43 protein-coding genes and 3 pseudogenes are annotated in these 57,671 nt (G+C 43.5%); 36 read left to right on the forward strand and 10 right to left on the reverse strand.

Annotated features, from left to right (window positions below; translation table 11 throughout):
• Positions 1 to 186 (forward strand): transposase (locus JOC94_RS05670; protein WP_205178866.1); only part of this gene is annotated, 186 nt, incomplete at its 5' end.
• Positions 187 to 393: 207 nt separating this feature from the next.
• Here JOC94_RS05670 and pruA read toward each other — a convergent pair.
• The 3 genes from pruA to JOC94_RS05685 form a co-directional block, all read right to left on the reverse strand.
• A complete protein-coding gene (gene pruA / locus JOC94_RS05675) occupies positions 394 to 1,938 on the reverse strand; it encodes an L-glutamate gamma-semialdehyde dehydrogenase (RefSeq protein WP_205178868.1) in 1,545 nt (514 codons plus the stop codon).
• A gap of 1,034 nt (positions 1,939 to 2,972) precedes the next feature.
• Complete coding sequence (locus tag JOC94_RS05680) at positions 2,973 to 3,872, reverse strand: LysR family transcriptional regulator (protein WP_077111952.1); 900 nt, start codon at positions 3,870 to 3,872, stop codon at positions 2,973 to 2,975.
• Positions 3,873 to 4,836: 964 nt separating this feature from the next.
• A complete protein-coding gene (locus JOC94_RS05685) occupies positions 4,837 to 6,156 on the reverse strand; it encodes a globin-coupled sensor protein (RefSeq protein WP_083717541.1) in 1,320 nt (439 codons plus the stop codon).
• Between the two features lie 584 nt (positions 6,157 to 6,740).
• Here JOC94_RS05685 and JOC94_RS05690 point away from each other — a divergent pair.
• Entirely contained in the window at positions 6,741 to 7,133 is a 393-nt protein-coding gene (locus JOC94_RS05690) for a hypothetical protein (RefSeq protein ID WP_139345644.1), read from the forward strand.
• Positions 7,134 to 7,927: 794 nt separating this feature from the next.
• Positions 7,928 to 8,767, forward strand: a complete 840-nt coding sequence (locus JOC94_RS05695) for a DUF2599 domain-containing protein (RefSeq protein WP_139345643.1) — start codon at positions 7,928 to 7,930, stop codon at positions 8,765 to 8,767.
• Positions 8,768 to 8,897: 130 nt separating this feature from the next.
• Here JOC94_RS05695 and JOC94_RS05700 read toward each other — a convergent pair whose 3' ends face one another.
• A complete protein-coding gene (locus tag JOC94_RS05700; protein ID WP_077111946.1) occupies positions 8,898 to 9,770 on the reverse strand; it encodes an SDR family oxidoreductase in 873 nt (290 codons plus the stop codon).
• A gap of 102 nt (positions 9,771 to 9,872) precedes the next feature.
• On the opposite strand from JOC94_RS05700, the gene JOC94_RS05705 reads away from it, so the two are divergent.
• The 15 genes and pseudogenes from JOC94_RS05705 to JOC94_RS05770 all read left to right on the forward strand — a co-directional run bounded on the left by JOC94_RS05705 (position 9,873) and on the right by JOC94_RS05770 (position 24,122).
• Positions 9,873 to 10,820 (forward strand): helix-turn-helix transcriptional regulator, encoded by a 948-nt coding sequence (locus JOC94_RS05705; protein WP_077111945.1) that lies wholly within the window; start codon positions 9,873 to 9,875, stop codon positions 10,818 to 10,820.
• 128 nt (positions 10,821 to 10,948) lie between these two features.
• Positions 10,949 to 12,634 (forward strand): sigma 54-interacting transcriptional regulator, encoded by a 1,686-nt coding sequence (locus JOC94_RS05710; RefSeq protein ID WP_077111944.1) that lies wholly within the window; start codon positions 10,949 to 10,951, stop codon positions 12,632 to 12,634.
• Between the two features lie 244 nt (positions 12,635 to 12,878).
• Positions 12,879 to 14,462: an ATP-dependent acyl-CoA ligase gene (locus tag JOC94_RS05715; protein WP_077111943.1), complete on the forward strand. Its 1,584-nt coding sequence runs from the start codon at positions 12,879 to 12,881 to the stop codon at positions 14,460 to 14,462.
• Between the two features lie 18 nt (positions 14,463 to 14,480).
• Positions 14,481 to 15,275 (forward strand): enoyl-CoA hydratase, encoded by a 795-nt coding sequence (locus tag JOC94_RS05720; protein ID WP_077111942.1) that lies wholly within the window; start codon positions 14,481 to 14,483, stop codon positions 15,273 to 15,275.
• A 19-nt stretch (positions 15,276 to 15,294) separates the two neighbouring features.
• Complete coding sequence (accC, locus tag JOC94_RS05725; protein ID WP_077111954.1) at positions 15,295 to 16,647, forward strand: acetyl-CoA carboxylase biotin carboxylase subunit; 1,353 nt, start codon at positions 15,295 to 15,297, stop codon at positions 16,645 to 16,647.
• Between the two features lie 25 nt (positions 16,648 to 16,672).
• Positions 16,673 to 16,885, forward strand: coding sequence for an acetyl-CoA carboxylase biotin carboxyl carrier protein subunit (locus JOC94_RS05730; RefSeq protein ID WP_077111941.1), 213 nt, complete (start codon positions 16,673 to 16,675; stop codon positions 16,883 to 16,885).
• Between the two features lie 22 nt (positions 16,886 to 16,907).
• Positions 16,908 to 18,437, forward strand: a complete 1,530-nt coding sequence (locus JOC94_RS05735) for an acyl-CoA carboxylase subunit beta (RefSeq protein ID WP_077111940.1) — start codon at positions 16,908 to 16,910, stop codon at positions 18,435 to 18,437.
• Between the two features lie 202 nt (positions 18,438 to 18,639).
• Positions 18,640 to 18,846, forward strand: a pseudogene (locus tag JOC94_RS23485) (amidohydrolase family protein); the annotation flags it as partial.
• A 141-nt stretch (positions 18,847 to 18,987) separates the two neighbouring features.
• Positions 18,988 to 19,401, forward strand: coding sequence for a hypothetical protein (locus JOC94_RS05745; protein WP_077111938.1), 414 nt, complete (start codon positions 18,988 to 18,990; stop codon positions 19,399 to 19,401).
• Positions 19,402 to 19,413: 12 nt separating this feature from the next.
• On the forward strand, positions 19,414 to 20,880 hold the full coding sequence (locus tag JOC94_RS05750; protein ID WP_171973910.1) for a sodium:solute symporter family transporter: 1,467 nt from the start codon (positions 19,414 to 19,416) through the stop codon (positions 20,878 to 20,880).
• Positions 20,881 to 20,964: 84 nt separating this feature from the next.
• Entirely contained in the window at positions 20,965 to 21,201 is a 237-nt protein-coding gene (locus tag JOC94_RS05755) for a hypothetical protein (RefSeq protein ID WP_077111936.1), read from the forward strand.
• Between the two features lie 827 nt (positions 21,202 to 22,028).
• The gene (locus tag JOC94_RS05760) at positions 22,029 to 22,187 is read left to right on the forward strand and encodes a hypothetical protein (RefSeq protein ID WP_171973909.1); all 159 of its coding nucleotides are present in this window, start codon (positions 22,029 to 22,031) and stop codon (positions 22,185 to 22,187) included.
• A gap of 115 nt (positions 22,188 to 22,302) precedes the next feature.
• Complete coding sequence (locus JOC94_RS22825) at positions 22,303 to 22,632, forward strand: XdhC family protein (RefSeq protein ID WP_236016990.1); 330 nt, start codon at positions 22,303 to 22,305, stop codon at positions 22,630 to 22,632.
• 21 nt (positions 22,633 to 22,653) lie between these two features.
• Entirely contained in the window at positions 22,654 to 23,478 is an 825-nt protein-coding gene (locus JOC94_RS05765) for an XdhC family protein (protein WP_236016991.1), read from the forward strand.
• Between the two features lie 14 nt (positions 23,479 to 23,492).
• On the forward strand, positions 23,493 to 24,122 hold the full coding sequence (locus JOC94_RS05770; RefSeq protein WP_077111935.1) for a nucleotidyltransferase family protein: 630 nt from the start codon (positions 23,493 to 23,495) through the stop codon (positions 24,120 to 24,122).
• A gap of 450 nt (positions 24,123 to 24,572) precedes the next feature.
• Here the strand turns inward: JOC94_RS05770 and JOC94_RS22830 are convergent.
• Positions 24,573 to 24,762, reverse strand: a pseudogene (locus JOC94_RS22830) (AAA family ATPase); the annotation flags it as partial.
• A 260-nt stretch (positions 24,763 to 25,022) separates the two neighbouring features.
• Between JOC94_RS22830 and solA the strand changes: the two are divergent.
• From solA to JOC94_RS05825, 11 genes and pseudogenes are all read left to right on the forward strand, one after another.
• Positions 25,023 to 26,153 carry an N-methyl-L-tryptophan oxidase gene (gene solA / locus JOC94_RS05775; RefSeq protein WP_077111932.1) on the forward strand — a complete coding sequence of 377 codons (1,131 nt, stop codon included), beginning with the start codon at positions 25,023 to 25,025 and terminating at the stop codon, positions 26,151 to 26,153.
• Positions 26,154 to 26,380: 227 nt separating this feature from the next.
• Entirely contained in the window at positions 26,381 to 27,361 is a 981-nt protein-coding gene (eutB, locus tag JOC94_RS05780) for a hydroxyectoine utilization dehydratase EutB (protein WP_077111953.1), read from the forward strand.
• 40 nt (positions 27,362 to 27,401) lie between these two features.
• Positions 27,402 to 29,096: a PucR family transcriptional regulator gene (locus JOC94_RS05785; RefSeq protein ID WP_077111931.1), complete on the forward strand. Its 1,695-nt coding sequence runs from the start codon at positions 27,402 to 27,404 to the stop codon at positions 29,094 to 29,096.
• Between the two features lie 393 nt (positions 29,097 to 29,489).
• Positions 29,490 to 30,253: pseudogene (gene ehuA, locus JOC94_RS05790) on the forward strand (ectoine/hydroxyectoine ABC transporter ATP-binding protein EhuA).
• A gap of 32 nt (positions 30,254 to 30,285) precedes the next feature.
• A complete protein-coding gene (locus JOC94_RS05795; RefSeq protein WP_171973970.1) occupies positions 30,286 to 31,473 on the forward strand; it encodes a M24 family metallopeptidase in 1,188 nt (395 codons plus the stop codon).
• Between the two features lie 706 nt (positions 31,474 to 32,179).
• On the forward strand, positions 32,180 to 33,373 hold the full coding sequence (locus JOC94_RS05800; protein ID WP_171973973.1) for a M24 family metallopeptidase: 1,194 nt from the start codon (positions 32,180 to 32,182) through the stop codon (positions 33,371 to 33,373).
• A gap of 12 nt (positions 33,374 to 33,385) precedes the next feature.
• The gene (locus tag JOC94_RS05805; RefSeq protein ID WP_077113084.1) at positions 33,386 to 34,393 is read left to right on the forward strand and encodes a cyclodeaminase; all 1,008 of its coding nucleotides are present in this window, start codon (positions 33,386 to 33,388) and stop codon (positions 34,391 to 34,393) included.
• 21 nt (positions 34,394 to 34,414) lie between these two features.
• On the forward strand, positions 34,415 to 35,623 hold the full coding sequence (locus JOC94_RS05810) for a M20 metallopeptidase family protein (RefSeq protein WP_077113085.1): 1,209 nt from the start codon (positions 34,415 to 34,417) through the stop codon (positions 35,621 to 35,623).
• A gap of 18 nt (positions 35,624 to 35,641) precedes the next feature.
• Complete coding sequence (locus tag JOC94_RS05815; protein ID WP_077113086.1) at positions 35,642 to 37,090, forward strand: aldehyde dehydrogenase family protein; 1,449 nt, start codon at positions 35,642 to 35,644, stop codon at positions 37,088 to 37,090.
• Positions 37,091 to 37,120: 30 nt separating this feature from the next.
• Positions 37,121 to 38,662: a BCCT family transporter gene (locus JOC94_RS05820; RefSeq protein ID WP_077113087.1), complete on the forward strand. Its 1,542-nt coding sequence runs from the start codon at positions 37,121 to 37,123 to the stop codon at positions 38,660 to 38,662.
• Positions 38,663 to 38,689: 27 nt separating this feature from the next.
• The gene (locus tag JOC94_RS05825; RefSeq protein ID WP_083717653.1) at positions 38,690 to 40,027 is read left to right on the forward strand and encodes an aminotransferase family protein; all 1,338 of its coding nucleotides are present in this window, start codon (positions 38,690 to 38,692) and stop codon (positions 40,025 to 40,027) included.
• A 602-nt stretch (positions 40,028 to 40,629) separates the two neighbouring features.
• On the opposite strand, the gene JOC94_RS05830 is transcribed toward JOC94_RS05825, so the two are convergent.
• Both JOC94_RS05830 and JOC94_RS05835 read right to left on the reverse strand, forming a co-directional pair.
• Positions 40,630 to 41,688 carry an ABC transporter substrate-binding protein gene (locus JOC94_RS05830; protein ID WP_077113088.1) on the reverse strand — a complete coding sequence of 353 codons (1,059 nt, stop codon included), beginning with the start codon at positions 41,686 to 41,688 and terminating at the stop codon, positions 40,630 to 40,632.
• 3 nt (positions 41,689 to 41,691) lie between these two features.
• Entirely contained in the window at positions 41,692 to 43,365 is a 1,674-nt protein-coding gene (locus tag JOC94_RS05835; protein ID WP_253191914.1) for an amidohydrolase, read from the reverse strand.
• 172 nt (positions 43,366 to 43,537) lie between these two features.
• On the opposite strand from JOC94_RS05835, the gene JOC94_RS05840 reads away from it, so the two are divergent.
• Positions 43,538 to 44,776 carry a MerR family transcriptional regulator gene (locus JOC94_RS05840; protein ID WP_077113089.1) on the forward strand — a complete coding sequence of 413 codons (1,239 nt, stop codon included), beginning with the start codon at positions 43,538 to 43,540 and terminating at the stop codon, positions 44,774 to 44,776.
• A 483-nt stretch (positions 44,777 to 45,259) separates the two neighbouring features.
• On the opposite strand, the gene JOC94_RS05845 is transcribed toward JOC94_RS05840, so the two are convergent.
• Genes JOC94_RS05845 through JOC94_RS05855 form a run of 3 tightly spaced genes read right to left on the reverse strand, consistent with a single transcriptional unit; the run spans position 45,260 to position 46,891 of the window.
• Positions 45,260 to 45,802: a chromate transporter gene (locus JOC94_RS05845; RefSeq protein ID WP_077113090.1), complete on the reverse strand. Its 543-nt coding sequence runs from the start codon at positions 45,800 to 45,802 to the stop codon at positions 45,260 to 45,262.
• Positions 45,799 to 46,389 (reverse strand): chromate transporter, encoded by a 591-nt coding sequence (locus JOC94_RS05850; protein ID WP_077113184.1) that lies wholly within the window; start codon positions 46,387 to 46,389, stop codon positions 45,799 to 45,801. Before JOC94_RS05850 ends, JOC94_RS05845 begins: the two co-directional genes overlap by 4 nt.
• 40 nt (positions 46,390 to 46,429) lie before the next feature.
• Entirely contained in the window at positions 46,430 to 46,891 is a 462-nt protein-coding gene (locus JOC94_RS05855; protein ID WP_077113185.1) for an Lrp/AsnC family transcriptional regulator, read from the reverse strand.
• Positions 46,892 to 47,581: 690 nt separating this feature from the next.
• On the opposite strand from JOC94_RS05855, the gene JOC94_RS05860 reads away from it, so the two are divergent.
• From JOC94_RS05860 to JOC94_RS05885, 6 genes are all read left to right on the forward strand, one after another.
• Entirely contained in the window at positions 47,582 to 49,195 is a 1,614-nt protein-coding gene (locus JOC94_RS05860) for a gamma-glutamyltransferase family protein (protein WP_077113091.1), read from the forward strand.
• A 256-nt stretch (positions 49,196 to 49,451) separates the two neighbouring features.
• Positions 49,452 to 50,135, forward strand: a complete 684-nt coding sequence (locus tag JOC94_RS05865; RefSeq protein ID WP_077113092.1) for a response regulator transcription factor — start codon at positions 49,452 to 49,454, stop codon at positions 50,133 to 50,135.
• Between the two features lies 1 nt (position 50,136).
• Positions 50,137 to 51,138, forward strand: coding sequence for a sensor histidine kinase (locus tag JOC94_RS05870; protein WP_077113093.1), 1,002 nt, complete (start codon positions 50,137 to 50,139; stop codon positions 51,136 to 51,138).
• A 1,685-nt stretch (positions 51,139 to 52,823) separates the two neighbouring features.
• Positions 52,824 to 53,507, forward strand: coding sequence for an ABC transporter ATP-binding protein (locus JOC94_RS05875; RefSeq protein ID WP_077113096.1), 684 nt, complete (start codon positions 52,824 to 52,826; stop codon positions 53,505 to 53,507).
• Complete coding sequence (locus JOC94_RS05880) at positions 53,504 to 56,128, forward strand: ABC transporter permease (RefSeq protein ID WP_077113097.1); 2,625 nt, start codon at positions 53,504 to 53,506, stop codon at positions 56,126 to 56,128. Before JOC94_RS05875 ends, JOC94_RS05880 begins: the two co-directional genes overlap by 4 nt.
• A gap of 237 nt (positions 56,129 to 56,365) precedes the next feature.
• The gene (locus JOC94_RS05885; protein WP_236016996.1) at positions 56,366 to 57,520 is read left to right on the forward strand and encodes an ROK family protein; all 1,155 of its coding nucleotides are present in this window, start codon (positions 56,366 to 56,368) and stop codon (positions 57,518 to 57,520) included.
• The last annotated feature ends 151 nt before the right edge of the window (positions 57,521 to 57,671 follow it).

The raw sequence follows: 57,671 nt of genomic DNA on the forward strand, positions 1-57,671 counted from the left end.
AAACGATCACAAATTGTGGAACATCCTTTTGGAACCATTAAGCGATCCTTTGGTTATACTTTCTTTCTAGGGAAAGGGCTGGATTCTGTGAACGCAGAAGCAGCTCTAATTGGTGTTGCCTATAATTTCAAAAGACTAACGAAAATCAAAAAAATTTCGGAGATTGTGGAGCTATTAGTAGCTTAACCACACCGAAACTCTTTGTTAATTTCAATATTAGAAGTTTTGCAAGCAAAAAAGTACGTTTGAGTGCTGAAAATTGAATATTTGTTAGACAGTCTGACGTACGGTGGTGTGAGAGGACGGGAGCTAATTACTCCCTCCTACTCGATTATTTCGTATTTGCTTTTGTCCCAGTCCCACTATCCATTTTTCTTTTTAAAAAGTGGACGACTACAGCATTTCAGACGTTGTTTTCGCCTGCATGTGAAGCAGCAAGTAATCCGGGCCACCCGCTTTTGAGTCGGTTCCCGACATGTTGAAACCGCCAAAAGGCTGGTAACCGACAATTGCTCCCGTACAGCCGCGGTTGAAGTACAAGTTGCCCACGTGGAAATCTTCCCGCGCCTGCTCCAAGTGCGCGCGGTTGTTGGAAATAACGGCTCCTGTCAAGCCATATTCCGTATTATTGGCGATTTCCAGAGCATGATTGAAGTCTTTGGCTTTGGCAAAAGCCACGACCGGTCCGAAGATTTCTTCTTGCATGAGGCGCGCTTTCGGATCAAGCCCCGCAAAAATCGTCGGTTGGATGAAATATCCTTTCGAGTCGTCTCCTTCACCGCCAGCCATTAATTCGCCTTCTGTTTTCCCGATCTCAATGTATTTCATGATTTTATCGAATGCGTTTTGATCATTCACCGGCCCCATGAAGTTGTCCGGATTCATCGGGTCGCCGACTGTCAATTCTTTCGTAAGCGCCACTGCCCGTTCGAGCACTTGGTCATATACGTCTTCGACGATGACGGCTCGGGAGCAAGCAGAACACTTCTGTCCGGAAAAGCCGAATGCCGATTGGACGATGGATTGAGCAGCCAATTCAAGGTCCGCTTCTTTATCGACCACGATCGTGTCTTTTCCACCCATCTCGGCGATAACACGCTTCAACCAGATTTGTCCTTCGTTCACGATAGCCGCGCGCTCATAAATTCGCGTTCCGACTTCTCTTGAGCCTGTAAAGCTGATAAAGCGTGTTTTCGGATGGTCGACGAGATAGTCGCCGACTTCCGCGCCGCTTCCCGGAATGTAGTTGACAACACCTTTTGGCAAGCCTGCTTCTTCCAGCACTTCCACAAATTTGGCAGCAACAACAGGTGTTGTGGAAGCCGGTTTCAACAGAACCGCATTTCCGCTCACGACGGCAGCAACGGTTGTCCCCGCCATAATCGCAAACGCAAAGTTCCACGGAGAAATAACGACGCCGACGCCAAGCGGGATATAATCATAGCGGTTATATTCCCCCGGACGGCTTTGCACTTTTTTGCCGTCTTTGAGCTCCAACATTTGCCGGCCGTAGTATTCCAAGAAATCAATGCCTTCTGCCGTATCGGCATCGGCTTCTTTCCACGGTTTTCCGGCTTCTTTCATAAGCAAGGCGGAAAATTCATGCTTCCGGCGGCGGACAATGGCCGCGGCTTTAAAAAGAACGTCTGCCCGGACTTCCGGTTTTACTTTTTTCCACGACTCAAAGGCTTCCAGCGCACTGTTCATGGCGCGCTCCGCCAATTCCCGGTTCGCTTTGGATACGCGGCCGACAACTTCCTCTTTGTTCGCGGGGTTAACCGAAGTGATTTTTTCTTCCGTTTCGATCCGTTCACCGCCGATGATTAATGGATAATCCTGGCCAAGATAACTTTCTACAAGCTCCATTCCCGCTTGAAACGCTTTCTTGTTTTCCTCTTTTGAAAAATCCGTGAATGGTTCATGTTTGTATTCAATCATTTTGTCACAGCTCCTTTTTCATCTTACTTCTTATGGTTCCTTTTAAAGCAGGGAGAATGTCCATTCTTACCCAAAAGACGATAAGGGACGTATACTTTCACTGTGCAGCTTGGTTCAACAAGCGCAAGCGGTGTTTTCTCCTCATGTCATCCAGCATGTACATGCCAGTTGAAAGTGCTTAACAGGGTCTTTCAGAAGCTCGCGGGCTTGGCGAGGGCTTGGGGATTGAAAGCTCAGTTCAATCTGTTTTTTATCATGATCAGTTTGATAGTCCCCTTGACAAAACATCTGTTGATGAGCGTTCCCGATCTTGTTTTTCCTATTATGGGCTTTGCAACATGGCGATTTTCACTTTTTTAGAAGGTCGAACCATGCCCTCAGCATTTGATTTGAGCTTTTCTTTGTTGATCGTCAAAGTCGATTTTCGTGTTTGGAGTCGAATAGACTCTCCCAAATGTCCTGTCTCATTGACAGAAATGGAGTGATGAAAATCCTGCAATCGGTGATTTTATTGCGCCCAATTTCCTGTTTTTTCAGAGGTTATGTTGTTTTTACTGATGATGAATAAATAAGAAACAGCTTATGTGATCGCTTTCAGAGGACCACCACCCCACCGTTTTTGTCTCATAAATTATCGTATTACGAATCTATGGACGCAACAATGTCGGCCTATGACAATCTTTCCGGCTTTTTATTGTGGGTAACGGACAATAGGTTTGGACTGCCTTCGTTTGAAACGATCAATTTACCAATTTTAAAATATAGGGAAGCGGGTTTATACGACTTGCGGTATTCAAGTATCAGGTTAGGATAGTACCTACACAACAATGTTGATCTGTACGAAGAAAGACAATGCGTAAACCGGAATGTCCACTGGTGGACAACATTGGAAGTAATACGCTTCGTAAAAGACGGGTAAGCTTTGTGAAACGTAACACAGCCAGCTACATCAGGGGATATCCCGACCTGTCATTCACTTAAAAGAGGGGCATTTAAAGGCCGAAAAGCAGCCTTGAACCCCGCTATCGCTTCTCTCAAGAGCAGGAAAGACTCGCCATATCTTTCACCATATCGATAAAGTGCTTGGACGCGGTTTGAATATATTCATTCCGCAGTGTCACGAGGCTTAGCTTCGTTCGCAGTTTCGGATTTTCCAATGGTATGAGTACAGGCATTCCGGGCCATTGCAGTTTGTTGAAGCTTTCTGGCACGAAAGTAATGCCGACTTCTTTTTTCACCATCTTGAGCATGGGAAGGACTTCGGTTCCCCAGTATACAACTTCGGGAGAAAAACCGATATTTTGGCATGACTCAATAATTTCGTCTGCTATCCCCCGCCCAAACGACGTAGTCGGAAGCAGAAACTTTTCATTTTTAAGATCATTGAGGTCGATTGAAGATTTTTTGAGCAGTCGATGTCCCGGAGGCACTGCTAAAAGAAGTTGTTCCTCTATAAGGGGCGTTATGTTCAGGTCGTCTGCTTCAAAGATGGTCCGTACGATCCCGAGTTCGAGCTCCTGACTTCTGAGCTCGCTTAAAATATAGGCTGAGTTTCCTTCTTTTACGCGGACAATCACGTTTGGTGATTCTCCCCTCACTTTTTGAACGACTTGAGGAAGGATAAATAAATTGGCTGATGTAATGCAGCCGACATTTACAGTACCCCTTAATCCGTCCCGATGTTCCAATAGCTCCTTCTCAATATTTTCGGCCGCCACGAGCAGCTCCTTCCCTCTCCGGTATAAAAATTCACCATGTTTTGTCAGTTTTAACCGCTTGCCGGAACGGTCGAATAAAAAAACGTTTAATTCTTTTTCCAACTTGTTGATCATGATGCTCAACGGAGGCTGGGTCATATTCAATACTTCCGCTGCTTTTGAAATGCTTCCTGATTCTACAATTGTAATAAAATAACGTAATCGATGTAGATCCATGGAGACCTCCTCTTCAATTTATTTAAAATATATATATAACTGATTCATATTATATATTTGAAATTACAAAAAAACCAATATATACTAAATTTTATAACAAATCGAAATATTAAAACGTGGTAACGAGAGATTTTTGCGCTGTATTTTCTTTCATGTTCATTGGATTTGTTGCTTGCGGCATTTCAGTCAAGGACTCATCCGGTGCTTCTACGGAGAAAACCGGTGAAGACAATTTGGCTAAAGAACTAACATTCTTTTCATACGGAGATGATTGGCCAGAGGAAGGAGGAAAAGGCTTTAAGGATAAATTCGATGTAAAAAGTGCTATATGATCCGTACGTTTTAGGGCGTCGGCAGATTTGGGAGCGTGCTCTGTAAAATTTTTTTGACGTAACGATACCGCCTACACTTCCGAGACTTGTTGCCGGTTGTTTCATTACATCTATTTGGCTTGTCGTTCCTGACTGGTTGGGGGCAAGCAAGTCGATTATGCGTTGGTAACGTAACGTTATTCGGGATGACTTCCAAATAAACATGAACCGGTTAGCTGGATGCTTGGTATCGAATTTATTTGGCTGATCATCTCTTTGATCAAACTGTCTGGAGATAAGGAAGCATTATAAGGAGAAGGGAGAGGGGGAGCTGGAAAAGAAAGCAGGGGCTTTTGAAAAGGCGGAAAAGGTTTTCCCAGGTATGACAGCGGATGTGAAAAGACGGGGAGGAGTCGGAGGGAAGCAGAGGAGAAGCGCTTTATATTTCGGACAATCCGCTGTGGATGGGGGAACAGCGTGTAATGGCTGACAGAAGGAGCGGATCGAATACCTGCCGCCGCGGGCTGTTCAACGAAAGGCCTGGGAGGGAGGGGCTTTGCGGATGGAAGATTCAATTTTGTTTCGCAGGGAGGAACGAACAAGTTGGGATATATGTTCTATTTCTTGAAAACTTGGCGCCTCCAAGCGGGTTTTTACGATTCATGTTTTAAAAAGTCTTCTGTGGAATCATTGAGAGTCATGGCAGAGATAGCGACTTCTTCCGAAGCGTGTTCAATTTCAACTACGATATCGCTTAATTGTTGCAGTTGGTCTTCAATGCGGTGGTTTTGTTCTTTCGTTTTTTCAATTAATTCAAGAAGTTCATTAAAGTCTTTATCTGTTCGATCCATGCTCTCAATACCTTGGGCCATCAGGTGATTTACTTTGTCCACGGACTGGCTTGCTTGGCTAATCAAAGTGTTTGTTTTGATAATTTGGTCTGATACGCTTGAGGTCGATGTTTTTGTCTGGTCCGACAGCTTGCGGATTTCTTCGGCTACAACAGCAAAGCCTTTGCCGTATTCGCCGGCGCGCGCCGCTTCAATGGAAGCATTTAAAGCCAGCAGGTTAGTTTGATCCGCAATGTTGTCGACAAGAGTGATCACCTCAGTGACGCTTAAAGCGATCTCGTTTAATTCAGTCGAGAAGGTGTGAATGTCGGCTACAGCCTTTTGAATATCGCTTAGCTTCTTTCCCAGATCATTGAGCATTTGCTTTCCCCGTAAAGAACGGGCGGCCGAGTTGTCTGCCAACTCCATTCCTTGTTTAGCCAGTTCAAGAATGGAGTCTGACTGTTTACTTAACTCTTTTAAAGAAACGCTCGTCTCTTCAGAAATAGCGGCCAGTTCTTGTGAAATAGAATGAACATAGCCGGCCATTTGTTCTTTTTTGCGTTTGTTGGCGGAGCGGATTCGCTCTTCCTCAATTTCGTAAGCTTCGAGGACCAGCTGCTGCTCCAGGCTGAGCAGTTTCGAGACGGCTGTAATGGCGATGATCTTCTCGTGTTCTATTTTCGATTGTTTGGAAATCATTGTGACGAGTAAGTTGAACAGCTTCTGGAAAGAAGACATATACCATTTTGCTTTTAAGCCGATACGGACATGGGCATTGGCGATGCGGATCCGTTTTTGAATAAACTCATCGTCAATATTACCATTAAATAGCTCGCGAATATGGCGTTTTAATGTTTTTTTAAGGCGTTCAACACTACTGTGCTCTTCGATAATCGCTAACAAATTCGGCTGTTTAATGACAGCATTATAAAACTTGATGACGATCTCTTCAATATGGGCGTCCACAACGGGCTTTAATGACTTAACGATTTTCAAGTCCCGTTTTGTTAAACCAGTCATCTCCAATTGGCTTGCCAGGTCGCTGCTTGAAGTCACTGACAGCTGGAGCACTTGCGGAGAAATGGTAGTAACCGCTTCCAATCTGGCTGTCCTTTTTGATCTTGATTTGAAAATTTTCATATTTTCACTCCTATACTTTTTTGTCAAAACTTTATAGTAAAAAGTTAATCAGCCCGGGGGTAATAAGGCTTTCAGTGAAAAAACTTTCCGCTCCTCATATGTGAAGGCTTGATGAGGGTGCCACACGACACCAAATGACAAGCTGTACCCTCGGTTGTTAACTTATTTACTCGAATGTATCAAGTATCAAGATCAAGTGATTCATAACTATTCATTCCTTGCAAACCTTGCCTATCGTAAAAAACATGTTTGAAAAGCCTGCAACAGCCAGTGAATGAGTCTGAGTCGAAAACTCCATGTAGATCATTTTCTCATCATCGAAACGCTGAAAAAGCTGATTTCAAGAGTTTCTTAAAACAGTCTCTTGATGAGTAGGGGAGAAATCTCACATCGGCTCAGAGTCGTTCTGAATTGTGAGAAAATATGGCCGTTACCTTACATTGGAAAAGTCTCAACTCGTTTCTATACCCGGCAGTTTCCTTTTATATCGGATTCTTTTAATGATTATTTATATAATAATTAAAAAAGTTCTGTTATTTTTTTGGTCGTCTTTTTACAGATCGCTCTTCTGCAGTCACTTTTTTATGCATAGTAGCCATAACGTTTACTATGTTGAATCCAGCGGCCATTGTACCTTTGATGGTGTGTATTATGGGATCGGTACTCTTTTAGTAGCCAGCCCTGAAGTGACTGCTAAAAGGGAACAGTATTTGTCTAAAACCTGGAAAAATGATGGGTCACAACAAAACGTTTATTCATACCGTTTAACGTTCATTTCATCGTTATTAGAAAGTGCCCCTAAACAAGTGGATAATATGAAAGAACATATTGAAAAGGCGACAGAAAAGTTTTTTGTCGGTTCTTGCCCATCGTGTGAGAATGGGAAAATACAAGACAATGGAAAGCTTTATGGTTGTCCAGGCAATCGTGAGGGGTGCAACTTTACAGAAAACATTTCCAGGAAAAAAACTATCTAACTCATATAAGAACTTTGTTGAGTGTAAAAAAGACAAATTTTAATAAAAGGACGGAAAATTGTGTTTTGAATATCCTAAAAAGAAGTGAAATTCTTATAGTGGGGTGAACAAATAAAGTGTGTAAATCCACTTTATTTAAGGTGCTTTTTAAAACCTTTCTTTCAGTTAGAGATAAATTGCCTTACAAAATTTTGCCGGTCGACGATAAATGAGTAATCATTGAATATAAATAGGATATCTCCTTAATGAAAAAGACTGAATAGTGTTTTGTTTGGTTTATTGTGTAAAATAAAAAAATTCCAAAAAAAGAAGGGGTTTTAACCATTATAAAGAAGTATAGTATCTATAGAAGAAGTGTAGATAAAAAAGGAGAAAATATGAGGATTTATAAAACATAGTAAAGGAGGATTGAATAATACACTAAGACACAAGTATAAAAGTGAACGATAAAAATAATAAATTTTTCATTAATTTATATGCGAAAAGGTGATTCAAGTTGGATTACGAATTTTTTAATTATATTAGGTATGAATCTATATTTCTTCTACTCGTTTTAATTGGATTGTTTGTCAATGCTGTTTTTTTCAAAAGAAAAACAATTATTAATTGGTTTGCTACCGTCAGTATTTCGTTTATATGTGTTGTGGTGGGTACATTAAGTTTTATTATGGGGTCTATTCTTATTGATGAATTAAATCTTTCAAGTGATCTGAAAGATACATTTATCTTTATGGGGATTATAGTTTTGGCAATAGTTAATTCTCTAATTTCGTATAAAAGTAAAACAAACTCTATTGACAAAATGGAAAAACTCAATTAGGGGGATTGTAGAAATAGAACGAAGAAAATTGGTTGTGCTTTTTCTTTTTTCTTTAATGGTAATAGGCTCTATATTTCCTTCATTAACATTTGCTAAAACTCCTGATATGGTTGAAACCGAGGACGGTCATGAAATAGGATTCGAAGCACCTGTAATATCTAATAATACAGAAAGCCCAAAAATAGAATTAGTCGACGAAAATATTGTTGAACAGACAATTGTTATTGAACCATCTGATAATAGACACATCGTTGAAATTCCTCTGGAATTACAAAACGGTGAGTATATGGTACTTGGAGAGGATGAGCAGGGAAATTTAGATGGTGCGGCGATGATTTATAATGAGAAAAAAGAATCAATCGGTATTCTTTCATCTCCGGTAATGGAAAATGAAGAAAATCTTAATGTAGTATCTGTAACTAAAAAAGATGAAAATACGTTAGAGTATACCCTGGAATCGGATGGGTTGAGTGAACCTACAACTATGTCGGTTACTTTAGCTGCTACTTCTTATTCAAGCTATTTTTCTAGCGGCAAATGGATTACAAGGAGTGGAAAAATTTCTTTAAGCTTAACTCACAAACCTTATCTTTTCAGTGGTTCGACTAATGATAAAATGTTAAAGCTGTCTGATTCTTGGAATAAAGTAGTTGCTAAACATAAAAGTAGTAAACATTGGAAAAATCAAACTAGTTTATATAATCAATATGCCTGTCACTATGGGTACGCACCATTCAAAAACCCATGGAATATAGAACCTTGGAGACCAAATGTCGGGATAGCTAAAACGATTGCAAAACGTTGTAATCCTTAGAGTCACCAAAGAAAAAATGAAAACTTTATAAAAGAGATACTTTTTTGATGGGGCTGTTATAGAAAATCAGTTTTCACCGACCTTTCTGGACAGCCCCTAATCCCGCAAAAGCTAAAACGGTTCTTAGCTTTTATCCTAAACCATGCTTCTTTGCATAATTTCCCCAATGGGGGTTTCTCCCATCGATATCAGAAAACTGGTATTCATCCGATAGATCCCAGCTAGTTTGAACTGTTCCTGTTCTTTCGAAGATGTTCGGATCGGCAGCCAGTGCCGCGATGCCTTGTCCAATCAAATAAGGTGTTTCCGACTCGATGAAATGGGGCTCTTTTTTTACTGCGTCTTTCCAATTGGCTTCGGTGACGCCAAAATGGTCAAGCATGGCTTCCGAACGCAGAAACCCGGGGGTAACTGCCAGAGCAGTGACGTTATAAGGACGAAGATCTGCCGCCATGGCTTCCGCCAAATGAATCGCGGAAATTTTGGCTAGGCTGTAGTATAAATTTCCCCGATAGCGATAATCCCATCCATCGGTAATTTCCATAATCAATCCGTCTTTGCGCGCCGCCATTAACGGTGCCCCGTAATAGCTTGTTATCATATGAGAATGGACTGCCCTTTCTTGAATAGTCAAACCGTTCACAAGTGAATGCTTCCAAAATGGTTGGCCCCATTCCGTGAGGGGATCGCCACCCCAGACGTCATTGACCAATATATCGAGACGGCCATGGTGTTCCTCATTGATTTTGTCAAATAAAGCTTTCACATCGGCTTCGACTGTGTGATCAACGCGCACGGGGATGCCCATGCCGCCACGGGCAGTTACCATTTCTGCGGTCTCCTCAATCGTTTCCGTACGGCCCATGTCGGAAAGCTTTTCACGTGTGCTTCGCCCTGTACAGTATACTGTCGCTCCGGCCTCGCCAAGCGATACTGCAATGCCCCGCCCGACACCGCGGGTTGCTCCGGCGACGACCGCTATTTTTCCTTGTAATGGTTTCATTTCATCATCCTCCTTTTAAATTTCTTTTTTATTATAAATAGTGAAAGATGACATCTGTTGTCATATTGATACAATAAAATAAAGAAGACAGGAGGTTGTGACATGCGCGCAGATCGGTTAATTGCTATTTTGTTGTTGCTGCAAAACAACGGAAAAATGACGGCGAGAGAATTGGCGGAAAAACTGGAAGTATCAGAGCGGACGGTGCACCGAGATATGGAGGCGTTAAGCACAGCGGGTGTGCCGATATTTTCTGAGCGTGGGACGAACGGCGGGTGGTTGCTTACGGACGGCTATCGGACGAACTTGACCGGCATGAAGACGGAAGAGATGCAGTCATTGTTGCTAGCTCATTCTTCATCACTGCTTAATGATTTGGGGATGGAGGAGCCTTTTGAGGCCGCCTTTCAAAAATTGTTGGCAGCGATCCCCGGAAGAATGCATTCTGAGGCAAAACTGGTGCGCGAGCGCATCCATATTGATGGAGCCGGCTGGCATCAAAGAGAGGAAGCACTTCCATGCCTTTCGACAGTCCAGGAAGCTGTCTGGCAGGAAAGAAAGTTGGAAATGGCGTATCGGCGAAATGAAAACATGTCGGAAAGGGTTGTTGATCCGCTAGGCCTTGTGGCAAAAGGAAACATCTGGTATTTGGTTGGGGCGGTGGATGGTGAGCTGCGCACATACCGCATCTCGCGAATCGAGCGGGCCCGAATTACAGCGGAATCGTTTCAACGGCCAAATCATTTTAACTTGGCGGCATATTGGGAGCAATCCACAAAACAGTTCAAGGCTCAGCTTCCCCGTTACCTGGCCCAAATTTGCTTTTGTAAAAAGGTGCACGATCGCCTGGCAAAACAGCCTTACATGAAAATTTGCGCTGTCAAAGCGGCGCAAGGCGGCTGGATCGAAGCCGATGTTGAATTTAACACGCTTGAATCGGCCAGTGAAATCGTCCTTGGTTATGGTTCACTCATCAAAGTACTTGCACCACTAGAGCTCTGTGAAAAAGTAAAAGCCGAGGCGCTGGCTGTTGCCGAAATGTACGAATAGGCAGAGAGTACCGGTGGTAAAAACCCATTCTTATATGATAAAGCTTTGCATCTAACCCATCCATCCATTCAAATTAATGTTACAATAAACAGTAACATATAGGTGACCAAATAAAGGGAGATGCTGTCATGAAAACTCGTCTCGATTTACATTTGGAATTGGGCCGCCTGCTTCAACATGTTCAAAGAGCGATGATCATCACGGACCATAACGGAACGATCACTGCCTGTAACCATTTGGCCGGTATTTTTTTAAGGAAACAAAAGAATGAACTGATTGGCGAAAAGTTGGATGCCGTCATTCCGGAGACGAAGGTACATAATGAAAGGCATTTAGATCGTCTAATCGCTGGGAAACGGTTCTATTTACATCGGTCGGCTATAGATGATGGGCAAGGCGAAATGGGCATGTTATGGACAATGGATGGTCAGCCCGATGGATTGCTCCAGCAAACAATTGAAAAATATGAAAGCGCTCTCGAGGGGTTGTCTGAGTGCATTATGGGTGTTGATGACAAAGGCAATGTCAACTTTTTAAGCCGCTCCTATGCCAAGCTGCTCGGAATTAATGACCCGAATTCTGTTATCGGAAAGCATTGTACCGAGATTGTTGAAAATACGAGAATGCACATCGTCATTCAAACGGGAGAGGCGGAGATTGGGCATTTCATTCAAATTGGCGAAAGAACGGTATTGGCGACCCGCATACCGATTTTTCATAACGGAACAATTACAGGAGCTATTGGCAAGATCATGTTTCATGACGTCGACGAATTGAAAGCATTGGCGAATCGGGTGCAGGAAATGGAGTCCAAAATCGAATTTTACGAAAAAGAAATGAAGCGCATTCGAGGGGCCAAATATTCTTTCCAAAGCATCGTAGGGAACAGCGATAAAATCAGAGAAGTGAAAAACAATGCCCAGAAAGTTGCGAGAAGCCGATCAACCGTTTTGATCAAAGGGGAAACAGGCACGGGAAAAGAACTGTTTGCCCATGCCATCCATTTGGCAAGTCCGCGAAATGCGGGCCCGTTCCTTCCGGTCAATTGCGCGGCGATTCCCAAAGAATTATTGGAGGCTGAATTGTTCGGCTATGAGAGTGGTGCTTTTACCGGAGCGAACAAAGGCGGAAAGCCGGGAAAGTTTGAGTTGGCGAATCATGGCACTTTATTTTTGGATGAAATAGGAGATTTGCCGCTCGATATGCAAGCAAAGCTTCTTAGGGTGCTGGAAAGGAAGGAAATAGAACGAATTGGCGCAACGACATCTAAAAAAGTCGATGTTCGCATCATTGCGGCAACAAATCGAGATTTATGGGAAATGACGCGGAAAGGAAGCTTTCGCGATGATTTGTATTATCGCCTGAACGTTTTTATGCTCGATATTCCCCCATTGCGGGAAAGAAAGGAGGACATCCTTCCGATTGCAAGCCGCCTCATCATAAAGTTGAATGAGGAAATGGGTCTGAACGTGGCATCCTTGGAGGATGATGTAAAAAAAATATTCATGAAATACCATTGGCCGGGAAATATTCGCGAGCTTGAAAATGTGCTTGAACGCTCCATGAACGTCATTGACAATGATGATCACATTCGTACACATCATTTGCCTGTATATTTGGTAAAAGGAAGAGGATTGGCTCAAGCAGAAAGCATCTATTCTTTGAAGAAACAATTGGAAGAAGCGGAAAAAAAGGCGATCTTAAGAGCATTGGAAAAAGCAGGAGGAAATAAAATGGAAGCGGCAAGTTTATTGGGAATCCACCGGGCCAGTCTATACAGGAAATTGGAAAAATACGAAATATCCGATGTATGAGGGGCAAAACAAACAGCTCCTTTTTTTGTTGCGAAATTGCAAAACATTCGCGTGAATGCGACAGACAAAAGAACTATTTTAGCAAAAGAGCCCCTTCTCATACCTGAATGGAAAGTTGGTAGCCTATGGGAATTTTGTGATGAGCCATTAACACCACTCCTTCTCATACCTGAATGGAAAGTTGGTATGCTTTTTGCAACATATTAAAAGGAGCACGATCAAAAGTCATGGAAGGGGGAGAAGGATGGATGAGCAAAATTTGGCGCAATTTTTAGTCCGGAGAATTGAAAAAACACCGGAAAAAGTGTTTCTCCGCTTCGAAGAGCAGCGGGTTACGTATGAAGGTTTGTATAAGCGCGTCGCCCGGGCAGCAGGCGGATTTTCGGAGCTGGGAATTGGCAAGGGAGACAAAGTATGTGTCATGCTTGATAACAGTCCTGAATATGTGGATGTATGGTTTGGTCTCACATGCATAGGCGCCATTCTCGTCCCAATCAATGTTCATTTAAAAGGAGCAGGCTTGCAGTACATTTTAACGCACTCAGACTGCAAAGCAATGATAGTTGATGAAATGTATTTGGCGCGAATAAGTCCATGCCTATCTTCTTTGCCAAAAGATGTAAAGATTATGATCCAGACGAAGGATCAAGCCTTTTCATATTCGAACCGATATAGTAGCCTTAAAGATATATTCACTTATTCGGAAAGTGAATGGCCTTCTTTAGATTTTTCAGGAGTTGCGATCAACAGTATTCTTTACACATCGGGAACGACTGGGCCGCCAAAAGGGGTTATGCTCAGCCATGCCGCCTATATAAACGCCGCCCAAGCCTTTTCGGAGCGGATGGTCGGTGTCCGTTTTGATGATACTCTCCTAACAACATTGCCTTTATTCCATATTAATGCTCAAGCCCATACTGTTTTGGGCGGTATTCACTCCAATGCCACGGTCGCTCTAAGCAAAAGATTCAGCGCTTCCCGCTTTTGGGAGGAAGTCTGTTATCATCAAGCGACCATTTTTAATTCCTTGGGTTCGATGATTCCCATTTTGTGCAAACAACCTGAACAGGAAAATGATCACGACAACCCTGCTCGTATCACTGCGTGTGCGGCAACACCAGAAAGATTCTGGAAACAATTTGAAGAACGGTTTAAAATAAAAATTGTGGAAGGATACGGCCTGACGGAAACATCCGGATTTTGCGTTTCCAATCCTCTTGACAAAAGGAAAGTCCCATCGATCGGGAAGCCATTTCCATTTGTAGAAACGAAAATTGCCGATGAAAACGGTAAGCGTTTGCAAGTCGGCGAAGTCGGAGAGATTCTTATCCGTTCTTTAAAGAAACACACATTTATGGAAGGGTATTATAAGATGCCTGATAAAACGGAAGAGGCCATGCTGGAGGGATGGTTTCGAACCGGTGACCTCGGGTATGCAGATGAAGATGGCTATATGTACTTCTGTGACCGCTTAAAACAATGCATCAGACGAAGAGGTGAAAACATTTCATCATGGGAAGTAGAAAAAGTGATTAACGCCCATCCGAAGGTGCTGGAGTCAGCGGCGGTGGGGGTGCCTTCTGAAGTCGGGGAAGAAGATGTCAAAGTGTATGTCATTCTGAGAAAAGGTGAACATTTGCCGTATGAAGAATTCATCAAATGGTGCGAAGAACGAATGGCATACTTCATGGTTCCGCGTTATGTCCAATATGTTGACTCTTTTCCCAAAACCGCCACGGAGCGGGTACAGAAGTTTAAACTAAAAGAAGAAGGTATTGGGAACGCATGGGACAGGGAACAAGCCATGGGCCGTATTGAGAAAAAATAATGTGGGAATGGGGTGAAAATGGTGTCTGCAGATCAAGTGGTGCGTGTATGGAATAATGAAGGGGTCGCCACCTTGGAAATCGACCATCCGCCGGTAAACTCGCTAAGCGCGGAAGTGGTCAATCAACTGACCGGTGTGTTGCAGAAAATGGAAGGAGATCCCCAAGTGAGGGCAGTCATCATAACTGGAAGCGGTGAAAAAGCGTTTGTTGCCGGAGCCAACATCAAAGAGTTTCCGGATTGGATCGGTAAAGGAGAGGAAGTGGCTGAAGAAAAATCGAAGTGGCTTCAACACCCTTTCGATTTGCTCGACCAGTTGTCAAAGCCTACAATTGCGGCCATTAACGGATTGGCCTTGGGCGGAGGCTGCGAACTGGCCCTTGCTTGTGATTTGCGTATCGCGGAAGAGCACGCGCAAATCGGGCTTCCCGAAATCACGCTTGGGCTATTTCCGGGAGCAGGGGGCACACAAAGACTGCCGAGACTCGTCGGGGAAGGGAAAGCAAAAGAACTGATGTTTACCGGTGAACCAGTTTCCGCTCGTGAAGCTCTCCGGATCGGACTTGTCAATATTGTTGTTCCTCAGGGCAAGGCCTTAAAAAAAGCTCAAGAGCTGGCTGAAAAAATTTCCCGATACTCCCTGCCTGCTTTGTCCCTGATGAAAAAAGCCATCACAGAGGGACGGAATGAGTCTCTTGAAAGAGGGTTGGCAGTGGAAGCCAAATATTTCGGAAAGGTGTTTCAAACGGAAGATGTGAAAGAAGGAGTATCAGCCTTTATTGAAAAAAGAAGACCCACTTTTACGCATCAGTAAAGAAAGGCGGTGTTCATTTATGTTTCAAAAAGTGTTGATTGCAAACCGGGGGGAAATTGCGGTTCGAATTATCCGAACATGCCAAATGTTGGGTATTCAAACAGTCGCTATCTATTCAGAAGCAGATGCGGACGCACCGCACATCAAAATGGCGGATGAAGCCTATTTGTTGGGAGGCCCCAGGGTTGTTGAAAGTTATCTGCATGCAGATAAAGTGTTAGACGTTGCCAGGAAATCCGGAGCGGATGTCATTCACCCAGGGTATGGCTTTCTTTCGGAAAATAGCTCATTTGCCGAGCAGTGTGAAGCGGAGGGGCTTGTTTTCATTGGTCCCTCTTCAGACGTGATTGCCCGCATGGGCAGCAAAATTGAATCGAGAAAAGCAATGCAGGCAGCAGGTGTTCCGGTTGTTCCCGGAATTGCCCATTCGCTTGCGGATGAAGAAGTTGCCGTTCAGGCGGCGGAGGAAATTGGTTTTCCGGTTATGTTAAAAGCTTCTGCCGGCGGCGGCGGGATCGGGATGCAAATTGTCCGTAATGCTGATGAATTGCGAAAAGCTTTTGCCGGAAATCAGAAACGCGCAGCAAGCTTTTTCGGAGACAGCGCCATGTATATCGAAAAATATATTGAAAATCCGCGTCATATTGAAATTCAAATTCTCGCAGATAAGTTTGGCAATGTTATTCATTTATGGGAGCGCGAATGCTCTATTCAACGGCGGCACCAAAAGGTGCTTGAGGAGGCGCCCTCACCTTTTCTAGACGATGAAACAAGAAAGAAAATGGGGGAAGCGGCTGTCAGGGCGGCCCGGGCCATTGGATATTCCAATGCGGGCACGGTTGAATTTTTGGTAGATCGGAACAAGAATTTTTACTTTCTTGAAATGAATACCCGCCTTCAGGTTGAGCATCCGGTCACGGAAGAAATTACCGGTCTCGATTTAGTTGCCGAGCAACTGAAAATGGCTGCTGATTATTCTTTGACGATGTCTCAGTCGGATATCAATCCGAGAGGGCATGCTATTGAGGCGAGAATTTATGCGGAAGATCCGATGACATTTTTCCCGTCTCCTGGTAACATCACGAAATTGGTTTTTCCTGATGGCCCCGGTGTTCGCAATGATGTCGGCGTTCATCATGAATCAACAGTAACCCCTTTTTATGATCCGATGATTGCGAAGCTGATTGTAAAAGGAAAAGACCGGGATGAAGCAATCAATAGACTTCAAAATGCTCTGTCAGCCTATGAGGTGGAAGGGATTAAAACAAACATCCCTCTGCTCAGGAAAATAGCAGATCATCCCGCTTTTCAACAGGGAGAAACAACAACCAATTTCATAGAACAGTATTTGCAGGGCGAAACAGCGAAGTGAAAACGTATAAAAGGAGGAATCAGCGATGAGTAAAGTGGTAGCCAGCATGGCTGGAAGCGTCTGGAAGATTCTTTGTAAAGAAGGAGATAGCATCGAAGCTGGAGAAGATGTAGTCATATTGGAATCAATGAAAATGGAAATTCCCATCCAAGCAGAAGCAGGCGGAACCGTAAAGGAAGTAAAAGTAAATGAAGGTGACTTTGTCAATGAAGGTGACGTACTGATTGAGCTGGAGTAAATTCTTTGCAAAGGAGCCGTACATGATGTCAAAAAAAACATTTGATGAAAGAGCGGAGTCCATTCGGCAAGGTGGTGCCGCCAAATATCATGAACAAAATGAAAAACGCGGAAAGCTTTTTGTCCGCGATCGTTTAAGATTGCTGCTTGACCCGGATTCATTTTTAGAAGACGCCATGTTTGCCAATTGTGAGGCCGAGGGACTGCCGGCAGATGGTGTAGTGACAGGTGTTGGAAAAATGGACGGCCAAACGGTATGCGTCATGGCAAATGATTCCACTGTAAAGGCCGGCTCCTGGGGCGCTAGAACGGTGGAGAAAATAATCCGTATCCAGGAAACGGCCGAAAAAATGAGGGTTCCGCTTATTTACCTCGTAGATTCGGCAGGTGCGAGAATTACGGACCAAGTCGACATGTTCCCGGGACGGCGGGGGGCCGGAAGAATTTTTTACAATCAGGTAAAACTGTCCGGGAAAATCCCGCAAATATGTGTGTTGTTTGGCCCATCGGCTGCTGGCGGCGCCTATATACCCGCTTTTTGCGATATCGTCATCATGGTAGATAAAAATGCTTCCATGTATCTCGGTTCGCCGCGGATGGCGGAAATGGTCATTGGCGAGAAAGTGACGTTGGAAGAAATGGGCGGGGCCCGCATGCATTGTTCGGTATCGGGATGTGGGGACGTATTGGCCCAAAATGAAGAAGAAGCCATCGAGCTGGTCAAAAGCTATCTCTCATATTTTCCGGCGAATTTTTCGGAAAAACCGCCTGTTCGGGAGGCGACTCCTGCAAAGCAATTGGAGAAAACATTGGAGGAGCTCATTCCGGAAAATCAAAATGCGCCATTCAATATGTATGATTTTATTGAAGGAATCATTGATGCGGACTCATTTTTTGAAATTAAAAAGTTATTTGCGGGCGAAATCATAACAGGGCTTGCCCGCCTGGATGGAAAACCGATCGGCATTATCGCAAACCAGCCCCGGGTGAAAGGCGGGGTATTATTTCACGACTCGGCAGACAAAGCGGCCCGATTTATGACTCTTTGTGACGCCTTCCATATTCCGCTCTTGTTCCTTGTCGATGTACCCGGTTTCATGATCGGAACAAAAGTGGAGCGGGAAGGAATTATCCGCCACGGGGCGAAAATGATCTCGGCCATGTCAGAAGCAACAGTGCCGAAAATCTCGATTATCGTCCGGAAGGCATATGGCGCCGGATTATATGCGATGTGCGGTCCAGCATTTGAGCCTGATTGCTGTCTGGCGTTGCCGACCGCCCAAATTGCCGTCATGGGGCCGGAAGCGGCGGTCAACGCCGTCTATGCTAAGAAAATCGCGGAGCTTGATGAAAGTGAGCGAAATGCCTTTATCCAGCAAAAAAGAGAAGATTATAAAGAGGGAATTGATATATACAAGCTGGCTTCGGAAATGATTATTGACGGCATCGTGCCAGCAAATTCTCTGCGCGGGGAACTCATTCAACGGTTCGAGGCGTACTCGTCAAAGCATACGATTTTTTCTGAACGGAAACATCCGGTTTATCCCGTGTAAAAGCCTTCAAGGGTTCCATGTGAACCCTTGGATGCAAAAAATACGGAATATTCAATAATGTTTGCGAATGTTGTCACAAGTATAATCGCGATTTTTTTTTCACAAATGAGGATATGGATCGCGCGCTAAAAAATGAGCTACTGTTAAAACAAGGAAAAGTACCTGCCAAGCTTGATTCACATCACGTGCAACAGTAGAATTTGCCACTATTGAAGGAGCGCGATCCATTGGATCAGTTCATAAAATCGGCAGTTTAGAGCCGGGAAAGAAGGCGGATATCATTTCTATCCGAAATAAGGGTCTGAATATTCCATCTTTTCATAACCTTGTTATTGCTATTCGCATCCTCGAAATGTCGACTCGGTCTTTGTGGAAGGAAAAGCCCTCAAAGGAAGTGGCAAACTTGTAACGATGAATGTGGAGGCTATCCAAAAAAACCTCAGGCATCGCATGAGTACTTCTGAAAAGCAAAGCGCCAAACGAATGAATAAAGCAAAAGAAACATTTCCGCCAACTGCTGAAGTAAAAAAATTGAAAAGGGAGGAAAATAATGTCGCGAATTGATCAAACCATTTACGCCCTGTTTGGGCTTGCTGTTGTGATGGTGATTGGAATGGTAACAAATTCATGGAGGGCCGTTCTTTATCCCTTTTTGATCATGGTCGGGCTGGCCATCTTTTTGGGGCTGATAAAAGATATTAGAAGGAATCCCCGTAAAATCTGGATTCCCGTAACGGTTACAGCTATTTATTTGTTTTTGTATATATTCCATGATGTGATCACGATGGATTCGCCGACAGGTGGAAAAGGCTTTATATGGGGCCTGTCGCCGGCAATGGCTTTGTATATTTTCGGTATTTGGCCGCTTGCTGTGCTTGTTTGTCTGTTATATACGTTGACCTTTCAAAAGGATTCCGTCACACAACAGCTGCGCCAAGATGGCCAAAAGAATATCAACATGTAAGGGGGGATGTCAGTGGGCACTACGATCATTACAGTTGTCGCTATCTATTTGTTAATTTGTATTTTGATCGGATTATGGGCAACGAGAAGAACGAAAACGGCGGGTGATTTTTTAATTGCCGGCAGGAATTTGGGCATGTTTGTCATGGCGATTGCGGCGTTTTCTTCGATTCAAAGCGGATTTGGAATGCTTGGGGGAACCGGATTGACTTTTAGCAATGGGATGGGATTTATTGCGGGAATCGGCATTTCGGCTTCTTTGGGCTTTGGGTTGACATGGTATTTGGCAGGAAAGCGGATTTGGAAAATCGGCAGCATGGGTGAAGTTTATACGCTCGGGGATATTGTGGAAAAAAGATACGAAAGTAAAGCAGTCCGCGGCTGGCTCGGATTGGCGATCATTTTTGGCGTGATCGGTTATTTGGGAACACAAGTCCAGGCGATGGGCATTATTATGCACAGTATTTTTGGGCTTTCTCCCAAGTTGGGCGCCATCATTGGATTGGGTATTCTCGCATTTTATTGCGTGGGCGGAGGGATCATAGCGAGTGTTTATACGGATCTTTTTCAAGGTGTCATTATGGTCGCTGTTTCATTGGTTGTATTTTTTATGGCTATCCATGCCGGAGGCGGCGTGCAACACATTTCCGAAAGTCTGCAAAGCGTTGATCCCCAATTAACTTCGTCATTCGGTACGTATCCGATTATGACCGTCGCTTGCTGGTTCTTTTTATTCAGCCTGGGAGCGGCAGGACAGCCGCATTTCATTCATAAATTTTTGATGATTAAAAGCCAAAAAGAATTAAAGTGGGGCGCCTTCACGGCAGGTCTTGCATACGCTTTCACAACGCTGTTGGTCGTTGGAATCGGGCTGACGGCAAGGTCTCTTGATATACAAGGAAAATTTCCGGCTATCTCCACTCCGGATGAGTCGCTTACAGCATTTGTAACGCACTTTACACCGCCCATTGTGGCAGGGCTTGTTCTGTCCGGACTGCTTGCGGCGATCATGTCAACAGGTTCGGCTTTTGTTACCCTTGGAGCCGCGAGCTTAATCCGGGATATTCCGCGGGCCTTCAACAAACAAGTGAAGAATGAGCTTTTATGGAATCGGTTGACTGTGCTTGGCCTTTTGACACTATCTCTTTTATTCTCTTTTTATATGGATACACTCGTTGCATTGCTCGGCATCTTCGGTTGGGGAACATTCGCGTCAGCCGTATTCCCTCCCATTATTTTGGGGTTAATTTGGAAAAAGGCTACCAAATACGGGGCTATTTCCAGCATTGTCGTCGGGTTGTTTCTAAACTTCTCCCTGGAAATGTTAAATAAATACGACTTGGCTATCTTGCCTTCAGGTGTTATTGTCGGAGCATTTGCTTTTGCCGTATCGATTATCGTATTTATCGGCGTTTCCCTTTTGACAAAAGAATCTGTCGTTCCATTGGATAATCAGGTTATCGACGCGATGGAAGGGTAAGGGGGTATTGGCGAAAGTCTATCTTTTTTGGCTTGAATTCTTTATGATGAAAGAAGAGTACAAGTCGAAGGCAGGTGAATTGTAATGGGAACATGTCCAATAGATCACTCGCTTGAGGATGTTGTAAAAAAGCTTGATGACCAAAAACCATTCTTGCCGAAAGAATTGGCTGATCGGACAGAACAATTTTTGCAGGAGAAACTTTCACAGAACACATTAAATGAACTGTTTCATCTGTTGAAAAAGTATGACCTGGCCAGTGAAGAAGAACGAGCCGGAAGAAATGTAAAATTGACGGAAATGCTTGCTAAAAAAGCGTGAATAAAGATGACAGGGCTGTCTAAAAAGTCCCATTTAGAGTAAAAGCGCTCAACCCAAGAAAGTTGATTTTACGGTATTCTGGGGTTAGTTTTTTTGGGATTTTCAAGCTGAAGTATTATTTTTCGGACAGCCCTCCAATTTTTCAACCATAAATCTTAAATGGTTGGCTGAAGGGGAAGGAATGCTTTTTTATAAAAATAGGTGTCCAGGTCGAAAAAATATCGGCTTTTTGGACGCCTTTTTGCTGGTTAACATACGAACCCGGATTTTCCGATGGAATAACGGCTTAATGTGACGTTGTGGCATCTGGCAAATCTTTATTGGAGAGAAAGGGGTCCTGATCGGGTATCAAGAAGCGAGTGAAGGTATTTTTCAATCGGTTGATCTGACAGCAGGTTCGGATGGGTATACTGTTCCGTTCTATGCTCGAAGTCAGAGATTTGCCCCCATAAGCGTTGATTCAGTCACTCTTAATGTAATAAAAAGGAACAAAATTGCACCACTTCAGAGGGAGGTAAGTCAACATAATCAAGAAGAAGCCGAGAGGTGACCATCACGGCGTCTGTTTGGTTGGCTTCCATTATATAATGAACCAAGCCGCCAAATCATATAATATTCCGATCCCGATGGTGAGTATGAAGGAATGACCGCTGTGGCAAAAGTGTTGACAAAAAAGCCGAATAGGGACAGAAAACAATCCCGCAGCTGGAAACCGGCTGGTAACACAATACGCAACAGTCTTCAAACTGGCGGTCTTAAAAAAACGTTGGCGCCAGCCGTTCAGTGTCTGACAATAGTCATTATTTGCGAATTATGAAGTATTTATATTGCAAGAAGGCAACCCGACCATTACAAGAATGCCGGAGTCCATGTCCCATGTTACATATGACGGGGGACGCGGGATTTGTATTGGTGATTCACATTCGACTTTGCCGCGTGTATGGCTCCCGGATGTTGACAAGAAGCAGGAGACATTCGTCGATTAAAAATAATATGAAACTCTCGCTTTTGACACTGGAAGGCTTTGAACCAGGATGAATGATAGCGAGTGATCTTCCTCTTTTCAATGTCTTGGAAACAGTATAGGAGAGGATGATAGGGATGACGGAAAATGAACGGGTCATGGAACAAGTTTTACAATTACGACAAATGGGGATCAAATCGGCAATTGCCACTGTTGTAAAAGTATATGGATCTGCTTATCGCCGTGAAGGGGCCAAGATGTTGATTGATGAGTATGAGAATAGGACGGGGATGATTTCAGGCGGCTGTCTGGAAGCGGATGTAGCCGAAGCCGCGAAAGAGGTGATCTCTACCGGCCAACCCGTTTTGAAAACCTATCATCTGGATGAAGAGGTTGTATGGGGGTTGGGGCTTGGCTGTCCGGGAACGGTTAAAATCCACATAGAGCTTGTTTCATCGTCTGAATAATCTGGAAGGAAGGGGCATGCTTTGAATCATTCATCTGCTTTTGATCGTTGGCTGGCTTTTATCAATGACGAAAAACCTTGTGTGCTCGCGACCAGTTTGGATATGTCCGCTCCTTTTTCCTCTAAAGGCGGCTCAAGGCGTTTATTCATTTCGCCGGAAGGAGTTTTAGCTGGATGTCTTGGTGTTGGGGAGGCGCAGACGCAAATCATAGAGTTGGCAAAGAAAAAGTTAAAGCAAAGAAATCCCAAATCGGAAACGGTAATCATTTCTTTATCGGATGGCCGGGAACTTCCCATTTTTTTGGATGTATACGTTCCCCGGTCTGAAATCATGATTTTTGGGGCTGGACATGATGCCATTCCAGTCGCCCGGTATGCTTTATCTGTTGGTTGGAAAACAACTGTAGTCGATCCAAGACCTTACTATAATAGCGAGGAAAGATTTCCGGGTGCAAAGAGAATTGTGGCGGATGCAGGTAAAGTGTCCGATCAAGTTAGGATAACGGATCGCACTTATATAATTGTGATGAACCATCATCTGGAAAGGGATCAAGAGACGTTGAAATTTGTCTTGCCCTCACCCTCTCCATATATTGGTGTGCTCGGTCCCAAAAGGAGACGGGAGCGGATGTTGCGGGTGTTGCAAGAAGAAGGGCATGTTTTTGCAAAAGAGACACTGAAACGGATGCACAGTCCGGTTGGTCTCGATATTGGCTCCGAGACACCTGAAGAGATTGCCATCAGCATTTTAGCTGAAATCATCGCGGTTAAAAATGGCCATTCCGGTGGTTTTTTACAAGATTCCCCTCACATTCACCGTACCTCAAAAATGATCAATAGATTGTAACAAAAGGAGAGCAAATGAAAGATTCAATCAGCGCCATTATTTTAGCGGCTGGAACTTCTTCACGAATGGGACGGCCAAAACAATTGCTTGATTGGGGTGATCGGCCCTTGTTGTCCCATGTCATTCACAAGGTGCTGTATCATCCTTTTTCAGAAGTGATCACCGTCATTGGCCATGAAGCCGATAAAATAAAAAGGACTATTCATATACGGGACTCCCGCTTCAAATGGGTCGAAAATAAACAATATGGGAGTGGTCAAGGCTCAAGTCTGAGAGCCGGAGTTCAGCATATAAGTACAGACGGTCCGGGCGTGATGGTCTTTTTGGGTGACCTGCCCTTTATCTCCCAATATACAACCAGCTTCGTATTTCATGAAGGTGCAAGGCTGCTGAAATGTAGTTCGGAACCTTTCGTCATGCGGCCCGTTTATCAAAAGACAGGAGGACATCCCGTGTTTTTCGGTCATCTCCGCGACGCCGTCTTGGAGGTTCTGGATGGTGATCAAGGAGGCAGAGCTCTCCTAAACATGATCAAGGTGAAAAGAGAACTCTTTGTACATGATTCGGGAATTGTAAAAGATATTGATACCCGTGATGACTACAGACAGGCTTTGAAACAGGGTGACCTTGATGAGGACGGCTGAATAACAACTGTTTGCCGAATAGTGGAATGTTTGGCAAAATGAAATAAATGCGTGTAGATGAATGGGGGAACTATTTGATTTTTGTGGAATGGTATTCTAAAGCCAATTTTCATCGTAGACCATCTCTGTTCGTTACAATCAATGTTCAGCCTAATGGCGAGCCATCGGGAAGTTCGTCGATCATGCGGGCTTTGGCAGGTGATGTAACAAGCCAACCATCTGGATCAGCCATCAGTATCAAAAGCAAAGTGTCTGAATAGAAAACGGTTGAAACTTTTTCCCATCTTTATTGTGAGCGGTGTCCGGCTATTGTACAATTCAGCAGGCACGCAAAAAAGCCGTTAAAAGAATCAATTTATGGAGCGAAAGTCGGCTTCCTACGTATGGATGGCAACTTCCAAATGGTCTTTATACGTGAAAACGGCCCAAAAATATGGGGCTTGCCCTTACAAAAGATTCTGCTCGTTGAAAGAAACCGTTCGTCATTTTAAGAAGCCAAGAAAGCTTTAAATATTCGCCGAGAGCTGACTTAAAGTCATGGACATCTCCCGCCAGCACGAAATTCATGTTTTTCAGCAATCGCTTCCAACAATATTGATTTTCCCATCCCATTCACTCGAACAAGAAATGTGCAGATTTTTCATCACTACAAGATGGAATATGACCATGTAGCAGTGCAAGTCTTTTTAAAAACATGGAGTCACTTGCGGTATCAATCTATCAATGTATGGAATGGCTTACCATGCTCAAAAATGACGGGGCGATTGGAAGTTTTTGAAACTGGGGAAAAACTTGGCGTCTACCATTTCACATTTGAAAGTAATAAGACTAGAAAACGTTATGAGAATCCCGAAAATAATGTATAAACAGATATAATCGGTTAGAAAGGAGAAATGATTGATGGACTACGAGGTTATTATTATAGGTGCGGGTTCAATGGGAATGGCTGCGGGATTTCAGCTCGCAAACAAGGGAGTAAAAGTATTATTGGTTGATGCCAATGATCCTCCTCATACAGAAGGGGCGCATCACGGTGAAACGAGGCTGATCCGCCATGCGTATGGAGAAGGCGAGAGTTATGTTCCCATGGCACTTCGCGCGCAGGAGCTATGGGGACAATTGGAAAAAGAATCAGGCGAAACGCTTTTCCTTAAAACGGGCGTGTTGAACGTTGGTTTGCCGGATTCGCTATTCGTCCAAAATGTCATCGACAGCGCGAAGAAATATTCACTTCCACTGGAAGTCCTATCGGCACGGGAAGTCAACCAAAGATGGACCGGATTTCAAATTCCTGATGGATTAATAGGATGCTTCGAAAATGAATCCGGCGTATTGATGAGTGAAAAATGTGTACGAGCCTACCGTGATCTGGCTATTCAAAGAGGGGCAGAGATTCGTAAGAATACCCGCATTCAGTCAATCGAAACGACAAACTCTCATGTTACCGTTCGCACAAATACAGAAACATTCCGTTCTGAAAAACTGATTGTTTCTGCTGGAAAAGGGACGAATGCGGTGTTGAGACACTTGGATCTTCAATTACCGCTGCAACTTGTCAGAAAAACATTTTCTTGGTTTCATTCGGATGAACATCTGTATCGGACAGGACAATTTCCGGGCTTTACGTTCGATTTGGCGGATGGGGTATACTATGGTTTTCCGAGCGTTCACGGCTCCGGAGTAAAAATAGGACGCCATGATGGAGGCCGGCCGATTCTGCCGGATGAGGCATTGGCTGCATTTGGCGCTTTTCCTGAAGATGAACAAGATGTAAGTGAGTTTGCCCAACGCATGCTCTCTCAAAAGATGCCCCATAAGCAAGGAAAAACATGTACATATACAAACACGCTTGATACGGACTTTATCATTGACAGCCTTCCCGGGAGTGAACATATTTTAGTGGCATGCGGATTTTCGGGACACGGATTCAAATTTGCGAGTGTTATAGGAGAAATATTAAGCGAAATGGCTGCGGGGAAGAAGACAGGCTTCGATCTGTCCGGCTTTTCAATCAGCAGAATGGGGGTGTGAGCACCCTCTTTTATCCGGAGAGGTTGGGAGTGAGACGCAAACCTCCGATCGGCAGGATATGAATCAAAGGGGTATGAAAGGAGCTACCGCCTGATTGAATTCAATGACCTCCACATATTCCCGTTTAAAATGAGCTTATATATATTAAACTTCTTGTGATAGTATTAGTAATATTCCAGACAACATTCTGTATTTGTAGGGAGGGAATCAGATTGGATCAAACTTCAATGAGAAAACAGATGACACTCCAACTGATCTTAGAAGCAAAGAAACGCGTCTATCAAGTAGTAAAACCCACACCATTTTTCCAATCCATTCAACTATCGGAACAATACGGCTCCTCTGTTTATTTGAAGCTTGAAAACTTCCATGAAATTGGTGCTTTTAAAGTAAGGGGTGCCGCCAATAAAATATTACAATTGTCAAATGAAGAACAAAAGCGCGGAGTTGCGACGTTTTCGACAGGAAACCATGGATTGGCTGTCGCCTATGTCGCTAAAAAAAGGGGGATTTCTGCAACCGTTTGCATATCCAATCGTGTTCCAAAAGCAAAAGTGGATGCCATTCGCCGGATGGGGGCTCATGTTGAAATTGTCGGGGAAGGGCAAGATGATGCGGAAACATATTGTTATGAGTTAGAGGAAAAATATGGTTTGACGGTGATTAAACCTTTTGATGATTCCGCTATAATCGCCGGACAAGGAACGATTGGCCTTGAAATGGCAGCAGAAGAGCCAGACATTGATGTTGTTGTCATCCCGATATCAGGGGGAGGCTTGTTTGCCGGCGTTGCAACCGCTTTAAAATTATATAATCCGAAAATTAAAACGATTGGTGTATCAATGGAGCGTTCTCCTGTCATGTTTGAGAGCATCCGGGCAGGAAAGCCTGTTATCTTAAAGGAACAACCCACTCTTGCGGATAGTTTGCTTGGGGGAATTGGGCTGGACAATACGTACACATTTGAGATTGTCAAACAGCTCGTAGATGATTTTGTGCTCGTATCTGAAGAAGAAATAGCCGAAGCCATGGGCTTTATGGCGGATGAACACCGGATGATTGTAGAGGGGGCTGCCGCTACCGGAGTTGCCGCGCTGCTAAATAAAAAAATAGATGTAACAGGCATGAAAGCAGGAATGATTATAACTGGAAATAATGTAGATCTCTCTGTTATTTCAAAGGTGATTCAAGACTATCAACGAAAATAACGCACATTGGGTTACATCGCATCATGGGGGAGGGTGAACATTGAATCTGTCACTGGAAGATGTATTGAAATTTCCAATTTTTGAGACCGCCAAGGTGATTACTGGTGAAGGTGTCGTCGGTAAGAAACTAGTAGAATGGGTATCTGTCATTGAAAGTCCCGTGGAAAATTTCGTGAGAGAAAATGAACTCGTTTTAACGACGGGCATCGGCTGTTATATGAATATGCAATCTTTCTTTGAATTTTGCAAAGATGTGTATGAGTCAGGCGCATCCGCTTTGGCCATTGCTACCGGCCACTATATTAATAAAATACCGGAAGAAATTACCCAGTTTGCAGAGATGAAAGATTTTGTCATTGTGGATTTGCCGTGGGAAATTCGGTTTGCAGACATCATACATGAAGTGACAAGCGCCATTAACAATATTCAACACGATGAATTGATCAGATTGAAGGAATTTCAGCAACAATTGATTGAAATGTTTTTAACAAAGAAGCCCTTTGCGGAAATCATCACTGTCGTGGAGAAGGAATTAGGCCTGCCGGTGATTGTCATGAATCGTAAAGGGCATGTGATCGCAGGTTCAGCCAATATTCACCATGTTCGCCGTCTATGGAGAAGTATGGAACGAAATCTTGCAGCTGAAGAATCGCATCACCCGATTTTTTCAAAATTACGTAGGGGAAAGGGAAAAGAAGTTCAGTTGTTTCATATGAAAATTCAATCTAGTGAACAAGAGCAAGGGGATTTTTTTATCGTTGCTTCATCAACATATAAAATAAAACTAAGGGAAGTCAATATTATCGAACAGGCGGTAATGGTTTCTGCATTGTGGCTGACGAGTGAGTCCGCCATTGTCGAAAATAAAAGTCTCTTGCAGAATGAATTTGTCATCTCATTAACGACGGAAGAAGAGCCCGAGGAGAAAACGTTGCGAGAGAAGGCTAAGAGTCTTGGTTTTCATATCGATTTAAAATATGAGTGTATTATTGGTTATCCGGAAAATTTAGATACTCTTTTTTATAAAGATGGCGGGACGAGCCATGAAACGAAGCATTCATGGTTTGAAAGTATGATGACGTATATTGAGAGTGAATTGGCTGATGCCGGGCAATCGGTTCATCGGGAAGTCATGTATGCCCAAGAAGTGGATAAACTTGTTATATTTCTGGAGACAACTGAATTCGCATCTCCATCCACCTCCAACGGGACGATGAATCAATTTCTGGATCATGTGGAGAGAAGACTCAATAAATTGTTGCCGGGGCTTGTGATCTCGTGGGGCATTGGAAAACATCAAGATGGAAAAATGGCATTTTACAGAAGTTATCAGAAGGCGCTTTCCGCCTTGGAAGTGGGAAGAAAACAAAAAGGAATTGGAAAGCGCTACCACTTTGACAACACAAGGATCAGCCGCCTTATTTTACATTTATCCAAAAACGAGGAAGTACGTGAAATTGCCACTTCCACATTGTCCCCATTAATCAAATATGATCAAAAAAGAGAAATGGATTTAATTAACACGTTCATTGCTTACAACGAAAATTCCGGCAATGTAAGCCAGGCTGCCCGCGTGTTAAATCTACACCGCCAATCTTTATTGTACAGACTTCGAAAAATTGAATCACTGACAAATCTTTCTTTAACGAATCCGGATGATATGTTTTTGCTTGATTTCAGTATTAAAATATGGATGAGCGGGATGAATGAAAACAAAGACCGTCTTGCACTCTGACTTTTCATCAGACAGGCTTTCGACCTGTCTGATTTTTTCATACTGAACGCCATACGGACTAGGCGATGGCGTTCTTTTCATCAAATTGTATAAAGACACGCCCATGAAGTTCATACAAATTTTATAATGTTTTTTACATTTCGACTATTTATAATGAAGGCTAATGAAAGCACTTACAATTACATATAAAGACAAAATTCATCATAAATCTTCACCGGCATGATGATACGGGAGCGCCGGTACTTGACATCTTTTTAGTACTGTACTGCTGAAAAGGGCAGGCGGCAAACACCATGCCACGAAAGGAGTGAGCCTGAAATGACCGTATTGAAAAAAGCCGTTGGGGACGATCCGGCCCCGGGAGCCATCCAAGATCATCCGCCAGAACGCCCGATGGTTTCTTATCAGGCTATCCGCAAATCGTTCGGGGAAACGGAAGTGTTAAAAGGAATTGACCTTCATATCAAACCGGGGGAAAAGATCACGATTATCGGTCCGAGCGGTTCGGGTAAAACGACGATTATCCGGATGCTCATGACGTTGGAGGAACCGATATCCGGAGTGATTGAAGTGGACGGAGAGCCGCTTTGGCACAAGGAAGTCAACGGAAGACTAGTACCCGGATAAGAAACATTTGCGGAAAGTGCGCGGGAAAAATCGGAATGGTCTTTCAACAGTACAACCTCTTCCCGCATATGACGATATTAAGGAACGTTACCGAGGCGCCGATTCATGTGCTTGGCGTGCCGAAGCAGGAAGCGGTGGAGCGGGCGCTTGAGATGCTGGAGAAAGTCGGATTGAAAGACCATGTCGATAAATATCCGGCGCAGTTATCGGGAGGCCAGCAACAGCGTGTGGCCATTGCCCGGGCACTCGTCATGGAGCCAAAGGTAATGCTCTTTGATGAAGTGACCTCGGCTCTGGACCCGGAACTGGTCGGAGAAGTGTTAAAGACGATCAAAGACATTGCGAAAACGAGCAATATGACGATGATTCTCGTTACACACGAAATGGATTTTGCCCGTGAAATATCCGATCGCGTCGTGTTTATCGACCAGGGGAACATTGTTGAGCAAGGGTCGCCGGAAGAAGTGCTGGAAAATCCGGAGACGGAACGGCTGCAATTGTTTTTAAAACGGTTTAGAAACGGGTTTTAAAACAACATCATATATGGAAAGAAGGGATTGATTTGTTATCGTTTAACATGTTGGAGTATCAAGAAAGGATCAGGAAAACAAAACAAAGGATGCAGGCTGAAGGGATGGATCTCTTGCTTGTGACAGATCCGGCGAATATATGTTACCTCACCGGATATAACGCTTGGTCTTTTTATGTCCATCAAATGCTTGTTGTCATGATTGATGAGGAACAGCCTTTCTGGATTGGGCGTGGACAAGACGCCAGCGCGGCCAAACATACGACGTGGTTGGATGAGGATCATATCATTCCTTACGAAGATGACTACGTACAATCGGATGTAAAACATCCTATGGATTTTGTTGCGGGAGTTTTGCAGAAGAAAAAGCAAGATAATCGTGTCATGGGTGTTGAATTTGATGCGTATTATTTTACCGCCAAAAACTATATTCAGCTTACCGCCGGGCTCCCAAATGCGATTTTTAAGGATGCCACAAACTTGGTGAATTGGGTGCGGATTATTAAATCAGAACAAGAAATTGAGTATATTAAAAAAGCGGCTAAAATTGCGGAAAAAGCGATGCGAACGGGTGTTGATTCGATTTGGGAGGGAGTTCGGCAAAGCGATGTCGCAGCCGCGATCTCCCATGCGCAAATCAGTGGAACGGAAGATTTCGGCGGCGACTATCCTTCGATTGTCCCTCTGCTGCCGACAGGAGAAAAAACCTCTGCTTGCCACCTTACGTGGACAGACGATGTTTTGCAAAATGGCGATCCGGTGATCATTGAATTGGCAGGATGCTATAAAAGATATCATTCACCATTGGCGAGAACGGTTGTTGTGGGAAAGCCGACTGATCAGATGCAATATATCGCCAACATTGTCATTGAAGGCATCAATATGGCTTTGGATGCCGTAAAACCGGGAATGACTTGCGAAGAAGTGGAGCTTGTATGGCGCAAGGCAATTGAAAAGAGCGGCATCAAAAAAGAATCCAGAATCGGGTATTCTATCGGGCTTAATTATCCGCCGGATTGGGGAGAGCATACAGCAAGCCTCAGACCGAGTGACCATACGATATTAAGGCCGAATATGACGTTTCATATGATTCCCGGGATTTGGCTCGACCACATCGGAATAGAAATTAGCGAGTCATTCAGAGTAACAGAAACCGGATGTGAAGTACTCGCCGATTTTCCACGTGAATTGTTTGTCCGGCCAAACATTCGGCTGGCGTAACTGTAAAATTTTATGAGGTTGTGCAATGCCCGCGGCAGCCTTTTTACAGCTAATCCGATTTCATTTTATCGACAAACAGAGGTCGAGCCATTTCGCAGCTTTTGTAGCGAACAGGGTTGAATAGATGTTGCGGCCCGTTTTTTTCCAGTAACGATTTTGGCGAATGGTGATGGATCGCGTTTTTTCCAGTAACGATTGTGGCGAATGGCGACTGATCTCCATTTTTTGCCCTATAACGATTTTGGTGAATGGCGACTGATCTCCATTTTTTGCCCTATAACGATTGTGGCGAATGGTGACTGATTTCTATATTTTTCCTTGTAACGAATAGGGTGAATGGAACTGTTTCTCATTTTTGCCCTTTAATGAAATCAGTCGAATGGCGTTGGCTCCCGCTTTTTGCCTTGTAAAGAACTCACTGCCGAATGTTGACTGAGAAACGGCGTTTTCGCTTAATGGCAAACGACTTTCATGGTGGCAAGAGAGAAACGGGCTCGCGCTTTTTCGGAATCTGTCTCACGAGTAAAATGCAACAAGTTTCGTGTTCTATCTATAAGGACGCTCCTTTTTTGATCATGTCAACTTGGAAAAATTGTATAAAAGCGGGGACGAAAAGTTCATACAAAATGAACGATGTTTTTCCGATAACCGTCATTTTATAATGAGATTACAGCTTTGAAAGCACTTTCATAAAGGAGGCGTTTATATGTTGGCATTCAGTCATCAAGAATATCAAAACAGGCTGATGAAAACAAAGAAAAAAATGTTGAAAAAAGGAATCGATGTATTGCTCATTACAAATCCCGCAAATATGAACTATTTATCAGGTTATAACGGGTGGTCTTTTTATGTTGATCAAGTTTTGGCCGTGATAGTTGACGAGGAACAGCCCATTTGGATTGGCAGGCATATGGATGCTAACGGAGCCAGGGCTACGACTTGGTTGTTTGAAAGTAACATTATTCCTTATCCTGACACATACATTCATTCAGAAAAGCATCCTATGGAATTTGTCGCTGATATATTGCACCAAATCGGCCAGTCAAACCGAAGAATCGGACTCGAAATGGAATCTTACTATTTCTCGGCGCTGGCTTATGAGCGTCTCAAGCAGAGCCTCCCGAACGCCACTTTTGTGGACGCGAGCTTGCTTGTAAACCATATTCGCATCATCAAATCGGAACAGGAAATTGAATATATAAAACGCGCGGCGAAAATTGTTGAAAGAGGGATGGATACCGCTGTTGCCCACATTGCCGAAGGTGTCCGGGAATGTGATGTGGTCGCGCAAATTTATAAAGAGTTAATCACGGGAACACCCGAATTTGGAGGAGATTATCCATCCATTGTTCCGTTGCTCCCTTCGGGAGAAAATACATCGACACCGCATTTAACATGGACCGATCGACAATATCAATACGGTGAAATGGTCATTATTGAATTGGCCGGGTGTCATCAGCGCTACCACTCTCCGCTTGCCAGGACTGTCTCGATTGGCCAGCCAAGTGAAGAAGCATTGGAAGTATCGAAAATCGTTATTGAAGGTTTAAATACAGCGTTGGATGCGGTAAAGCCGGGGGTGACTTGCGAAGAAGTGGAGATGGCTTGGACAAATGTCATTCAAAAATATGGCATTGAAAAAGAATCCCGGGTCGGTTATTCGATGGGCTTAAATTACCCGCCGGATTGGGGGGAGCATACGGCTAGCATCAGACGGGGAGATCTGACCGTCCTTCAGCCCAATATGACTTTTCATTTAATTCCGGGCCTATGGTTTGATGATTACGGCATTGAAATCAGCGAGTCGTTCCGGGTAACGGAGAATGGTTGTGAAGTGCTGGCGAATTATCGCAGGGAGCTCATTGTAAAAGAGGATTTGGACTTAACGATTATCAGTTAGGTGGTGAAAACCATGCATATTTTTACGGAAAGCGAAATCAAACAATTTGTCACGTTAAATGAACAGGTGCTACCTGTCGTTGAGGATGCTTTCACACAACTGGCGACAAAAGAAGTGATTATGCCGCCCATCATGAGAGTAGACGTTAAAGAAAACAACGGGGAAGTGGACGTAAAAACAGCTTATATTCCAGGAAAAGATTTGTTTGCCTTAAAAGTATCATCTGGATTTTTCAATAATGATCAGCTCGGGCTTCCGAGTGCCAACGGATTGATGATGTTGATCAGTGCCGTCACCGGCGAACCGAAGGCCTTGCTTTTGGATAACGGCTATCTAACGGAGATTAGGACGGCTGCCGCCGGAGCGATCGCTGCAAAGTATTTAGCAAAAGAGCGCGTAAAGACGGTTGGGGTGATAGGGACCGGAGCACAAGCCCGTTATCAAATGAAAGCGTTACAACTTGTCAGGGATTTTGAACGGATCATCGTTTTTGGGCGTTCCCGGGAAAATGCCCGAAAGTTCAAGGATGAAATGGAGGACATTTTACAAGTCGACATCCAATTGGCGGAAACAGCGGAAGCAGTCGTGCGAAACAGCGAAATTGTCGTAACGACAACACCTGCCAAACAACCGATTATCCAGGTGGATTGGCTTCATCCTGGACTGCATATTACAGCAATGGGTTCCGACGCTGAAGAAAAGCAAGAATTGGCGGCAAACATTCCGAAAATAGCCGACAGATATGTGTGCGATACGAAAGCGCAGTGTGCAAGGCTCGGAGAATTGCGCCATGCCATTGCGCAAGGTTATCTCTCTTCAAATGCTCCCGTAATCGAGCTTGGGGAAGTGACGGCGGGAAAAATGGCGGGAAGACTACATGATAAAGAAATCACGGTATGCGACCTGACTGGAACGGGTGCGCAAGATACGGCGATTGCGTTATATGCCTATCAATTTTTAATAGAAAATGGAGAGATTGGGCTGGAGATTTACAACAAAAAATCTCATCATTTCACATAAAAAGCGTTTGGGGGATTAGGGATGACAACTGGTCAAACTTCGATTGTTAGCGAAGCAAAGGCGGCAGCAGCAAAAATGAGAGATTGGCGCCGTCACCTTCATCAGTATCCTGAATTGAGTTTTCAGGAACATGATACGGCTGCATTTGTTTGCGAGAAGCTAAAAGAGTTGGGCAATGTTGCCATTGAAACGGGAGTAGCTAAAACCGGAGTAGTGGGAACAATCTCATCAGGTAGCGGACCAGTCATCGCTTTGCGCGCTGATATGGACGCCCTTCCGATTGATGAGATAAATGAACATGAGTATAGGTCTAAACGAAAAGGCGTGATGCATGCTTGCGGGCATGATGCCCATACAGCGATTTTACTCGGTGTGGCCACCATATTTTCCAATCTTTTTAAGCAAGGAAAAGTGACAGGAACAGTGAGATTGATATTTCAGCCGGCTGAGGAAGATACCGATCATGAGGGATTGTCAGGTGCTTCAAGGATGATTCAAGAAGGAGCATTGGATCATGTGGAAACGATATTGGCACTCCATGTATGTCCGTGGCAACCCCCAGGGGTTATCCAAGTAAATGATGGATTTAGCATGGCAAATGTCGATGTCTTCCAAGCGAAAATCATCGGGGAAGGCGGGCATGGAGGATATCCTCATCTTACAAAAGATCCCATATGGATGCTGGGGGCCATCCTTCCATCTTTTTACGGATTGATTTCCAGAAGGACATCTCCTTTGGAAACCGCGGCTGCAAGCATTGGAAAAATTCACACTGGAACCGCAAGCAATATCATTCCTCAAGAGGTGGAGATTACAGGGACGATTCGTACGTATTCACCTGATACAAGGGAGAAGTTTGGGCGCGAGGTGGAAAATGTTTTTAAAATAGCGGAATCATTAGGAGGGAGGTATTCCTTCACTTTAGAGAAGGGAGAGCCCGCCTTGAAAAATGATCCTCGCATTAACAGTCTGCTAACGAAAGTGGCGAAAGACTTATATCCGGATATGAAGGTGGTAAAAGCTCCTTTTGGCATGGGCGGGGAAGACTTCGGATACATGACGGAAAAAGTGCCGGGTTCGATGTTTTTTTTAGGATGTGCGCTGGAGGACGGAAAAAACCGTGATCTTCATACAAATATTTTTGATATTGATGAACAATGCCTTGAAATCGGGGCTTCCATTTTAACCGAAACGGCCATCCGTTTATTGGCAGGAAAAATAGATTGTTAAAACATCCGGAAAGGCGTGATGGAATTGTCGACAAAAGTGCTGGGGCGGGAAATGTATCTCGCCGGGAAATGGATTGGAAGCGAAAAGACGATAGATGTTCTTAATCCTCAGGATAATGCTCTGATTACAACCGTTCCCGCCGCTACGAAGGAAGAGATGTTATTCGCCATTGAAGAAGCAAAAGAAGGGGCAAAAGTAGCGGAGGCATTGCCCGTCCACATGAGGATGAGCATTTTAAACCGGGCGGCGGATTATATTGAACACCGAAGTGAAGCATATGCTGTCACGATTTCACAAGAAGGAAGCAAAACAATCCGGGAAGCGAGAAATGAAGTGAAGCGTTGTATCCAAACATTGAGGTTGAGCGCCGAAGAAGCCAGGCGGGTTCAAGGAGAAACCATTCCCTTTGATCAATCGGAAACAGGTGAAAACCGTGTCGGCTATTATTATCGTTTCCCAATTGGAATCATTGGAGCCATTACACCGTTCAACGATCCTTTAAATTTGGTCGCCCATAAAGTAGGGCCGGCAATCGCCTCGGGAAATGCCATTATCGTAAAACCGGCAACGGTGACTCCTTTAAGCGCGTTGTTGCTGGCGAAGGCCTTCGATTATGCGGGTCTTCCGCCGAAAATATTATCTGTAGTAACAGGAACTGGAAGAGAAATAGGAGATGTGCTTGTGACGCATCCGGCCATACGCATGATTTCTTTCACAGGAGGATTGGAAACAGGGGAGCGGATCGCGCGCAAAGCAGGTTTGAAAAAATTAAGCATGGAGCTTGGTTCCAACTCTCCGGCGATCATTTTGCAAGATGCGAATATCGAAGAAGCCGCTAGGGCCTGTGTTTCGGGAGCATTTTCCGCAGCCGGACAAAATTGTATCGGTGTGCAAAGAATGTACGTTGAACAAGAAGCATATGAATCGTTTAAAGAACAGTTCATTGTGGAGACCGCCAAATATAGAGTGGGTGATAAAGGGCTTGAAGCGACGGACATGGGCCCTCTCATACACGAAAAAGAAGCAATCCGCGTGGAAAACTGGGTAAAAGAAGCTGTCGCAGCGGGGGCAAATCTCTTAATTGGGGGCGAACGCAATGGGCCTTTTTACTCCCCCACAGTAATCGAAAACGTGCCGGAACATTGCACCATTGCCCAAGAAGAAATATTTGGCCCCGTCGCATTACTATATGCAGTCGATGACGTGGAAGAAGCCATCAATAAAGCCAACAACGTCCATTACGGTCTTCAAGCCGGGGTTTTTACAAAGGATATCGATAAGGCATTTCAGGTAATCCATCGGCTGAATGTGGGCGGAGTCATGATCAATGACAGTAGTGACTACCGAATTGATGGGATGCCGTTTGGCGGTGTGAAAGGTTCGGGGCTCGGGCGTGAGGGAGTTAAATATGCCATTCAAGACATGACAGAACCAAAGGTTGTCAGTTTCAGACTTGGAATCAAGTAAAGGATCAGAGAATGAACAGAGGAGTCATATATGAACAATAAACAAAACTCGAGTTTCATGAATAGCACTTTCTGGACTTCATCGGTCATTGTTTTTTTGGCTGTTTTATGGGGAGCGATCAATCCGGGAAGTCTGGCAAATGCGGCTAATACAGCCTATGAATTTATGACAAATTCATTTGGATGGTTCTATCTATTGTCTGTCTTGTTTATCGTCATTTTTCTCTTTGTTCTGGCCGTCAGCAAATACGGAAAGATAAGGCTCGGAAAGGATGATGAAAAGCCGGATTATCCTTTTTATACATGGATCGGCATGTTATTTAGCTGTGGTTTTGGAGCGGGGCTTGTCTTTTGGGGAATCGCCGAGCCGATGAACCACTTCGTAGACAGCCCCCTCCCTGTTGAGGGAAAGACGCCCGAATCAGCCAGGGTCGCCATGCAATACTCTTTCTTTAATTGGGGTGTACATCAATGGTCTGTTTTTACAATCGTCGGGCTTGCTTTGGCTTATTTTCAATTCCGCAAAGGGAAAAGTGGCGAAATAAGCACGATATTGAAGCCGCTGACGGTAAAAAAGGGAATCCATAAAGCAATTAATATACTGGCGGTCATCGCCACGGTGATGGGCGTGGCGACTTCCTTGGGCATGGGGATATTGCAAATTAACGGCGGTCTCGATTACGTATTTTCCATTTCGCAAAATAATGTCAACCTGATGATCATTACGGCGCTTTTGCTCGTCATGTACCTTACTTCTGCCGTAACGGGTCTTGATAAAGGGATTAAATGGCTAAGCACATTGAATTTAAGTTTGGCCTTGGGGCTGATCATTATTGTCCTGATTTTGGGACCCACCCGTTTTATACTGGATGGCTTAGTACTCGGTATAGGGGACTACATTCAACACTTTTTCGGAATGAGTTTGGGCATTTCTCCTTATGACAACGGAATGTGGACAAAAGAGTGGACTGTCGCCTATTGGGCGTGGGTAATCGCTTGGTCGCCTTTTGTCGGGGCTTTTATTGCTCGAATTTCAAAAGGGAGAACCATTCGCGAATTCATTTTTGGTGTATTGATCGTGCCCCCATTCATCGCCATTGTCTGGATCGGCGTATTTGGCGGAACAGCCATCCACATGGATCTATTTCAAAATGCGAATATTGCCGCGGCTGTCCAAACCGACGTGACAAGTGCCTTATTTGCCACTTTTGAACATTTTCCAATGAGTACGCTGTTATCTCTTATTTTTATCGTACTGATTGTTACTTTTTTAGTGACATCTGCCGATTCAGCCGCTTTTATATTAGGCATGATGACTTCCAAAGGAAACTTAAACCCTTCGATGGTGGTAAAAGTGATATGGGGTGTACTCATGGCGGCAATCGTCGTTGTACTTATCAAGAGCAGTGGGCTTCAAGGACTGCAGACAGCTTCCCTCGTGACAGCGCTGCCTTTTACAGTCATCTTGCTTTTGATCACCTATTCACTGATCAAAACAATTAAGGAAGATCATAGACCGAATATCACAGCGGAATCGATACCTGAATTTGTCAGAAAAAGAAAGGCTCAATAAATATAAAATTCATAGGAGGAATACAACATGGCTTTACAAATGAAAAATGAAGCGAAAATAAAATTTACGGAACTCGCGGAATTAGACAAAAAACACTTTTTGCATCCGTCCACTTCTATTAGACAGCATGTGGAAAATGGACCGGGTTTTATTTTTACAGAAGGAGAAGGCATTTATTTAAAAGACATCAGAGGCAGAAAATTGATTGACAGCTTATCATCTCTTTGGAATGTCAACATCGGGCATGGAAGAGCGGAGCTGGGCCAGGCGGCGGCAGAGCAAATGTCAAAACTTGCTTTTAGCTCCACTTTCGGAGGAAACAGCCATGAACCTGTCATCGAACTGGCGAAAAAGGTGGCGGAATGGACACCGGGTGATTTGAACACCACCTTTTTTACTTCCGGAGGATCGGAATCAAACGATACGGCATTTAAAACGGCTCGCCATTATTGGAAAGTGAAAGGCCAGCCAAATAAAACAAAAATTATTTCCCGCAGACTTTCTTATCATGGGGTTGCGATGGGATCGACAAGCGCAACGGGAATTGAGCCATTCAGGGAGTTTACCACTTCCTTGGCACAAGGATTCCTTTATGTTGATTCATCCATTGAGTCGTTGCGAGCGCTGATTGAAGAAGAGGGAGCAGAAAGTATCGCGGCCTTCATTTCCGAGCCGATCCAGGGGTCCGGCGGGGTCAATCTGCCGCCAAAGGACTATTTTAAAGAAGTTCGTGAAATGTGTGATAAACATGATATTTTGTTCATTGCGGACGAAGTCATTTGTGGCTTTGGGAGAACAGGCGAGAAGTTCGGCATGGATTTGTTTGGTGTCGTTCCGGACATTATTTGTATGGCAAAGGGGATTTCAAGCGGATATGCGCCCATCGGCGGAATGGTCATTTCCGACAAAATCAAAAAAGAATTGATGGAAAACTACGCAGGCAACTTCTGGCATGGCTACACTTACAGCGGACACCCGATGTGCTGTGCCGTTGCCCTGAAAAACTTGGAAATCATTGAAAATGAAAACATGGTTGAAAATGTCCGCAACATGGGAGCCGAGTTGCAAAAAGGGCTCAAATACCTGGAAGAGAAGCATGACAACTTGGGGAACCGCCGGGGAGCCGGCTTGCTTGGCGCCATAGAATTTTTCAAAAATGTGGAAACAAAAGAACGGTATGCCGAACCGGTTTCCGCAAAAGTCGTCGCCAAAGCGCTTGACAGGGGACTTCTGGGCCGAAGCATTGTTTATGGAGGTCAAGATACATTGGCATTTGCGCCGCCATTCTGTATCACAAAAGAAGAAGTGGGAACCATCATCTCCATCATCGACGATTCCATTGCAGAAGTGAAGAAGGAACGATAAGGAAAGATGGTGCGGTTCAAAAATAAGTTGCCATGTTAAACAATCCGCTGCCGACTTGGCGGCGGACTTGCCATTTGTAAAGAGGCGGAAAGGTATCTCTAGGAAGTGGCGAGTAAATTGCGCAATTGGCGAGTAATCTCCATGAATTGGCGAGTAAAATGCAAAAGCGGATAGTAACTCAGGAAATTGGCGAGTAATGGCAATTTGGCAAGTAATTCCGGTAAGTAGCGAGTAATGGCGTAACTTCAGGAAGTTGTGAGTAAAATGCGCAATTGGCCAGTAGCCGCTGGTAAGTGGTGATGCAGATCCAAGATGCTTATCACTTGAAATTGGAGCAATTGCAAAAGAGGCAAGTCATCTTCGTGAATTGGCGAGTAAAACGAAAAAAGTATGAAGTATTCCGGTAAGTGGTGATCATAATGCAAAGTTTATCACTTGGAAGTCGCGAGTAAATACAAAAAGTAGCTAGTAATGTCTCAGAAGTGGCGAGTACATGACAATCATTGGGAGGTAGCGAAACCATTACAAAGTGTAAACGGGTTCGCCGCGGCGCGAAAAAATAAGAACAGCTTCGAATATGTATCCGGAAGCTGTTCTATGCTTTATTGTTTTACTTCGGTCCAAATACGATCATAAAGAAGAGTTGCCTCCCCAACATCTCTCGCATATTCGGAGCGCTCGAAGAAATCTTGCGGGATGGTCATCTCTTGTTGAATTTCCTCGGAAAGAAGCTTGACAGCTTCATTGTTAGGATTACCATACGGATAGGATTCGGAAATTTCTTTGCTCATTTCCGGCCTCAGAATAAAGTCAATAAATTTCTCGGCATTTTCTTTATGTGGGGCTCCTTTCGGGATGACGAAATTGTCTTGCCATAAGAAAGAGGCTTCTTCTGGAAAGATGATCTCAATATTGGGGTTTGACCGTTTTGCCAGTGCGGCTTCCGCGCTGTACATGATGCCGGCTTTTGCCTCGCCCGTAATGAGCAGTCCTTTCGGATTGTCTCCATCAAACGCTTTAATATTTGGCTTTATTTTTTTTAGGAGTTCCCCGGCTTCTTCAATTTGTTTTTCATCGGTACTGTTGATTGGATAGTCCAAAATGGCCAACATCGCGCCAATGGCTGCCCGGTTATCTTCGGGCATGACTAAGCTGTTTTTAAATTCGGGATCAAACAAGTCTTCATATCCCTTTATATCTTTTTTGACAAGCTCCTTATTCACGGCGATGACGACAGATCCCCATAAATAGGGAACGGAATATTCATCATTGGGATCTGCAAATGTGCCGGTAAAATCGGGATTCAAATGTTTTAAATTTGGGATATTCTCTTTATTGATTTTTTCAAGCATTCCCTCTTTCACCAACATTTCAATGAAAAACAGTGTGGGAACGGCAATATCGTATCCAAGGTTGCCGCTGTTTAGCTTGGCGTACATCTCTTCGTTGGAGGAAAAAGTGGTGTAATTCACCTTGATGCCTGTTTCTTCCTCAAATTGCTGGATAACTGAATCAGGCAGATATTCCGACCAATTAAATACATTCAACACCTTTTCATCCGCTTTTCCCCTGGTTTCGGAAGAACTGCTTGAGCCGCAGCCGGACAAAAATAATGAAGTCACAAGGAACAGTGATAAACAGAATTTGATCGGTTTGCTCATTTTTCAAACTTCTCCTTTCGTTACTTCATCGTTGTAAAATTCTTGATGGCGAAATACTTCTTTTCCTTCAAATAACGTCAGCAGCACCTTGGCTTGATGGATGTTGCTTTCAGGTATTTCAAATATGTTTTGGTCCAGCACGATCAAATCGGCTTTTTTGCCTTTTTCGATCGAGCCTGTCAGGTGGTCGAGTTTGAGCGAATAAGCGCCATTGATTGTAAAGCTTGCGATCATGTGGGCGAGTGAGGTTCTTTCTGCCGGGTTATGGATCAGACGCTCATCTGACTTCCCGATTTCAATCCGAGTCACACCTAATTGGATGCCGTTTAACGGATGGAAATTCAATGTCACCGGGTAGTCGCTGGCGGAAGCGGCAATCAGTCCCGCATTAATCAGGCTTTTCATCGGATATTGTGATTCCGCTCTTTCCTTGCCAAGATAAGGCTCTTCGATCTCAAAGTAATAGCTTGGCTCTTTCATGAACCAGTACGGGTTTGGAACGGCCACAATATTCAGTTTCTTCATTCGGGCAATATCTTCACGATTGACGAGCTGGAGATGGGTGATGGCGTGCCGGGCATCAAACGGTTCGCCTTGCGCCTCCGCATACGCAAGCCCGTCCAATGCAATTCTAGTAGAAGCGTCCCCAATAGAGTGAATGTGGATCGTAAATCTTTCTTTATGAAGCTTGGCCGCCGTTTCTTTATAGACTTCCGGCTCCCAGATCAGCTCGCCGCGGGAATCAATATGTTCATACGGCTCTTCCAGATAGGCTGTTGCGCCTTCCACGACACCGTCAATAAAAATTTTGGCCGAATTTGTCTGGAAATAGGACCCATGACAATGCTTTTTTCTTTCGGCCACTAGTTCATCCACTTGATCAATACCGAGGTGCGGATCGACAAAGAGGGAGTTGCGATACCTAATCGTCAGCTTCCCTTCCTTTTCTAATTCGCTGTATGCTCTAATCGCATTTCCATTTCTCATAAAGGGCTCATGTACAGATGTGATACCGCACGCGGCGGCTCTTTTTTGATAGGCTACAATTCCATCTTTGTATTGTTCAACGGTGTAATCGGGGATGTTTTTTGTCACGAGGTTCATCGCGCTTTCACGCAGCGTTCCGGAAGGTTCTCCCGTTACCCGGTCCCGTTCAATCACCCCGCCTTTCGGGTTGGCCGATTCTTTGCGAATACCTGCAAGTTCCAATGCCTTTGAGTTGACCCAGAGCGAGTGGTGATCTTCCGAGTAAAGACAAACCGGCACATGCGGCGCAATTTCATCCAGCCATTCTTTTCTCGGTCCGCCCCCGGCTCCAATCGCATTTCCCCAGCCCACTCCGATAACAACCTCAGCCCCGGGAGTGTCATCCAGATACTTTTTTACAGCATCTGCCGCTTCCTGTTGGCTTCGGCAATGATTCAATTTGACGGTAAAGAGCGCTTCGGCTCCGCCCATACTGACATGGGCATGACTGTCAACAAAACCGGGCAGGACCAGTTTTCCTTTCAAATCAATCGTTTTTGTCCATGCGCTTTTATAGCTTTGCGCCTTCTCATTTGAGCCGACAAACAATATGTTGCCGTTGGATATGGCGACCGCTTCCGCCCAGCTTCTGTTTTTGTCGACGGTATAGATGTTGCCGTTGTAAAAGATGGTATCAGCGTATGTGTTCACAAAACTCCCCCTTTCTAATTGAAGCGCTTACAATAATATTATACATATCATAAAACATTGGGTTCACACAACGTCAATTGCAGATTACAAGTGATGTATAAAAAAGCATTGAGCATACCCCATGTTTGTTGTATAAATAGAGTACCAGTCCGGGAAAGGAGAGGTTTCCAACTTGAAAATTGGGCAATTTGCCAAAAATGTCGGCGTTACCGTTGATACAGTTCGCCACTATATGGAGTTGGGGTTATTAATTCCGACAAAAGAAAGAACCCACTATTACTTTGATCAAAATTGCATCGACGATATGACGTTAATCATGAAGCTGAAGGACTTGCAATTCACTTTGCAGGAAATCCATCGAGTCATATCCATTAAACGGGTCACCCATTTCGTGGACATCCAAGAAATAGATTTCTATTTAAAAGTATTAATCGAAAAGAAGCAGAATCTCCTTCAGGAAAAGGAAATAATAAATCATTCCCTCCGTTTGCTGGATGAAAAAATTGAATCCATTTATCAAATGAATGTTGCGGCTGCTGTTACAGGTGTTCCCATTACATTTTTATCGATGTTCCATTGTCCGCACTGTCAAAAGGCGCTGCATCTGACAGATGCTTTTATTAAGGAACAATATATCTTTACAGGTGCTCTGCACTGCGCTTGCGGATATGAGGCAGTCATCAAGGACGGCATTATCGTCACACCGGATATCAGCACTTCGCCGCAAAATGAACATTATATATATGATCAGCAAATGATCGAAGAAATCACGCCAAGTTTTGTCAGTTTATTGGAAAAAGGGAATCAATGGATTTTTAATCGGTTGCTGCGGCAAGACTTTTCCCATAAAGTGATTTTGGAGACAAATGTGGAGACATATGTATTTCCTCCCAAACTGCTTTGTTCCCTTACGCCGGATGCGCTATATGTGTTCTGCGGCAATACAATGGAAATGTTGCGAACACTAAAAAGGAAAATAGAGCATTTTAATCCGGGGTTGCGAGTGCTATACATAGTAAACAGCCAATTGGATCTTCCTTTCAAGCACGCAGTAATCGATGTTGTTATTGATGTATTATCGTTTAACGATTTTTCCTTGTTTAACAGCTATTTGCCTTTGGAAAAATTGCGCCCTTATTTAAATAAAGAAACGATTATTTTGGGATATACGGCTTATTATGATTTGGACGCTAAATCGCATCAACAATTGCGGAAGCTATATCCAAACTCCCATATTCAAAATATTCAGCCCCTTTTTCTGGAAAATAATCTCCTCAGCGGCGGATTTCAATTAGTGGAAAAAGAATGTATCGGATTTACGGATCATCCCGGCGAGTATATCGATTACCATATGGAAAATGAAAAGCTGTATTGCATGGCTTATGCTGCTCATAGAAAAATAGATACATAACGATATGACGGGTGCGTGTTAAGTCCAAGTCTATTTCATTAGTATAAGCTATGTTCCAATCCAAGGGGATCTATCGTATGTGGTGTGAGAGCAAACGAATCTCCTGTCTTTGCTTGCCGATTTGTTCCAACTGGTGTGAGTGCAAAGCGGGCAACTTCGTAAAAAGCCATGACAATTTATTGCGGCTTTTTACGATTATGGCGGCGCTTGCGCTACGTAAGCACTCCCATTTTTCAAAAAACTCAAGGGGATAGCAAATGCACAGGGGACGTTTTTGTCTTACTAGTGCCCGTCATCACAGTTTTGAAAATATAGCGTACCCCACCTGACCGGCACACCGTTTTTGTCTTACTAGTGCCCGTCATCACAGGCGGAAGACATGGTTTTGGTGTTAGCTGCCGTTTGATCTTTCTTCAGTTGAATCTGATCGCCACTAAGTTTTTTCAGTTGAATCTAAATATGTCTGCCTGCTGGAATCATTTTTTATGCCATAAAATAAGGTAAAAGGGCACCGCCATAAATAAAAGCGGCGACAATGATGATGGCCGGATGAATTTTCCACCAAACAATCGCTATCAATGAAACAAGGCCAATAAAAATAGATTGCCACACACCAATGGACGCAAAAGAAACCGAGCTGAATTGCCATGTGAGCTGGATCATCATCACGGCAATAACCGGCTGGACCAACAGTGTCATTCCTTTTACTACCGGCGACTGTTTAAAATGGTTCAACAATTTTAAAAGAAGAATGATGGCAATGGCAGATGGAGCCACCGTTCCTATTGTGGCAACTAAAAGCCCAAGCCAGCCCGCTTCCTGAAAACCAGTGAAAGCGGCTATTTTTGTGGCGATCGGACCAGGCAGCGCATTGGCGACTGCCAGCATATCAACGAATTCCTCATTCGTCATCCAGCCGTAATGATCGACTATTTGCTGCTGTGTTAACGGGATCGTAGCAGGGCCTCCGCCGTAGCCAAGGATATTTGCTATAAAAAAAGCCCAGAATAAATGCCAATAGATCATGATGATACTCCTTTATCATGATGCTTACCGCTTCCTCCGGAGAGTTTTCTTTTTGTCCAACTGTACAGCTTGATGTGAATCGTTCCATATGCCAAGAACGCCATAATCACAAATGCCGGATGGATGTCCAATACGCCGAGCAGCAAGAAAGCAACGACACCAAAAACAACACCGAGGACCTTCCCCATTCCGCCCCATGTTTTTACGCAAAATTCATATGCGGTTATGCCGAGCAGTACCGCGATGACGGGTCTGACAGCCGCAATCATTCCTGCGACAATAACAGATTCTTTCATTGTATAAAGTACGCCCAATAAAGCCACGATCGCCACACTGGTAGGAAAAATATGGGCGATCACCGCAACAACGGCTCCCATCGCTCCTTTTTGCTGATAGCCAAGTTGTGCCGCAAGTTTAGTGGCAATCGGTCCAGGCAAGGCGTTTGCAAAAGCCAACAATTCAGCAAATTCTTGATCAGTCATCCACTGATAGCGAACAACAGCTTCATGGCGAAATAGCGGAATGACGGAAGGTCCTCCTCCATAGCCGAAAATTCCGGTTCGCGCCATGGCCCCTGATATGGCCATGTACCCTTGAAAGTCCAAGCGCAATCCCCCCTGTATACGATTATAGTTTAAGCCCCATCCTGCTTTTGTAGCGCTTTAAAAGCATCTGGGTATCCACACGCATGATGCCTTTCATGGAGTATAGTGTTTCAAGAAGAAATTCTTCCATTTCTTTCATATTTTTAAAGACACCATGCATATGAAGGGTACTGGGTCCTGTCATATGATAAAGGCTGGTAACGGCGGGATGCAAAGCCAATTTTTCCGCTATTTTATCCAAATATTTTGGTTCTACATCCACATTGAAAAAAGCGGAGACCTGAATACCGACTTTTATCGGATTAACAACTGCTGTAAAACGTTCGATCACTCCTTCATCAACCAATGATTGAATCCGGGATTGTACAGCTACTCTGGAAATCCCGATTTGTTTGGCTAAATCGGTATAAGAAATTCTGGCGTTTTCAAGAAGTATCTCAATGATTTTTTGATCCGTTTCATTTAATGTCAAAGAAGGCATCATATTTTCTGCAAATGTATCTTTGGATTGGATGGTACTCACCTCTATGATTAATAGTCTTGTTAATATATCACGACTGATTTTGAATGTTACCCGCCTAAAGAACTTTCTGTATGCGCCCGTTATTCTCATATTTGCCATTCCCGCTCTTCGCAAAAAAACTCTTTCAAAATCCTTTGAACGCTATATCCACATGCCGATCATATAAATCAATCAAAGAAGTTGCGAAATATATATTTTATCCTCATTAATTGCGCGGGAACGGATTGCTATTCATATTTTAAAAAAACATACGAAACGAAAATAATATTTGCTATATTATATATCAAAAGAAAGTTTTTGTGGGATTTTATGATCGTTTTGTTCGTTTGTTTCATCGTATAAAAATCAGCATCGTTTTTCCTTTTTCGACAATCCTTTCAATTTAAGGGTGGGGCTTGACAAATTTTTGTAAGTGCATACATGATTAGGTTGGAGAAATGGATGAACAATCAGAAAAAATCATCAACTAAGGCGGGCATGTTTACAGGAATGGTGTGGATAAAGATCAGGAGTTAATGAGAAAACGCTTAGGAGCTACAGGCCATCTCATAGTTGCCCGTACTCCATGCTCCAGTATTTTTTCATGGTTACCAGTTTTCCGGCTGGATAGAAAATCAACTATGCAACTAGTTATCAAAAGGAGGGAGATTGTTGATTACTTGTAATCACTTGTCACACCCTTATCCCATTACGAGGAACTCGGCTTATGCCAAAAATGGTGTTGTTGCCACATCACAACCGCTTGCCGCTCAGGCCGGACTGGCAATCTTGCAAAAAGGCGGAAACGCTATCGATGCCGCAATTGCAACTGCGGCCTGCCTTACCGTATGTGAGCCGACGTCAAATGGAATCGGAGGGGATGCCTTTGCGCTTGTTTGGACAAAAGGAAAGCTCCATGGTTTAAATGGAAGTGGACGTGCTCCCAAACACATTTCAATTGAAAAGGTTAAACAAATGGGTTATGATGCCATGCCCAAATTTGGCTGGATTCCTGTAACAGTGCCGGGTGTACCCGGAGCGTGGGCGGAATTGTCAAGGAGATTCGGAAAATTGCCGCTAAAGGAAGTATTAAAGGATGCGATTACATATGCCGAAGAGGGTTATCCGGTATCTCCCACTCTCAGCCGGTTTTGGAAAAAAGCTTATCTTGCTTTTTCACAGCATTTAAAAGAGGACATGTTCAAGTATTGGTTTGATACTTTTGCTCCAAACAATCGTGCTCCAAGTGTTGGGGAAGTATGGTCCTCAAAAGATCATGCCGCGACATTGAGGATGATTGCCGAAACCGATGGTAAATCATTTTACCATGGAGAAATAGCCGATAAAATTGTTCAATTCTCCAAGGAAACCGGAGGATTCTTTACGGAAGAAGACTTAGCGGAATATGAACCCGAATGGGTAGAGCCGATCGGCATCCATTACCGCGGATATGATGTGTGGGAAATTCCTCCAAATGGCCAAGGCATTGTGGCGCTTCAAGCATTAAATATTTTGAAAGGTTTTGAATTTGCGAGCAAAGAATCACTCGATACTTACCATAAGCAAATAGAAGCGATGAAGTTGGCCTATGTCGATGGGTATAAGTTTATTACGGATTTGGAGCGTATGACATATTCGGTGGAAGAAATATTAAGTGAAGCCTACGCCGAGGAGCGCCGCAAACTGATTTCGGCAGAAGCCTGCTTGCCTCAGCCGGGTGAGCCGTTCAAAGGCGGGACCGTCTATTTGGCCACCGCAGATAAGGAAGGAAATATGGTTTCGTTTATTCAAAGCAATTACATGGGATTTGGTTCTGGTCTGGTAGTTCCGGGAACAGGGATCGCATTGCAAAACCGCGGAAACAACTTTTCATTGGATCCCACTCATGTGAACGCTTTGGAAGGTGGAAAAAAAACATTTCACACCATTATTCCCGGATTCTTGACGAAAGGCGGTCAAGCTGTTGGTCCGTTTGGTGTCATGGGTGGTTTCATGCAGCCCCAAGGCCATGTTCAAGTAATCATGAATTCAATCGACTTTGGCCTCCATCCTCAAGCGGCGCTTGATGCACCGCGCTGGCAATGGATAAAAGGAAGGACAGTTGAAGTAGAACAAAGATTCCCACATCATATTGCTGGCGATTTGGCGTATTTGGGACATGATATAAGAATTGCGCTGGAAACGAATAACTTCGGCAGAGGCCAAATTATTTGGAGAGACCCTGAAACGGGTGTATTGGTAGCCGGAACAGAATCTAGAACCGATGGCGCGATTGCACTGTGGTGAAGAACATAGTAAAATATTGAAATTGGTTTCTGCTTTTGACAGCGGAAGCCAGTTTTTTTATAGTAGAAGCGCTTGATGTAAAAGCGGGGAAGAAAGATAATGGAGAAGAGGGTTAGGATTGTATAAAAGACACGGCCTGATGACATAAATGGCAAACGCAACTGATTGCTTGCCCGGGGCCTATTAAATTTGTTAGACGTAAAGTATCAAAAAAACTGGAACTATTTCGATTAGCGCAGAAGGCAGAGGTGAGATCGTGCGTATTTTACTTGTTGAAGATGATCGGACGATTGCTTCCGGTTTAGAGTATTCGCTGCAACAAGATGGTTATGAAACAACGCTGTGCTATAATGCCGCATCTGCTCAGGATTACTTAACCAAGCATTTTGCGGAAATTGACTTATGCTTATTTGATTTATCCTTGCCTGATGGGAGCGGTTATGAATTATGCAAAATGGCGAAAAGGAATGGAGATATTCCGGTCATATTTTTAACGGCTATAGATGAAGAGGTCAATGTCGTGATGGGGCTGGATATGGGGGCTGATGACTATATTACAAAGCCTTTCCGCATTCGGGAGCTATTATCAAGAATCAAATCCGTGTTGCGCCGCTATCAAAAGCAGCCGAAAGCAAAAGCGAACATTGATATCGGCCCCGTTCGGATTAATGTGTTAGAGGGAAAAGTGTATAAAAACGGTGAAGAGCTGATTTTAACAGCGTTGGAATATCGTTTATTGCTTGTTTTTGCGAACCATATTGGCCAAGTCCTATCACGTAATCAGCTTTTAGAGCAAATTTGGGATGTAGCCGGCGATTTTGTGAACGATAATACGTTAACTGTCTATATTAAAAGATTACGTGAAAAGCTGGAAGATGATCCGCAACATCCTCAATTGATCAAAACAATTCGCGGATTAGGCTATAAGGTTGGGGATTGATATGTGGAGAAATATAGAGATCCGTATTTTATTTTTAATTGTTAGTATCATTTCAATAGCTGCGGTCATGTGGAATGTGATGACTTCCATCCTTCCTCTCTATATTTTACTGGCTACTATTGGAATGCTCATCAGTGTTTTTTTTGCATTTACTTGGTGGCGCTATCGTAATCTTGAAAAACTCTCAGCTTATTTACGAAAAATATCAGCCGGTCATTACACACTCGATATTCGGGATAACCGTGAAGGGGAATTAAGTATATTAAAAAACGAAATCTATAAAGTGACGCTGATGCTGTCAGAACAGGGCAACTTGTTAAAGAAGGATAAAATTCACTTAGTGAATGCTATATCCGATATTTCTCATCAATTAAAAACGCCCTTAACATCGATGACCGTCATGGCTGATTTATTGAGTGATGATCATTTGCCAACTTCTAAACGGAAGGAATTTGTTCAAAATCTCCAAGTTCAGCTTGAAAGAATCGAATGGCTTGTTTCTTCTTTATTAAAACTATCAAAAATTGATGCGGGCAGTGTGCCATTTAAAAAAGAGCCGATTAACGTGCGGGAGTTAATTGAAAAAGCCTTAAGACCTGTCCTTGTTCCCATTGATGTTAAAATGCAAACCGTTCAAATAGAGAAAAAGGATGATGTGACGTTTATTGGTGATTTCAATTGGACGGCGGAGGCGCTTATCAATATGTTAAAAAACTGCGTGGAACATACACCGATTGGCGGGACGATTGCGATTTCCTATAGCGAAAATGCTTTGTTCACCGAAATAAAGATAGCAGACAATGGAATAGGAATTCCTTCAGAAGATTTGCCGCATATTTTTAAGCGGTTTTATAAAGGGAAAACGGCCGATAAAGACAGTGTTGGAATTGGACTTGCGATGGCTCATTCCATTGTGACGAGCCAAAACGGTACGGTTGATGTCCAAAGTCAACCAGGAGAAGGAACGGCCTTCCATATTAAGTTTTACAAACAGATTATTTAACATATTTAGAAGTCCGAAATGAAGTATTTCAAGAGCGAGTAAGACTATGGTGATCCCGGCTGCTCAGGCGCAAAAATCGTATTGAACGAATACAACAGCGGTGCACAATTGCTGACTAAGGGATCGTCTTATTGCGGCCTCCCGAAGCTACCGCTCTTTCTGCGCGCTTTGACAATACTGACAGAAGCATTCCTTGTCCTGTCGTTTGGCAGCTGCCCTGTCTTTTTGATCGGCTTCCGTGAAACATTGCGATAAGTCGCGTTCAGAAGTTTTTTCTCGGCCTGCCGCCCCCTGGGAAAATCATATTGGGTGAAGCTAGGTTGTCAATGCTTTTCCGCTTCTTATGCTCACTCGGGTTCCCTTCGCTCCAAAGCATTCACAACCGCCATTCATTACCTTTCCAATTGGAAAGAAAAAGAGGAAAAATGGAGCTTGTTATAGAAACAAGTTTCAGAAAGTGCTTAACAGAGGAAGTCATTTCGATGTCAAAGTTTAAAAAGCCTTTCTCATTGTCTTTACTATTATCTGTATGGGACTATTTCCACTACACGGTTCAGCAAAAAGCAGTCAAAAGTCAATAAACAAGGAAATTCAAAAAATATGAGGTTCTTTTTGTTATTTGGTCCTTCAATACACGATACGAAATTATTCCAAAACCAAAGGGTTGATTAAATTGATTACCTTTTTAGAAACTGTAAAAGAGTTATCTTTTTTATTAATATTTATTTCCAGTGCTATTTATTGCAGGCAACTGAAATTAACGAAATGGAAAAGAAAACTCTCTAAAGGCGAAATGACAATGTATATCATTACTTCCATTACACTTCCCACTTATGCAATTATTTATCTTGTTCTTCTTTTAGGAACTTGAGGTTCGTCGGTATGCCATTAAAGGAGCAAATTTGGATTGACAACCGCCAGTGGATCGCCCTTCTCCTCTTAACGTCAGCCGCACAAATAATTAGTATGGTACCTGTAGTTAGGACACTTGAAAAAGAGTGTTTTGCCTATAGGCATTTTTTTATCCCGCATTAAGGTGCCATAAGTCAAAATCTTGAGTGAATAGAAAAGGTCCAAGTGTGAGAAACGGCACCTAAATGCCCGATTGGTTCAACTAACATTCAGCAGGAGCCCTACTGAATGAAGTTTCACTTTATCCCGCATTAAGGTGCCGTAAGTCAAAATCTTGAGTGAATAGAAAAGGTCCAAGTGTGAGAAACGGCACCTAAATGCCCGATTGGTTCAACTAACATTCAGCAGGAGTCCTACTGAATGAAGTTCACTTTATCCCGCATTAAGGTGCCGTAAGTCAAAATCTTGAGTGAATGGAAAAGGTCTAAGTGTGAGAAACGGCACCTCAATGCCCGATTGGTTCAACTAACATTCAGCAGGAGCCCTACTGAATGAAGTTTCACTTTATAGATGCAAATTTCCTCGGCAAATCTTACAGAGTACGTGGACGTAATAGGAATGAAGCGAATTGAACAGGTGGAAGAAGGCTTATCAAAAGAATGGATTGATCGGACTTACAGATTCGAAGAATCCCTATCTCTCAGCGGCATAAAACAGCAATCAGAATCAAGTAAACCTCTTCCTGGGTGACTCAATTGTCACATTAGAGTCACTTCATAGTCATGTTCAACCGATACACTATGTTTAGGATGTGAAAGGATGGAGGTTTCGTAATGGAGATTTTGCGAGTTGAACATTTATCAAAAGTATATGGAAAAGGGGAAACAGCCGTCAAGGCTTTAGACAATATTTCTTTTTCGGTCCAAAAAGGCGAGTTTGTCGCGATTATCGGGCCATCTGGCTCCGGGAAATCAACACTTCTGCATTTGTTAGGCGGGGTCGATCAGCCAACAAACGGGAAAGTATTTGTTGATAATACGGATATATACCAATTAAATGAAACACAGCTGGCGATTTTTCGTCGTCGGCAAATCGGTTTGATTTATCAATTTTACAATTTGATTCCGGTGTTGACCGTTGAGGAAAATATCACATTGCCGCTTTTATTAGATGGGCATAAAGTGGATGAAAAGCAATTTCAAGATATTGTGAACCGCTTAGGATTAGAGAACCGACTGCATCACTTGCCCAATCAGCTTTCTGGCGGGCAACAGCAGCGTGTTTCAATTGGACGGGCTTTGATTTGCAATCCAGCTCTCATGTTAGCGGATGAACCAACAGGAAACTTGGATAGTCAAAATAGTGCAGAAATCATTGAGCTATTAAAGATGTTCAATAAAACATATCAGCAAACCTTGATCATCATTACACATGATGAGCGCATTGCTTTACAAGCCGATCGGATTATCGCGATAGAAGATGGGAACATCAAAAAGGACGAGGTGGTTCGTCCATGAATATCGTGAATAAAGTAACGATCCGCCACTTGAAGGAAAATAAGCGGCGTACCCTTGTTACGATTATCGGTGTTATTATTTCTGTAGCGATGTTAACTGGCGTATCGACAATTGGTGTATCGTTTATGGACTTATTAAAAAGGCAAACCATTGCCGATAAAGGTGAATGGCATGTCTTGTATCGAGACGTGAATCCAGAGCAACTGGAAGCGATACAGAAAGACGAACAGACCAAAAAAGTGATTTTGTCGAAAGATATAGGCTATGCTTATTTAGAAGGAAGCCAAGATGAATACCGGCCATATGTATTTTTAAAATCGTATGACAAAGAAGGCTTTCAACATTTTCCGATTGAACTGTCAAGCGGGAGACTGCCAAAAAAGGAAAATGAGGTTGTGATTTCGGAGGAAATAGTCACCGAGGCACTCGTCAATTATAAAGTCGGCAGTTCCATGAAGTTGGAAATTGGAAAAAGGGAAGCACCACAATCAGAAATAACAGGGCCTTTACAACAAGATTCTGCTTTAAATTATGATGAAAATGGTGAAGTCTCTGAACAATTAGTTGATCTGCAGGCGAAAGAATTTACGATTGTGGGAATCATGAAACGCCCTAAATGGGAGATTCCCTGGTCGCCGGGATACACTATCATATCCTATTTAAATGAGAATTCAATTGGAAAGGAAGAACCACTGAATGTCAGTGTCGTCTCCAAAAAATTAACCGGATCTTTTTACAAGGATACAGAGAAATTTGCCCAAACGATTGGCATTAGCGATTATGAAGTGAACATTGAGTTGCTTCGTTATTCCGGTGTGGTGAAAAGTGACGGCATGCGTCAAGCTCTTTATTCTGTTACCGCTGTGATCATGGCGATCATTCTTATCGGTTCCGTGTCCTTAATTTATAACGCCTTTGCGATTTCCGTTTCCGAACGCTCACGTCATTTAGGCATGATGGCGAGTGTGGGGGCAACGAAACACCAAAAGCGGAATTCTGTTTTTTTTGAAGGAATGGTTATTGGGTTGATTAGTATCCCGATCGGCATTTTAGCCGGACTTGGCGGCATAGCCATTACATTTATGTTTATTAATTCGCTGATCCAAAATGTATTTAGTGTAACGGTCCCATTAAAAGTAACTGTCACACCTGGCTCACTTATTGCCGCGGTGATCGTATCTGTTATAACTATATTTATTTCCTGTTTTCTGCCAGCCATTAAAGCGTCCCGCATTTCCGCCATTGATGCGATTAGACAAACTGCCGATGTAAAATTAACGGGTAAAGCGGTCAAAACTTCCAGGTTGGTGCGAAAGATATTTGGGATTGAAGCGGAAATAGGCTTGAAAAACTTAAAGCGCCATAAACGCAGATACAAAGCGACCATTTTTTCATTGGTCATTAGTATTGTTTTATTTTTGTCCGTCTCTTTCTTTACGGACAACTTGAAAAAAGCACTTTCCCTGCAACAAGAAAGGGTCAATTATGATATTCAGGTCGGTCTTGGCTATGAAGATGATGAACAATTTTTGCGCAATATCATAAAAACGGAAGAGATTACGGATTACAATTTCATCACAGAGTCCACCTTGGTTTCAATGGTTGAAGCTGATAAGGTGGCGGACCCCATTCGTGAGTGGGATGGTTTTGAAGACATGTTAGTAGATGGCAAATACCATTACAATATCAGATTACACGCTTTAAAGGATGAAAAATTACAGGCCTATGCGAAGCAGGCAGGAGCAAGCTTTGATGATTTAAAAAATGGTTCCTTCGCGATTTTGCATGACACCGTCCAATTTGGGGATGCAGGCACAGGGAAATATACAGAAACAAAGGCTATTCATCTGAAAGAAGGGGAGGAGCTTGAGCTTTTCAGGCCGATTGACGATGAAACAAATGAAACAGATGAAGAAGTAGAAACAGAAGAAACAGAAGAAGAAAAATTGCAATCTGTCGGTAAAATCAAGGTTGCCAAGTTTACGGACCAGGTGCCGATGGGAATAAAGCATGCCGAGCTTGGTGAATTAAATATGATCGTATCAGAGTCCACTTTCAAACAGTTTGGATTGTCAGAAGAAGAAAGTACCCCCTATTTATACTTAAATAGTACGGATCCCGTTAAAACACAGAAAAAGATAGAGGAAGTTCAAAGAATAAAACATTTTATCGCAAATCATTATCAAGAAAAACAACGGGATGAACAATTAATTTTGATTTTATCAGTGTTTACGTATGGATTTATTAGTTTAATAACCATTATTTCCATCGCCAATATTTTAAACACGATATCGACTAGTGTGTCGTTACGAAAACGTGAATTTGCGATGCTGAAATCGGTCGGGATGACACCGAAAGGCTTTAGTCGGATGATTCATTATGAAAGCATCTTTTATGGAATCAAAGCATTATTGTACGGATTGCCGTTGAGCTTCGTGGCCATGTACTGTATTTACTATGCTTTGGGACATGCGTTTTCCTACGATTTCTTTTTACCGTGGCTCAGTATTCTTTATGTCGTCATTGCTGTTTTTGTGATCGTTGGGATTTCCATGATGTATTCAAGCTCGAAAGTAAAAAAAGAAAATATTATCGACGCATTGAAACAAGAAAATATGTAAAAATAGGGCTGCCGACAAAAGTGATCAATCAGACTTTTGCCGGCAGCCTCTTTATGGGCTTCGCCCATTTTGCCCGTCCAGCATGTTGCTCCAAGATTTGTCTTCCAAAGGAGCCTGATCTAACCATAAAGCCTTGAATTATGTGTTGCGGTTCTATACATTTAATAATGAAGGAAATGCCGATCGCGCATGCTTTTTTCCGAAAAGGAATAAAGTGCTTTGGAGGACCTGCCCGTGATGAAAACATTTTTGGAAAACGATTCAAGAAAAAATGAATTATATAAGCAAGTATATAGGCACATTCATAAAAGAAATTTGGTTTCAAAGGCCGATTTGATTAATCTCGTGCAAACAAAACCGACAACCATGACAAGAATTCTTGATGAACTGCTGGAAAACGGCTTGATCAAAGAGGGAGGACTGGGCCCATCAAGCGGGGGCAGGCCTCCGATTTTATATAAGATAAATGAATCTGCGGCTTGGCTGATCGGTGTTGATATATCCAGAACGGAAACGAGAATAGTTTTAACGGACCTTACATTTGCAATCATGAAAAGTCATATGATCCCAATGACAAAAGCTCATACGCCAGATGTTGTGTTTGCTGAAATTCATGAAGTGATTCATAAATGGCTTCATCAGTATAAAATCTCTTTTGCGCAATTACTTGGGATTGGGGTCGGGGCGGTTGGCCCGATTTTACGCTCTGAAGGAACGTTGTTACATCCGGAATCTTTCCTGGCAAAAGGGTGGGAAAGGGTAAGCATTCCCGAACAGCTTTCCCGTTTTCCGGTCCGCATCATCGTTGATAACGGAGCCAACAGCGGAGCAGCTTCCGAGTTTTTTGTTCATCGGGAAATGTATCGGCGAATTTTGTATTGCATTATGGGATTTGGAATTAGATGCGGCTTTTTATATGAGGGAAGTCCTTTTTATACCGGCAAAGGAGATGCCAGCGCCCTCGGCCACATCATCGTAAAGGCAGACGGAAAAATATGTATTTGCGGCAAGCAAGGCTGTTTGACGGCTTATTCCTCCTATCCAGCCATGCTGGATGAATACAAGAGAGCAACCGGCCTGGAAATAGATATTGGCCAATTGGTGAAACTGGTGAAGGCGGGGGACCGAACGGCCTTATTTATCGCCAAAAAGAGCGCTTATTATCTTGGGGTCGGGTTGGCAAATATGATGAATGCGTTAGGACCCGATCTTATCGTTCTCCACGGTATGCTTGTTTATGAGACGGACTTTTTCTTTGAAGAGACCGTAACCAGTGCCCGTGCCCACACGTTTATGCCGGAAACTGTTTCCACTTTATTTAAAAAAGGTTCGCTCAAAGAAGAAGCAATCGCTTTGGGAGCCGCAATCCAAGTATATGAATCATATTTTTAATCAACTAAGTGGATTTTGAACGAAAAGCCGACGATCCTGCGGGGATTGCTTGAGCGGAAGCCCCCGTAGAAGCGATGAGGAGGCTAAAACGGATCTGCAAAAAACGCTCGCCCCAGTATCTGTTATGCGTCAGAAATGAAATTAATTCAAC

It is taken from the genome of Siminovitchia thermophila, assembly GCF_016909185.1.
Lineage (GTDB): Bacteria > Bacillota > Bacilli > Bacillales > Bacillaceae_C > Siminovitchia > Siminovitchia thermophila.

Bases quoted from the DNA above. Each gene is read 5' to 3' on its own strand.
- JOC94_RS05715 (WP_077111943.1), top strand. From the start codon at position 12,879: ATGGATGAGCAAAATTTGGCGCAATTTTTAGTCCGGAGAATTGAAAAA.
- JOC94_RS22825 (WP_236016990.1), top strand. From the start codon at position 22,303: ATGACGGAAAATGAACGGGTCATGGAACAAGTTTTACAATTACGACAA.
- JOC94_RS05870 (WP_077113093.1), top strand. From the start codon at position 50,137: ATGTGGAGAAATATAGAGATCCGTATTTTATTTTTAATTGTTAGTATC.
- JOC94_RS05815 (WP_077113086.1), top strand. From the start codon at position 35,642: ATGGAATTGTCGACAAAAGTGCTGGGGCGGGAAATGTATCTCGCCGGG.
- JOC94_RS05710 (WP_077111944.1), top strand. From the start codon at position 10,949: ATGAAAACTCGTCTCGATTTACATTTGGAATTGGGCCGCCTGCTTCAA.
- JOC94_RS05880 (WP_077113097.1), top strand. From the start codon at position 53,504: ATGAATATCGTGAATAAAGTAACGATCCGCCACTTGAAGGAAAATAAG.
- JOC94_RS05700 (WP_077111946.1), bottom strand. From the start codon at position 9,770: ATGAAACCATTACAAGGAAAAATAGCGGTCGTCGCCGGAGCAACCCGC.
- JOC94_RS05720 (WP_077111942.1), top strand. From the start codon at position 14,481: ATGGTGTCTGCAGATCAAGTGGTGCGTGTATGGAATAATGAAGGGGTC.
- eutB (WP_077111953.1), top strand. From the start codon at position 26,381: ATGAGAAAACAGATGACACTCCAACTGATCTTAGAAGCAAAGAAACGC.
- JOC94_RS05820 (WP_077113087.1), top strand. From the start codon at position 37,121: ATGAACAATAAACAAAACTCGAGTTTCATGAATAGCACTTTCTGGACT.
- JOC94_RS05825 (WP_083717653.1), top strand. From the start codon at position 38,690: ATGGCTTTACAAATGAAAAATGAAGCGAAAATAAAATTTACGGAACTC.
- solA (WP_077111932.1), top strand. From the start codon at position 25,023: ATGGACTACGAGGTTATTATTATAGGTGCGGGTTCAATGGGAATGGCT.
- JOC94_RS05850 (WP_077113184.1), bottom strand. From the start codon at position 46,389: ATGGCCATATCAGGGGCCATGGCGCGAACCGGAATTTTCGGCTATGGA.
- JOC94_RS05855 (WP_077113185.1), bottom strand. From the start codon at position 46,891: ATGATGCCTTCTTTGACATTAAATGAAACGGATCAAAAAATCATTGAG.
- pruA (WP_205178868.1), bottom strand. From the start codon at position 1,938: ATGATTGAATACAAACATGAACCATTCACGGATTTTTCAAAAGAGGAA.
- JOC94_RS05680 (WP_077111952.1), bottom strand. From the start codon at position 3,872: ATGGATCTACATCGATTACGTTATTTTATTACAATTGTAGAATCAGGA.
- JOC94_RS05800 (WP_171973973.1), top strand. From the start codon at position 32,180: ATGTTGGCATTCAGTCATCAAGAATATCAAAACAGGCTGATGAAAACA.
- JOC94_RS05810 (WP_077113085.1), top strand. From the start codon at position 34,415: ATGACAACTGGTCAAACTTCGATTGTTAGCGAAGCAAAGGCGGCAGCA.
- JOC94_RS05885 (WP_236016996.1), top strand. From the start codon at position 56,366: ATGAAAACATTTTTGGAAAACGATTCAAGAAAAAATGAATTATATAAG.
- JOC94_RS05830 (WP_077113088.1), bottom strand. From the start codon at position 41,688: ATGAGCAAACCGATCAAATTCTGTTTATCACTGTTCCTTGTGACTTCA.
- JOC94_RS05685 (WP_083717541.1), bottom strand. From the start codon at position 6,156: ATGAAAATTTTCAAATCAAGATCAAAAAGGACAGCCAGATTGGAAGCG.
- JOC94_RS05730 (WP_077111941.1), top strand. From the start codon at position 16,673: ATGAGTAAAGTGGTAGCCAGCATGGCTGGAAGCGTCTGGAAGATTCTT.
- JOC94_RS05755 (WP_077111936.1), top strand. From the start codon at position 20,965: ATGGGAACATGTCCAATAGATCACTCGCTTGAGGATGTTGTAAAAAAG.
- accC (WP_077111954.1), top strand. From the start codon at position 15,295: ATGTTTCAAAAAGTGTTGATTGCAAACCGGGGGGAAATTGCGGTTCGA.
- JOC94_RS05875 (WP_077113096.1), top strand. From the start codon at position 52,824: ATGGAGATTTTGCGAGTTGAACATTTATCAAAAGTATATGGAAAAGGG.
- JOC94_RS05805 (WP_077113084.1), top strand. From the start codon at position 33,386: ATGCATATTTTTACGGAAAGCGAAATCAAACAATTTGTCACGTTAAAT.
- JOC94_RS05705 (WP_077111945.1), top strand. From the start codon at position 9,873: ATGCGCGCAGATCGGTTAATTGCTATTTTGTTGTTGCTGCAAAACAAC.
- JOC94_RS05770 (WP_077111935.1), top strand. From the start codon at position 23,493: ATGAAAGATTCAATCAGCGCCATTATTTTAGCGGCTGGAACTTCTTCA.
- JOC94_RS05690 (WP_139345644.1), top strand. From the start codon at position 6,741: ATGCATAGTAGCCATAACGTTTACTATGTTGAATCCAGCGGCCATTGT.
- JOC94_RS05845 (WP_077113090.1), bottom strand. From the start codon at position 45,802: ATGATCTATTGGCATTTATTCTGGGCTTTTTTTATAGCAAATATCCTT.
- JOC94_RS05745 (WP_077111938.1), top strand. From the start codon at position 18,988: ATGTCGCGAATTGATCAAACCATTTACGCCCTGTTTGGGCTTGCTGTT.
- JOC94_RS05735 (WP_077111940.1), top strand. From the start codon at position 16,908: ATGATGTCAAAAAAAACATTTGATGAAAGAGCGGAGTCCATTCGGCAA.